52 protein-coding genes and 2 pseudogenes (1 of these 54 running past the window's edge) are annotated in these 56,240 nt (G+C 73.7%); 29 read left to right on the top strand and 25 right to left on the bottom strand.

Going from position 1 to position 56,240, the window contains the following annotated elements:
* Positions 1-1,365: the 5' portion of an ABC transporter gene (locus ACF1A5_RS25970; protein ID WP_392195279.1), read on the bottom strand. It extends 966 nt beyond the left edge of the window; the window shows 1,365 of its 2,331 coding nt (coding positions 1-1,365); it begins with the start codon at positions 1,363-1,365; the stop codon falls past the left edge of the window.
* Between the two features lie 137 nt (positions 1,366-1,502).
* On the opposite strand from ACF1A5_RS25970, the gene ACF1A5_RS25965 reads away from it, so the two are divergent.
* Positions 1,503-1,835: a deoxyxylulose-5-phosphate synthase gene (locus ACF1A5_RS25965; protein WP_392195278.1), complete on the top strand. Its 333-nt coding sequence runs from the start codon at positions 1,503-1,505 to the stop codon at positions 1,833-1,835.
* A 67-nt stretch (positions 1,836-1,902) separates the two neighbouring features.
* On the opposite strand, the pseudogene ACF1A5_RS25960 reads toward ACF1A5_RS25965, so the two are convergent.
* The 3 genes and pseudogenes from ACF1A5_RS25960 to ACF1A5_RS25950 form a co-directional block, all read right to left on the bottom strand.
* Positions 1,903-2,276: pseudogene (locus ACF1A5_RS25960) on the bottom strand (DNA polymerase III subunit beta); the annotation flags it as partial.
* A 137-nt stretch (positions 2,277-2,413) separates the two neighbouring features.
* Positions 2,414-4,342 carry a serine/threonine-protein kinase gene (locus ACF1A5_RS25955; RefSeq protein WP_392195277.1) on the bottom strand — a complete coding sequence of 643 codons (1,929 nt, stop codon included), beginning with the start codon at positions 4,340-4,342 and terminating at the stop codon, positions 2,414-2,416.
* Between the two features lie 262 nt (positions 4,343-4,604).
* On the bottom strand, positions 4,605-5,618 hold the full coding sequence (locus ACF1A5_RS25950; RefSeq protein WP_392195276.1) for an LLM class flavin-dependent oxidoreductase: 1,014 nt from the start codon (positions 5,616-5,618) through the stop codon (positions 4,605-4,607).
* Positions 5,619-5,968: 350 nt separating this feature from the next.
* Between ACF1A5_RS25950 and ACF1A5_RS25945 the strand changes: the two genes are divergently transcribed.
* Complete coding sequence (locus tag ACF1A5_RS25945; protein WP_392195275.1) at positions 5,969-7,372, top strand: FAD-binding oxidoreductase; 1,404 nt, start codon at positions 5,969-5,971, stop codon at positions 7,370-7,372.
* A 27-nt stretch (positions 7,373-7,399) separates the two neighbouring features.
* On the opposite strand, the gene ACF1A5_RS25940 is transcribed toward ACF1A5_RS25945, so the two are convergent.
* From ACF1A5_RS25940 to egtA, 6 genes are all read right to left on the bottom strand, one after another.
* Entirely contained in the window at positions 7,400-7,639 is a 240-nt protein-coding gene (locus tag ACF1A5_RS25940; protein ID WP_392195274.1) for a hypothetical protein, read from the bottom strand.
* Between the two features lie 128 nt (positions 7,640-7,767).
* Complete coding sequence (locus tag ACF1A5_RS25935) at positions 7,768-7,983, bottom strand: dodecin (RefSeq protein ID WP_392195273.1); 216 nt, start codon at positions 7,981-7,983, stop codon at positions 7,768-7,770.
* 260 nt (positions 7,984-8,243) lie between these two features.
* A complete protein-coding gene (gene egtD / locus ACF1A5_RS25930; protein ID WP_392195272.1) occupies positions 8,244-9,206 on the bottom strand; it encodes an L-histidine N(alpha)-methyltransferase in 963 nt (320 codons plus the stop codon).
* The gene (egtC, locus tag ACF1A5_RS25925) at positions 9,203-10,030 is read right to left on the bottom strand and encodes an ergothioneine biosynthesis protein EgtC (RefSeq protein ID WP_392195271.1); all 828 of its coding nucleotides are present in this window, start codon (positions 10,028-10,030) and stop codon (positions 9,203-9,205) included. The genes egtD and egtC overlap by 4 nt, the downstream gene beginning before the upstream one ends.
* The gene (gene egtB / locus ACF1A5_RS25920; RefSeq protein WP_392195270.1) at positions 10,030-11,370 is read right to left on the bottom strand and encodes an ergothioneine biosynthesis protein EgtB; all 1,341 of its coding nucleotides are present in this window, start codon (positions 11,368-11,370) and stop codon (positions 10,030-10,032) included. Before egtB ends, egtC begins: the two co-directional genes overlap by 1 nt.
* Positions 11,367-12,713: an ergothioneine biosynthesis glutamate--cysteine ligase EgtA gene (egtA, locus tag ACF1A5_RS25915; RefSeq protein WP_392195269.1), complete on the bottom strand. Its 1,347-nt coding sequence runs from the start codon at positions 12,711-12,713 to the stop codon at positions 11,367-11,369. Before egtA ends, egtB begins: the two co-directional genes overlap by 4 nt.
* Positions 12,714-12,990: 277 nt before the next feature.
* On the opposite strand from egtA, the gene ACF1A5_RS25910 reads away from it, so the two are divergent.
* Positions 12,991-13,815 (top strand): TIGR02452 family protein, encoded by an 825-nt coding sequence (locus ACF1A5_RS25910; RefSeq protein WP_392195268.1) that lies wholly within the window; start codon positions 12,991-12,993, stop codon positions 13,813-13,815.
* A gap of 46 nt (positions 13,816-13,861) precedes the next feature.
* Here the strand turns inward: ACF1A5_RS25910 and ACF1A5_RS25905 are convergent, their stop codons facing one another.
* On the bottom strand, positions 13,862-14,308 hold the full coding sequence (locus ACF1A5_RS25905) for a type II toxin-antitoxin system PemK/MazF family toxin (protein WP_392195267.1): 447 nt from the start codon (positions 14,306-14,308) through the stop codon (positions 13,862-13,864).
* Between the two features lie 82 nt (positions 14,309-14,390).
* Positions 14,391-14,837 (bottom strand): cupin domain-containing protein, encoded by a 447-nt coding sequence (locus ACF1A5_RS25900; protein WP_392195266.1) that lies wholly within the window; start codon positions 14,835-14,837, stop codon positions 14,391-14,393.
* A gap of 133 nt (positions 14,838-14,970) precedes the next feature.
* Between ACF1A5_RS25900 and ACF1A5_RS25895 the strand changes: the two genes are divergently transcribed.
* Positions 14,971-15,639, top strand: coding sequence for a helix-turn-helix transcriptional regulator (locus ACF1A5_RS25895; RefSeq protein WP_392195265.1), 669 nt, complete (start codon positions 14,971-14,973; stop codon positions 15,637-15,639).
* A 46-nt stretch (positions 15,640-15,685) separates the two neighbouring features.
* Positions 15,686-16,114, top strand: a complete 429-nt coding sequence (locus tag ACF1A5_RS25890) for a hypothetical protein (protein ID WP_392195264.1) — start codon at positions 15,686-15,688, stop codon at positions 16,112-16,114.
* Positions 16,115-16,168: 54 nt separating this feature from the next.
* Here ACF1A5_RS25890 and ACF1A5_RS25885 read toward each other — a convergent pair whose 3' ends face one another.
* From ACF1A5_RS25885 to ACF1A5_RS25865, 5 genes are all read right to left on the bottom strand, one after another.
* Positions 16,169-17,656: an SPFH domain-containing protein gene (locus ACF1A5_RS25885; protein ID WP_392195263.1), complete on the bottom strand. Its 1,488-nt coding sequence runs from the start codon at positions 17,654-17,656 to the stop codon at positions 16,169-16,171.
* Positions 17,657-17,790: 134 nt separating this feature from the next.
* Complete coding sequence (locus ACF1A5_RS25880) at positions 17,791-18,006, bottom strand: hypothetical protein (RefSeq protein WP_392195262.1); 216 nt, start codon at positions 18,004-18,006, stop codon at positions 17,791-17,793.
* Positions 18,007-18,034: 28 nt separating this feature from the next.
* Positions 18,035-19,459, bottom strand: a complete 1,425-nt coding sequence (locus ACF1A5_RS25875; protein WP_392195261.1) for an amidase — start codon at positions 19,457-19,459, stop codon at positions 18,035-18,037.
* Between the two features lie 172 nt (positions 19,460-19,631).
* The gene (locus tag ACF1A5_RS25870; RefSeq protein WP_392195260.1) at positions 19,632-20,606 is read right to left on the bottom strand and encodes an alpha/beta hydrolase; all 975 of its coding nucleotides are present in this window, start codon (positions 20,604-20,606) and stop codon (positions 19,632-19,634) included.
* 336 nt (positions 20,607-20,942) lie between these two features.
* The gene (locus ACF1A5_RS25865; protein ID WP_392195259.1) at positions 20,943-21,500 is read right to left on the bottom strand and encodes an NAD(P)H-dependent oxidoreductase; all 558 of its coding nucleotides are present in this window, start codon (positions 21,498-21,500) and stop codon (positions 20,943-20,945) included.
* 118 nt (positions 21,501-21,618) lie between these two features.
* Between ACF1A5_RS25865 and ACF1A5_RS25860 the strand changes: the two genes are divergently transcribed.
* Together ACF1A5_RS25860 and ACF1A5_RS25855 are read left to right on the top strand one after the other, a co-directional pair.
* The gene (locus ACF1A5_RS25860; protein ID WP_392195258.1) at positions 21,619-22,290 is read left to right on the top strand and encodes a TetR/AcrR family transcriptional regulator; all 672 of its coding nucleotides are present in this window, start codon (positions 21,619-21,621) and stop codon (positions 22,288-22,290) included.
* A gap of 85 nt (positions 22,291-22,375) precedes the next feature.
* Complete coding sequence (locus tag ACF1A5_RS25855) at positions 22,376-23,404, top strand: LacI family DNA-binding transcriptional regulator (protein ID WP_392195257.1); 1,029 nt, start codon at positions 22,376-22,378, stop codon at positions 23,402-23,404.
* A gap of 13 nt (positions 23,405-23,417) precedes the next feature.
* Here the strand turns inward: ACF1A5_RS25855 and trxA are convergent, their stop codons facing one another.
* On the bottom strand, positions 23,418-23,804 hold the full coding sequence (gene trxA / locus ACF1A5_RS25850) for a thioredoxin (protein WP_392195256.1): 387 nt from the start codon (positions 23,802-23,804) through the stop codon (positions 23,418-23,420).
* Positions 23,805-23,922: 118 nt separating this feature from the next.
* Between trxA and ACF1A5_RS25845 the strand changes: the two genes are divergently transcribed.
* On the top strand, positions 23,923-25,353 hold the full coding sequence (locus ACF1A5_RS25845; protein WP_392195255.1) for a dihydrolipoyl dehydrogenase family protein: 1,431 nt from the start codon (positions 23,923-23,925) through the stop codon (positions 25,351-25,353).
* 60 nt (positions 25,354-25,413) lie between these two features.
* Here ACF1A5_RS25845 and ACF1A5_RS25840 read toward each other — a convergent pair whose 3' ends face one another.
* Both ACF1A5_RS25840 and ACF1A5_RS25835 read right to left on the bottom strand, forming a co-directional pair.
* Complete coding sequence (locus ACF1A5_RS25840) at positions 25,414-26,067, bottom strand: peptide deformylase (RefSeq protein ID WP_392195254.1); 654 nt, start codon at positions 26,065-26,067, stop codon at positions 25,414-25,416.
* Between the two features lie 99 nt (positions 26,068-26,166).
* Positions 26,167-26,514 (bottom strand): tetratricopeptide repeat protein, encoded by a 348-nt coding sequence (locus tag ACF1A5_RS25835; RefSeq protein WP_392195253.1) that lies wholly within the window; start codon positions 26,512-26,514, stop codon positions 26,167-26,169.
* Positions 26,515-26,637: 123 nt separating this feature from the next.
* Here ACF1A5_RS25835 and ACF1A5_RS25830 point away from each other — a divergent pair, with 123 nt between their 5' ends.
* Positions 26,638-27,603 carry a pirin family protein gene (locus ACF1A5_RS25830; RefSeq protein WP_392195252.1) on the top strand — a complete coding sequence of 322 codons (966 nt, stop codon included), beginning with the start codon at positions 26,638-26,640 and terminating at the stop codon, positions 27,601-27,603.
* A 130-nt stretch (positions 27,604-27,733) separates the two neighbouring features.
* On the opposite strand, the gene ACF1A5_RS25825 is transcribed toward ACF1A5_RS25830, so the two are convergent.
* Positions 27,734-28,075: an STAS domain-containing protein gene (locus tag ACF1A5_RS25825; RefSeq protein WP_392195251.1), complete on the bottom strand. Its 342-nt coding sequence runs from the start codon at positions 28,073-28,075 to the stop codon at positions 27,734-27,736.
* A gap of 209 nt (positions 28,076-28,284) precedes the next feature.
* On the opposite strand from ACF1A5_RS25825, the gene ACF1A5_RS25820 reads away from it, so the two are divergent.
* The 3 genes from ACF1A5_RS25820 (at position 28,285) to ACF1A5_RS25810 (ending at position 31,540) form a co-directional block, all read left to right on the top strand.
* Entirely contained in the window at positions 28,285-29,232 is a 948-nt protein-coding gene (locus tag ACF1A5_RS25820; protein ID WP_392195250.1) for an MIP/aquaporin family protein, read from the top strand.
* Positions 29,233-29,707: 475 nt separating this feature from the next.
* Entirely contained in the window at positions 29,708-30,469 is a 762-nt protein-coding gene (locus ACF1A5_RS25815) for a hypothetical protein (RefSeq protein ID WP_392195249.1), read from the top strand.
* Positions 30,470-30,631: 162 nt separating this feature from the next.
* Positions 30,632-31,540, top strand: a complete 909-nt coding sequence (locus ACF1A5_RS25810; RefSeq protein ID WP_392195248.1) for a M56 family metallopeptidase — start codon at positions 30,632-30,634, stop codon at positions 31,538-31,540.
* Between the two features lie 227 nt (positions 31,541-31,767).
* On the opposite strand, the gene ACF1A5_RS25805 is transcribed toward ACF1A5_RS25810, so the two are convergent.
* Positions 31,768-34,050 carry a heavy metal translocating P-type ATPase gene (locus ACF1A5_RS25805; RefSeq protein ID WP_392195247.1) on the bottom strand — a complete coding sequence of 761 codons (2,283 nt, stop codon included), beginning with the start codon at positions 34,048-34,050 and terminating at the stop codon, positions 31,768-31,770.
* A gap of 108 nt (positions 34,051-34,158) precedes the next feature.
* Positions 34,159-34,461, bottom strand: a complete 303-nt coding sequence (locus ACF1A5_RS25800) for a heavy-metal-associated domain-containing protein (protein ID WP_392195246.1) — start codon at positions 34,459-34,461, stop codon at positions 34,159-34,161.
* 248 nt (positions 34,462-34,709) lie between these two features.
* Here ACF1A5_RS25800 and ACF1A5_RS25795 point away from each other — a divergent pair, with 248 nt between their 5' ends.
* From ACF1A5_RS25795 to ACF1A5_RS25780, 4 genes and pseudogenes are all read left to right on the top strand, one after another.
* A complete protein-coding gene (locus ACF1A5_RS25795) occupies positions 34,710-35,495 on the top strand; it encodes a glycosyltransferase (RefSeq protein WP_392195245.1) in 786 nt (261 codons plus the stop codon).
* Between the two features lie 16 nt (positions 35,496-35,511).
* Positions 35,512-36,549 carry a galactose-1-phosphate uridylyltransferase gene (galT, locus tag ACF1A5_RS25790; RefSeq protein WP_392195244.1) on the top strand — a complete coding sequence of 346 codons (1,038 nt, stop codon included), beginning with the start codon at positions 35,512-35,514 and terminating at the stop codon, positions 36,547-36,549.
* A gap of 179 nt (positions 36,550-36,728) precedes the next feature.
* A complete protein-coding gene (locus ACF1A5_RS25785) occupies positions 36,729-37,244 on the top strand; it encodes a hypothetical protein (RefSeq protein ID WP_392195243.1) in 516 nt (171 codons plus the stop codon).
* A gap of 96 nt (positions 37,245-37,340) precedes the next feature.
* Positions 37,341-39,010 (top strand): annotated as a pseudogene (locus ACF1A5_RS25780) (multicopper oxidase family protein).
* A gap of 81 nt (positions 39,011-39,091) precedes the next feature.
* On the opposite strand, the gene ACF1A5_RS25775 reads toward ACF1A5_RS25780, so the two are convergent.
* Complete coding sequence (locus tag ACF1A5_RS25775) at positions 39,092-39,541, bottom strand: BlaI/MecI/CopY family transcriptional regulator (protein ID WP_392195242.1); 450 nt, start codon at positions 39,539-39,541, stop codon at positions 39,092-39,094.
* Positions 39,542-39,774: 233 nt separating this feature from the next.
* Between ACF1A5_RS25775 and ACF1A5_RS25770 the strand changes: the two genes are divergently transcribed.
* The 11 genes from ACF1A5_RS25770 (at position 39,775) to ACF1A5_RS25720 (ending at position 54,303) form a co-directional block, all read left to right on the top strand.
* Positions 39,775-40,374 carry a molybdopterin-dependent oxidoreductase gene (locus tag ACF1A5_RS25770; protein ID WP_392195241.1) on the top strand — a complete coding sequence of 200 codons (600 nt, stop codon included), beginning with the start codon at positions 39,775-39,777 and terminating at the stop codon, positions 40,372-40,374.
* Positions 40,344-41,087, top strand: a complete 744-nt coding sequence (locus tag ACF1A5_RS25765; protein WP_392195240.1) for an FAD-binding oxidoreductase — start codon at positions 40,344-40,346, stop codon at positions 41,085-41,087. Before ACF1A5_RS25770 ends, ACF1A5_RS25765 begins: the two co-directional genes overlap by 31 nt.
* 28 nt (positions 41,088-41,115) lie before the next feature.
* The gene (locus tag ACF1A5_RS25760) at positions 41,116-41,406 is read left to right on the top strand and encodes a DUF6510 family protein (RefSeq protein ID WP_392195239.1); all 291 of its coding nucleotides are present in this window, start codon (positions 41,116-41,118) and stop codon (positions 41,404-41,406) included.
* Between the two features lie 198 nt (positions 41,407-41,604).
* Positions 41,605-44,691 carry an FAD-binding and (Fe-S)-binding domain-containing protein gene (locus ACF1A5_RS25755; protein ID WP_392195238.1) on the top strand — a complete coding sequence of 1,029 codons (3,087 nt, stop codon included), beginning with the start codon at positions 41,605-41,607 and terminating at the stop codon, positions 44,689-44,691.
* 70 nt (positions 44,692-44,761) lie between these two features.
* Entirely contained in the window at positions 44,762-46,585 is a 1,824-nt protein-coding gene (locus ACF1A5_RS25750; RefSeq protein ID WP_392195237.1) for a thiamine pyrophosphate-requiring protein, read from the top strand.
* Positions 46,582-47,691: an enolase C-terminal domain-like protein gene (locus tag ACF1A5_RS25745; RefSeq protein ID WP_392195236.1), complete on the top strand. Its 1,110-nt coding sequence runs from the start codon at positions 46,582-46,584 to the stop codon at positions 47,689-47,691. The genes ACF1A5_RS25750 and ACF1A5_RS25745 overlap by 4 nt, the downstream gene beginning before the upstream one ends.
* A gap of 18 nt (positions 47,692-47,709) precedes the next feature.
* Positions 47,710-49,542, top strand: coding sequence for a glycoside hydrolase family 15 protein (locus ACF1A5_RS25740; RefSeq protein ID WP_392195235.1), 1,833 nt, complete (start codon positions 47,710-47,712; stop codon positions 49,540-49,542).
* 1 nt (position 49,543) lies between these two features.
* A complete protein-coding gene (locus ACF1A5_RS25735; protein ID WP_392195234.1) occupies positions 49,544-50,602 on the top strand; it encodes an SDR family oxidoreductase in 1,059 nt (352 codons plus the stop codon).
* A 101-nt stretch (positions 50,603-50,703) separates the two neighbouring features.
* Entirely contained in the window at positions 50,704-51,339 is a 636-nt protein-coding gene (locus ACF1A5_RS25730) for a MarR family winged helix-turn-helix transcriptional regulator (protein ID WP_392195233.1), read from the top strand.
* Positions 51,340-51,409: 70 nt separating this feature from the next.
* Positions 51,410-53,815, top strand: a complete 2,406-nt coding sequence (locus ACF1A5_RS25725; RefSeq protein ID WP_392195367.1) for a molybdopterin oxidoreductase family protein — start codon at positions 51,410-51,412, stop codon at positions 53,813-53,815.
* Positions 53,812-54,303, top strand: coding sequence for a hypothetical protein (locus tag ACF1A5_RS25720; protein ID WP_392195232.1), 492 nt, complete (start codon positions 53,812-53,814; stop codon positions 54,301-54,303). The genes ACF1A5_RS25725 and ACF1A5_RS25720 overlap by 4 nt, the downstream gene beginning before the upstream one ends.
* Here ACF1A5_RS25720 and ACF1A5_RS25715 read toward each other — a convergent pair.
* Positions 54,300-55,289, bottom strand: coding sequence for an aminoglycoside phosphotransferase family protein (locus ACF1A5_RS25715; RefSeq protein WP_392195231.1), 990 nt, complete (start codon positions 55,287-55,289; stop codon positions 54,300-54,302). The two genes, ACF1A5_RS25720 and ACF1A5_RS25715, sit on opposite strands and share 4 nt — an antisense overlap.
* Before the next feature lie 219 nt (positions 55,290-55,508).
* Between ACF1A5_RS25715 and ACF1A5_RS25710 the strand changes: the two genes are divergently transcribed.
* Positions 55,509-55,877, top strand: coding sequence for a cupin domain-containing protein (locus ACF1A5_RS25710; RefSeq protein ID WP_392195230.1), 369 nt, complete (start codon positions 55,509-55,511; stop codon positions 55,875-55,877).
* 22 nt (positions 55,878-55,899) lie between these two features.
* Positions 55,900-56,240 (top strand): IS5 family transposase (locus ACF1A5_RS25705; RefSeq protein ID WP_392195229.1); only part of this gene is annotated, 341 nt, incomplete at its 3' end.

The following is a 56,240-nucleotide window of genomic DNA, read 5'->3' as shown; positions in this document are numbered from 1 at the left end:
GTGGTCGAACAGGAAGCGGGCCGTGGCCGACTCCGCCACCCCGGCCAGCTCCGCCACCGGCCCGCTGTGCAGCACCCGCCCACCGTGCTCTCCGGCCCGCGGACCCACGTCCACCACCCAGTCCGCGCCCCGCACCACATCGAGGTGGTGCTCCACGACGAACACCGAGTTGCCCGCCGCCTTCAGCCGCCGCAGCACCCTCGACAGTGCCTCGGTGTCCGCCGGATGCAGCCCGGCGGACGGCTCGTCGAGGACGTACACCACCCCGAACAGCCCGGACCGCAGCTGTGTGGCGAGCCGCAGCCGCTGCAACTCGCCCGCGGAGAGCGTGGGCGTGGCCCGGTCGAGACCGAGGTAGCCGAGGCCGAGCTCCACCACGGGAGCGATGCGGACCTTCAGATCGTCGGTGAGGACGCGCGCGACCTCGGAGGTCCCGTGGAGCAGGCCGGCGAGCTCGGTGAGCGGCAGCGCGGCCAGCTCGGCGATCGTCCGGCCCGCGAAGGTCACCGCCAGCGCATCCGGACGCAGCCGGCTGCCACCGCAGGCCGGGCAGGGCACGCTGGTGAGGAAGCCCTCCGCCTTCGCCCGCAGGGCCGGGCTCTTCGAATCGGCGAACGTCTTCATCACATACCGCCGGGCACTCATGTACGTCCCCTGGTACGGCCGTTGGATGCGGTCGGCGTCCCGCACCGGGTGCACGGTCACCACCGGCTGCTCGTCCGTGAACAGGATCCACTCCCGCTGCCCGGCGGGCAGTTCGCGCCAGGGCCGGTCCACGTCGTACCCGAGCGCGTCGAGGATGTCCCGCAGGTTCTTGCCCTGCCAGGCACCCGGCCACGCGGCGATCGCGCCCTCCCGCACGGACAGCGAGGGATCGGGAACGAGCAGTTCCTCGCTCGTCCGGTGCACCCGCCCGAGCCCGTGGCACTCCGGGCACGCCCCGGCGGCCGTGTTGGGCGAGAACGCGTCCGAGTCGAGCGGCTCGGCGCCCGGCGGGTAGTCACCGGCCCGGGAGAAGAGCATCCGCAGGGAGTTGGACAGGTTCGTCACCGTCCCCACGGAGGAGCGCGACGTGGGCGCCGCCCTCCGCTGCTGCAGGGACACGGCGGGCGGCAGGCCGGTGATCTCCCCGACCTTCGGCGCCCCGACCTGGTGGATCAGCCGGCGGGCATACGGCGCCACCGACTCGAAGTACCGCCGCTGCGCCTCCGCGTAGACCGTCCCGAACGCCAGCGACGACTTCCCCGACCCCGACACCCCCGTGAACGCGACCAGCACGTCCCGCGGAATGTCGACATCGACACCCCGGAGATTGTGTTCCCGGGCACCGCGGACACGGACGTACGGGTCGTGGGGGGTGTGCATGGTGGGGACTCCGGGCGGGACTGCGGGAAGGCGGGGCCACGAGGGGCAAACCACGCAATAGTATGCGAGGCCGTCCCCCGCGCCCCGAGGCCGAAAACGTGTCGCTTCCTCGCTCGCGCCGCGTCTAACGTGGGGCCGTGTCCGCAGCAAAGACCTCCTTCCTCTGCCTGCCCTGCCGGGCCTCCTTCAAGCAGCCCTACGACCGGGACAGGCCCGACCGGATCTGCCCGAGCTGCGCGGGCCCGCTGATCCATGTGGGCTCGGCCTTCGCCGCGCCTCCGCGCCGGGACCGGGCGGCCTGGCGGGTCCTCTCCGTCCTGCTCCACGCGGGCGTCGGCTTCCACAAGAGCTGCTGCGGGGGGCCGGGTTACCGCCCGCGCAACCTGCGCGAGATCCGTGAGCGGATGACCCACGCCCGTCGCAGCGGCGAGTCCCTCAACAAGGCCCTCGTCCGCTACGACGTGCCGTGACCGGGAGCGCCCCGGTGCGGGGCCGGTCGGCGGAACGGCCCCGGCACGATCCGTAGGAGAGACCCTGGTCCTCCAGGCGCACCGGCATCAGGATCGGGAAGGTCTCCTCGTCGTCGGGCCGGCGGATCGCGAGGGGAGCCACGGGGGCGCCGACTTCCACGATCAGTTCGTCCCGCGCGCCCGCGGCGAGCGCCTCCAGCGGAAGTCGCGGTTGACGGCGACGCGGTTCTCGTCGTCGTCACCGGCGTCGCGGACGGTGACCGTGCCGCCGTCCGCGACGCCGAGCACGCTCAGGTCGCAGGGCAGGCCGTCCTGCTCGCGCACGTCGCCCGCCCGCCCCGTCTCCGGCGCCTTCCGGAAGACCGCCACATCGACGAAAGCCCGGCGTCCGGCAGGGAGGCTGACGAGGCGGCGGTAGTCGGGGAAGCCGTGGGACCAGCACCCCGGCACGGTCGTAGAACCGCAGCGCGCTCACGCCCAGTCCGCTGCCGCGGGCCATCTCCCCAATACTGCGCAACTCGCTCTCCACACCCGGGACTCTGGGCCCTCGACCGGGTCGAGGGCCAAGCCGCCGTCCGTCAGGCAGGGCAGTCGGCCAGTGTGGTGGCCTTGCCCCAGCGGATCATCAGGTAGTGGTTGCCGCCGATCACGGCCACGGCGTAGCGGGTGTACGGCCAGGCATCGCCCGCGAGGTCCCTCTGGTTCACGAGGGCCCGGCACGCCTCGCCCGCGGTCATGGCGGCCCAGGTCCCGACCTGCTTCTGGTTCCACGTCCCGTAGTCCGACCACACGTACATCGCCGAGTTGCCGGGGTCGAAGCCCACCTTGAGCTCCGCGTTGCCGAGCACGCGATCGGTGCCGAGCGTCGGGCGCATCCCGTTGGTCCGCTGGATGATCGTCCGGGCGGCGTGGTCCGCGACCCGGATCTCGTCGCGGTCGGTGCTGGGGATCATCGCCTGCCCGAGCCCCTGCTCGTCCGGCGTCCAGCCCTGCACCGCACCGGAGTCCTGGTCGGTGCCGGAGCTGGGGGAGGTGTCATTGTCGGCGGCCGACCTGCACTGCGTGTTGGTGACGAAGTCGTCCTGCCAGGTCACCTGCGGGTCCTGGTCCGTCCCCTCCCGCACCATGACGTAGGTGCGGTACGGCAGGTTCGGGTGCACGCGGAGCACGACGTCCCTCAGCGTCTCGCACATCGACCTGGCGATCTCCGTCTCCGCGTACATCGTGCCCTGCTCGTCGGAGGTCAGCCGGTACGAGAGGTAGACCTCCCGGCGCGGCTGATGGAATCGCACGGTCCCCGGAGTGAAGTCGACGCCCTCGCTCAACTCCTGTGCGAGGACACCTTGGTCGTGCAGCACCCCGCGGGCCACGTCGTGCTCGCCCTCGCCCTGTGCCGTACGCGCTTCCGCCCAGCTCTGCGCACTCGCCGAGTCGGCGTTCGCCGCCTGCCGCTGCTTGGCCTTGCCGTCCGTTCCGGCGGAGGAGGAAGGGGTGGCCGAGGCGGGCTGCCCGCCGTCCCCGGCGTCGCCGGGCATCAGGGCCACCACGCCACCGGCCAGGGCGCCGACGACGGCGGCAGCGACAACCAGCATGCCCAGCCGGCGCTTTCGGGAACTGCTCCTGGGCACGTGCCAGGTCGGATCGTCGCCGGGCGGAATGTCCCAGAGGGCCTCGACCATGTTCCCCGCCTGGGTGGGCAGCGCGTCGGCACTCACCACCTGGGTGGCCTGGGAGGCGAGCAGTTCCCAGCACTCCTGGGCGGCCTCGGCGGCCGACGGACGGTCCCCGGGTTCCTTGGCCAGGGCCCGCTCCACGACCCCGCGCAGGGGGCCGGGGACGCCCTCCAGGTCCGGCTCACCCGACATCACACGGAACGCGACCACGTCGGGCGCACCCGTCCCGAACGGCATTCTCCCGGTGGCCGCGTAGGCCACCAGCGCACCCCAGGCGAACATGTCGCCCTCCGGCCCGGTGGCCCCCGTCCGGTACTGCTCGGGGCTGATCCAGCCGGGGGTCCCGGTCATCACTCCGGTGCGGGTGACGCTGGTGCTGTCGGCGGCGTGCGCGATGCCGAAGTCCAGCACGCGGGGGCCGGAGGGCGTGAGGATGACGTTCTGCGGTTTCACGTCGCGGTGCACCACGCCGACGGCGTGGACGGTGGCCAGCGCCTGCGCGGTGGCGGCCGCGAGCGTGTAGAGCGTCCCCGCCGTGGCGAGCGCTCCCCGCGCGGCCACGTGCTCGTTCAGGGTCGGGCCGGGGACGTAGGGGGTGGCCAGCCACGGGGTCTCCGCGTCCGTGTCGGCGGCGAGCAGCGGCACCAGGTAGGGGCCGGTGACGCGGGAGGAGAGTTCCACCTCGCGCCTGAAACGCGCCCTGAACTCCGGCTCCTGGGCCTGCTGCGGATGAATCACCTTCACGGCCACGCGTGTTCCGTCGGCGGCCACTCCCGCGTGGACGGTCCCCATGCCCCCGGCGCCGAGACGGCCGATGATCCGGTACGGGCCCATGCGAGAGGGGTCGCCGGGACGAGCCGGCTGCACTCTGGCACCGGAGCCGATTTCACTCACTGATTCTTCCTTCTCCGGTTCCCCGCAGGCCGGTTCCCGGCGACCCCCGACCGGGTGACGGCAACGGCAGCGCCCTCCCGCCTGCGCGGTCCCCTCCCCGGCCGTCTGCTTGCGAACCGCGAGTCTATGCCCGGTACCAGTTGAAAGTCAGTCAGGTGCGGTATGCCCGCCAAAAGTTGCGGAGACCCCGGTCCATGGACGGTCAGGACCGGCGAGTCCCGGCCGTGAAGATCCGGGCCAGGCGGCGGTAGGAGTCCAGCAGGGCCGTGCGGTCGTACGTGCTCGTCGTGACGAGGAGTTCCTGGGCGCCCGTCTCCTTCAGGACCGTCTCCAGTTCGTGCGCGACCTGCTCCTCGGTGCCGGCGAGCTGTCCGGCGAGGCCGGACTCGTAGCGGCCGCGCTCCTTGGCGGTCATCGGCAGGGACTCGACGCGGTCGGCCGGTGGCAGGGGAGGGAAGGTGCCGTGGGTGCGGGCGTGCGCCATGGACCAGGCCTCCGGGATCAGGATGCGGCGCGCCTTCTCGGGCGTGGCGGCCACGGCGACCGTGCCGGAGATCACGACGTACGGCTCCCCGGCCCACGGGGAGGGACGGAAGGCGGCGCGGTACCGGTCGATGCCGCGCAGCATCCTCTCGCGGTCGCGCAGGTCGCCGATGACCATGGGCAGGCCGGCGCGGGCGGCGATCGCGGCCCCTTCGCCCATCGCCAGGACGAACGGCGGCACGCTCAGGCCCTCCGCCGGACGCGCGTGCACGCCCGTCGGCGATGTGCCCCGGAACCAGCCGAGCAGTTCGTCGAGCTGCGCCGCGAAGTCGTCGGCGTCGTCCTTGCCGCGGCCCAGCGCCCTGCGTACACCGTCGGTGAAGCCGACCGAGCGCCCCAGCCCCATGTCGACGCGGCCCGGAAACAGCGCCTCCAGCACGCCGAACTGCTCGGCCACCACCAGGGGCCGGTGGTTGGGCAGCATCACCCCGCCCGTGCCCACCCGGATGCGGCTGGTCGCGGCGGCGACGGCGGCCGCCAGCACGGTCGGCGCGGAGCCGGCCACGCCGGGCACGCCGTGGTGCTCGGACACCCAGAGGCGGTGGTAGCCGAGGGTCTCCACCTCCCGCGCCAGCCGTACGGTGTCCCGCAGCGCCTCGGCGCCGGGGCGGCCCTCGCGGGTGCGGGAGCGGTCGAGCACGGAGAAGCGGACGGAAGCGATCGCGGAACTCACACGGGGTTCAACGCCCGCCGGCGCCGGGGATTCCCGCGCCCGCCGTCACTCCCACGACGACCGTGGTGCTCCGACTGCGGCGGGCGCCAGGACCGCGGCCGGTACGACAGCTCCACGCCGAGCCTCCGACCGGTTGCGAGGGGCCCGGGAGCGCACCAGACTCGAAGCGGTGAGACAGGCCCGCCTCACAGGCCGGCCTGCCACGTGCGGTGCCGCTGCCCGCGGACAGCGGGTCGAGCGCGCACCGTATCGACAGCGCGAACGGATCCCTGTGCACGCCCCCGATCCGCCCGGACGTCGCACGCCGCGCGTCCGTCCGCGGATCATCCTCTCCCAGCGGGGTGCCGGCCATGGGCGACATGAACGCAACTGCTCTGGAAAGCCTGCGCGAGGCGCTGCGGGGACCCGTCGTCACCCCCCAGGACGCGGGGTACGACGAGGCCCGCAGCATCTACAACGCCATGATCGACCGGCGTCCCGCCGCCATCGCGGGCTGCACCGACGTCGCGGACGTGCGGGCCACGCTCGCCTTCGCCCGGGACGCCGGGCTGGACCTCGCGGTGCGCGGCGGCGGGCACAGTGGGCCGGGACTGTGCGTGGTGGACGGCGGGCTCACGCTGGACCTGTCGCCCATGCGCTGGGTACGGGTGGACCCGGTCGCGCGCACGGCCCAGGTCGGCGGCGGCAGCCTGCTGGGCGACCTCGACCACGCGACGCACACCTTCGGCCTCGCCGTGCCCGCCGGGATCCAGTCCACCACCGGGGTCGGCGGCCTCACGCTGGGCGGCGGCCACGGCCACCTCACCCGCAGGTTCGGGCTCACCGTCGACAGCCTGGCCGCCGCCGACGTGGTCCTCGCCGACGGCTCCTTCGTCACCGCGTCCGAGGAGGAGCACCCCGACCTGTTCTGGGCGCTGCGGGGCGGCGGCGGGAACTTCGGCGTGGTCACGTCGTTCACGTTCCGGCTGCACCCGGTCAGCACGGTCGGTGTCGGTGTGACGCTCTGGCCGGTCGACCGCACCCCCGAGGTGCTCCGCTGGTACCGGGAGTTCCTGCCCGCCGCGCCGGAGGACCTCTCCGGCTTCTTCGCGCTGCTGGCCGTACCGCCGGCACCGCCCTTCCCCGAGCCGCTCCACGGGCGGAAGGCGTGCGGGGTGGTGTGGTGCCACACCGGCGAACCGGACGCGGAGCGGCTGGAGGAGGCGCTGGCCGTGGTGAACGAACCCGCGCCGCCCGCCTTCCACTTCGCCACGCCGCTGCCGTATCCCGTCCTGCAGACCATGTTCGACGACCTGCTGCCGAGGGGCCTGCAGTGGTACTGGCGCGGCGACTTCTTCGACACGATCCCCGACGCCGCGATCGAGGTGCACCACAAGTACGGGGAGAACCTGCCCACCGACCGGTCGACGATGCATCTGTACGCGGTGGACGGGGCGGCACGCCGTCCGGGCGCCGACGACACCGCCTGGGCGTACCGGGACGCCGTATGGTCCGGCGTGATCGCCGGAATCGATCCCGACCCCGCCAACGCCGGTCTGGTCCGGCAGTGGTGCGTCGACTACTGGAGCGACCTGCACCCGCACTCCATGGGCGGCTCCTACGTCAACTTCCTGGGCGCGCAGGAGAGCGCGGACCGCGTCCGCGCGACCTACCGGGGCCACTACGACCGGCTGGCCACCGTCAAGCGCGTCTACGACCCGGAGAACTTCTTCCGGGCCAACCAGAACGTCGCGCCGGTGCCGTCGCACGGGTGACGCGTCGTCGGGGACGCCGCGGGCGCCTCACGGGCCGGACGTGTGGCCCTCCGGCTCCGGTCCCCAGTACTCCGGCCCGCCGCCGCGCCAGTCGATCAGTGGGGAGACGGTGACCTCCGCGGGGTCGACCTCCAGGCCGGCGCGCCGCAGGAACTCGGCGACGTCCCCGACGTTGTACGCCAGCCCGAGGATCTCGCCGTTCACACGGACGCGTCGGCCGCCGGTCGGGGAGGGCGGGTGCACGATCACGGGCAGTGCTCCGGACATGTCTCCATGATCGGGGGTACGGCCCGGGCCCGCATCCGGGCGGCGGCCGGAACCCGCCGGCTCGGCTCGTCCCGGCTCTTGCTCCGGCTCGTGCGGCCGGGGGAGCCGGCTCGCGGGGCCGGGGACGGTCAGTCCGCGTCCTCGATGCGGAAGCCGAGCTTCAGGCAGACCTGGTAGTGCTCGATCTCGCCGTTCTCGATCTGCCCCCTGACCTGGGTCACCTCGAACCAGTCCAGGTTGCGCAGGGTCTGCGAGGCCCGGCTGATGCCGTTGCGGATGGCCTGGTCGAGACCCTCGGTCGAGGTGCCGACGATCTCGGTGAGCCGGTAGGTGTGGTCGGTCATGCGGGTGCTCCTCTACGCCGCTGAGGGTGGCGCGCGTCGGGCCGTGTGCGGCCGGGCGCGCGTGCGTCACGCGTCACTCCACCGTGCCGTATGCGGAGGCGCCGCGCGAGGTGGGCGGGCGGTGGCCCGTGCGCCCGGTCGCGCCCGCGCGCGGTGGGCGCCGGACCTCGGGGAAACGATTCCCCGAGGTCCGGCGCCCGCTCAGCAGCCGACCCGGGAGCGGGGCCTGAGGTATCGAACCCCCTCGGGCCCAGGACACCTCACCCCGCCACACTCAGCGACAGCGCGAAGCGGCCCTCCTCGTCCGTCCACCAGTGCGCCAGTTCCAGCCCGGCCGCCGCGAGTTCCGTACGCACGCCCTCCCGGCGGAACTTCGCCGACACCTCGGTGCGCATCTCCTCGCCCGCCGCGAAGTCGACGGCGAGCCCCAGTGCGGGCACCTTCACGGTCTGGGCGGTACGGCTGCGCAGCCGCATCTCGATCCACTCCCGCTCGGAGTTCCAACGGGCGACGTGGTCGAAGGTGTCCGGTTCGAAGTCGGCGCCGAGTTCGCGGTTGACGACGGACAGGACGTTCTTGTTGAACGCGGCGGTCACCCCGGCCGCGTCGTCGTACGCCTGGACCAGGACCTGCTCGTCCTTGACCAGGTCGGTGCCGAGCAGCAGGGCGTCCCCGGGGGAGAGCAGGGCGCGCACCCCGGTGAGGAACCCGGCCCGCTCGGCGGGCAGCAGATTGCCGATCGTGCCGCCGAGGAACGCCAGCAGCCGCGGGCCCGGTGTGTCCGGCAGGGTCAGCCCGGCGGTGAAGTCGGCGATCAGCGCGTGCACGTTGAGCTCCGGGCGCTCGGCGACCAGTGCCTGCCCGGCCTGGGTGAGCGCGCTGTCGCTGACGTCCACGGGAACGTAGGTGCGCAGGCCGGTGAGCGCGTCGATCAGGTACCGGGTCTTCTCCGACGAGCCGGATCCCAGTTCGATCAGGGTGCGGGCGGGCAGCGCGGTGGCGATCTCGCCCGCGCGGGCGACGAGGATCTCGCGCTCGGCGCGGGTCGGGTAGTACTCGGGCAGTTCCGTGATCTGCTCGAACAGGTCGCTGCCGCGCGCGTCGTAGAACCACTTGGGCGGCAGCCACTTGGGGTCGGAGGTCAGGCCGTGCTGGACGTCGGCGCGCAGGGCGGCCGCCATGGCGTCCTCGGGCAGGGTGCGGGTGACATGGAACGGACTCACGTACGGGGCTCCTCTGGTGGTGCGGATGCCGGGTCCTCGGTGGGGTCCTTGAGCGGGGTGAGCAGGATGTCCGTGCGGCTCGCGGCGAGCAGCGTCCGGTCGGGGGCCTCCCGCCAGTGCGGGTCGTCGTCGTAGGGCTCGGAGGCCACGACGGTGCGTCGGCCGGGCTCGGCCAGGTACCACAGGGCGTCGCCCCAGGCGGTGGCGACGATCGTCTCGCCGTCGGTGAGCAGCAGGTTGAGCCGGGACCTGGGGGCCGCGGCGGCGACCTCCAGGACGGTGTCGGCGAGTGCCTGGCCCGCCTCGGTCCGGCGTCCGTCACGTCCCTGCGGCTCGCCCGGGTCGCCGCCGCGCAGCCGGGCCAGTACCAGCGCCCACACCAGGGCGGAGTCGGTACGGGCCTCGAGCGCCAGCATGTTCAGCGGCGGCAGGGTCCGGGACACCGCGGCGAGCGAGCCCGGCCAGCCGGTCACCGCGCCGTTGTGGCTGAACAGCCAGCGGTCCGCGGCGAACGGCGCCGCCGCGGCCTCCCCGTCCGCGCCCGGCAGGGTCGCGTCGCGCACCGCCGCGAGCAGCGCGGTGGTGCGTACGACCCTGGCCAGGTCGGTGAAGGACTGGTCCGCCCAGATGGGTCCGGCCCGGCGGTAGCGGGCCGGCACCGGGTCCCCCTCGGCGTACCAGCCGATGCCGAAGCCGTCGGCGTTGACGGTTCCGTACCGCTGGCCCCGCGGCGCCCACGACTGGCGGTACAGGCCGTGCGGGGGTTCCACGAGGAGTCGGCCGAGCGGCTCCTCGGGCCCCAGATAGGCGATGTGACGGCACATCAGGCGGCTCCGGAGCGGGCGGTGCGGAATCCGGAGAAGATCTGCCGCCGGATCGGATAGTCCCAGTTGCGGAACGTGCCCCGGCAGGCCACCGGGTCCACGGCGAACGAACCCCCGCGCAGCACCTTGTGCTCGGACCCGAAGAAGACCTCCGAGTACTCCTTGTACGGGAACGCGGCGAAGCCCGGGTACGGCAGGAAGTCGCTCGCCGTCCACTCCCATACGTCGCCGATCAACTGGCGTATGCCCAGGGGGGATTCACCGGCGGGGTAGCTGCCGGCCGGAGCCGGGCGCAGGTGGCGCTGGCCGAGGTTGGCGTGCTCCGGGGCGGGGTCGGCGTCGCCCCACGGGTAGCGCGTCGAGCGGCCGGTCGCCGGGTCGTACCGGGCCGCCTTCTCCCACTCGGCCTCGGTGGGCAGCCGGCGTCCGGCCCAGCGGGCGTAGGCGTCGGCCTCGTACCAGCACACGTGCAGGACCGGCTCGTCGGGCGGCACCACCTCGGTGACGCCGAAGCGGCGGCGCAGCCACTGCCCGCCGTCGCGGCGCCAGAAGAGGGGGGCGTGGATCCCGTGCCGCCGGATGTGGTCCCAGCCCTCGGACGCCCACCAGCGGGGGTCGTCGTAGCCGCCGTCCTCGACGAACGCCAGGTAGGCGGCGTTGGTCACCGGGGTGGTGTCGATCCAGAACGCCGGCACGTCCCGCGCATGCGCGGGACGTTCGTTGTCCAGCGCCCAGGGCTCGGTCGAGGTGCCCATGGTGAACGGTCCGCCGGGGACGAGGACTTCGGCCGGTCCGGTGAACAGGGGCGCGGGGTCCGGGTCCGGGGCGGTCAGGGCCTGCGGGCCCTTACGCAGCTGATGGGTGATCAGCATCGTCTCGTCGTGCTGCTGTTCGTGCTGCGCGATCATCCCGAAGGCGAAGCCCGCCTCGGTCAGCCGGGTCCCGTGGAAGGCGGTGCTCTCCAGCAGGTCCAGCACCCGGCCGCGCACCTCGGCCGCGTAGGCCCGTGCCTCGTCGGGCGGCAGCAGCGGCAGCGAGGGCCGTTCGGCGCGCGGATGCTCGAAGGCGTCGTACAGGCCGTCTATCTCGGGGCGTATCGCCTCCCGCCCGGCGACGGTGCGCAGCAGCCACAGCTCCTCCTGGTTGCCGATGTGCGCGAGGTCCCACACCAGCGGGGACATCAGCGGGGAGTGCTGGGCGGTGAGGTCGGGGTCCTCGACGCAGCCGGTCAGGAGCGTGGTGCGGTCGCGGGCCGTGACGAGCGAGGACAGCGCCCGCTCGCGCAGAAGACCGGCGTCGGCCTCGGTGCCGGTCCCGGTGTCGGGTACGGGGGCGGTCATGTGCGGATGTCCTTCCCGTGGGCGGTGGGGTTCTTCCCGGTCGGACCGGCCGGGCGGAGCCGGGACGGGGAGGGCTCCGGTCCGCGCAGCCGTTCGAGCAGATCGTCGGCCGGGCAGCGGCCCTTGCGGACATAGCGGTCGTGGTAAGCGGCGACGGCGTCCGTCACCTCGGAGGTCGCGCCGAGCCTCGGCAGGGCCTCGATCGCCGCGGCGAAGCAGATCACGGCCGCCTCGTACAGGTCCGGGTCGGCGAGCCCCGAGCGGGCCGCCTCGATCCACAGCGGATTGTGCGGCGCGGGCAGCGACAGGGCGCGCTCGGCGAGCGGCTTCACCGCCCGGTACGCGGTCTCCGCCGCCTGCGGGTCGTCGAAGAGCGCCGCCGTGACCGCCAGCGGCACGATCCACCCGTCGTCGCCGGGCTGCGCGTCGATCATGCGGAACTCGAGATGACCGCGCGGTCTGACCGGCGGGAACAGGGTGGTCAGGTGGTAGTCGAGATCGTCCCGGGTCGGTGGCCGCGAGGCCCCTCCCCGGGTCCACTCCCGGAAGGTCAGGCCGTCGGGCACGTCCCAGGGCCCGTCCTCGCGCCGTACGCACATCACCGGCGCGTCCAGCACGTGCCGGGCCCACGCGGCGCGCGGGTCGCCGTCCAGCGGTGGGGCGCCCGCACGGCCGGCGCCTATCTCCAGCCACAGCAGCTGCCGGGTGGACAGCCAGCCCGTGGGCTCCCGCCCGACGAGCGGGGAGTTGGCGAACGCGGCGACCAGGATCGCGCCGAGCTGGTGCGCCAGCCACCAGCGCCGCCCGTGGCCGAGCGGCCCGGGCTCCTCGTGCCCGGCGTCCAGGCACACCTGGACGGAGGCCGAGGCGCACATCATGTGCCGGCCGGCCGGGCCGGTCCGGTCCAGCACGGTCTCCATGGCGTCGTAGCGCTTCTCGCGCAGGAACCGCCGGGGCGGGTGCCAGGGGTCGTGGCCGATGCCGACGAGGCGGAGTCCGTCGGCGTCGAGCACGGCGCGCACGGCGTCGAGGTCGGTGGAGACGGTGCCTATGCACTCCATCAGCGAGGCGGCGGGCGGCGAGCTCAGCTCCAGCTGGCCGCCGGGCTCGACGGTGAGCGCCGACCGCAGGGGCAGGGTTCGCAGTGCGGTGTAGACGGCTGCGAGTCGTTCGGGTGCGAGGGGGAGCTGCGGCGTCCGCAGCTCGTGAATGAACCATTCCACTTCGACCCCGAGGGTGCGGGGCGGTCCGGTCTTGAAGCAGATGCCGTGGACCAGCGCCTCGACCTCGGCCTCGGTGACGGCGGTACGGGGCTCCGTACAGCCGCTTTCCGCATCGGACATGTCGGGATCCTCCTGAGATTCCACGACGTCGCCGGCCTTGATCCCGTGGTCCCGACCGGCATGCTCCGTCTACCCAAGACGCTCGCGTCGATCCGCACAAGGGGGCAGATCATGACGAACCTCTGACGACCCCTTCCTCTCCGTCGTGCGCTCCGGACGCACCCTGCACCGGAAAAACTTGGTTGCACCGCATGTCCAGGATCGCTCACGATGCGTTCATGAGCACGACGGGGGAGACCGCGCAGGCCGCGGGCATGGCGCCCACGGGGGTGGCGCCATGAGCGCGCGCCTGCGCGGCGTCGCGCGGCAGACGGAGAGCATCGTGGAGGCGGGCGCCTACCGCACCGCCGACGGACGAGAAGTCTCCCTCGCGGCGGCGATCGAGGCCGCCCGGGACGGCACCCGAATGTTCGGCCCGGAGCCGGTCGCGGTGCCGTCCGCCCCGGCCGGTGAGACGTTCGTCGAGGTCACGGGGGAGAGCAGCCTGGAGGCCGCGCGCCGGCTCACCGGACCGGTGGCCGTGCTCAACTTCGCCTCGGCCCGCAACCCCGGCGGCGGCTACCTCAACGGCGCCCAGGCCCAGGAGGAGGCCCTGTGCCGCGCCTCCGCGCTGTACACCTGCCTGCTGCGGGCCCCCGAGTTCTACGACCACCACCGCGCCCACCGCGACCCGTTCTACTCGGACCGGGTCATCCACTCGCCCGGCGTCCCCGTCTTCCGTGACGACGCCGGACGCCTGCTCGACGAGCCCCGCGTCGCCGGTTTCCTGACCGCCGCGGCGCCCAACGCCGGGGTCGTGCTGCGGACGGCGCCCGAGCGGGCCGCCGAGTTGCCGCGCGCGCTCGCCGTCCGCGCCGAGCGGGTGCTGGAGACGGCGGCCGCGCAGGGCTATCGGCGACTGGTCCTCGGGGCCTGGGGCTGCGGAGTGTTCCGGAACGACCCGGCGCGGGTGGCGGGTGCCTTCCGCGGGCTGCTCGGGCCCGGCGGGCGGTTCGCGGGCACCTTCGAGCACGTGGTGTTCGGGGTGCTGGACCGCACGCCGGGGAGCGTGGTGCGCGCCGCGTTCGCGCGGACGTTCCCCGAGCCGCGGCTCGGGGGCTGAACCTGCCGGAAGGGCCGGCTCGGCGGCGTGCGGCGGGACGGGCGCGTCAGTTCCAGCCGTACCGCTCCCGCAGGCGGTGCACGACGGAGTTGAACCGCATCCGGTCCAGCGCGCACGCCTCGCGGCGCATGCCCTGCTCGTGCAGGCGCAGTACGCGGTCGACGTCCACCCAGGAGTCACGTCCGGTCCGGTCCCACGGGCCGCTGCCCATGGGGACCCACTCCCGGTCGCCGTCGTGCCGCTTGCTGGACAGCTGGACGGCGAGAAACGTTCCGGCAGGTTCGCGGGCCACGACCAGCACCGGCCGGTCCTTGCCCCGCCCGTCGTTCTCCTCGAAGGGCACCCAGGTCCACACGATCTCCCCGGGGTCCGGGTCGCCGTCGTGGTCGGGCGAGTACTCGGTCCGCACCCGGCCGACATCCCGGGGGTCGGCCTCGGTGGTGGCGTAGGGGCCGTGGCGGCCGGGGGCGCTCTCATCGGTAAACGCAGTCACGGGGGCACCCTAGAGCGTGCGCCCGCGAGCGCCGCGGGCGGGCCGTGACGTCAACTGCCGTACGTACGGGGGCGTCGGCTGCTCAGCGTGCGGAGCCCCCGCTGTACGGGCGGATCCGCATTCCCGGTCGGCGCCTGTGCACCGTCAGATAGGCCAGTCCCTCCGCGCCCGCGGTGAGGGCGCGGGTGGAGCCGTGCGGCAGCCACACCACGGCGCCCTCGGTCAGGGGGCGCGGCTCCTCGGTGGCGCCCGCGCCGAGCACGCCGTCACCGGAGACGACGAGGAGCAGCACGTCCAGATCCGGCTCGGCGTGCGGGGCGATACGGGAGCCCGGGCTCAACCGGACCAGATTGGCGTCGAGTTGGCGTCCGGCCTCCGTGAGCTTCCACAGCACCCCCGAGGGGTCCGGTCCGGCGTCGGCCGGCACCCGGGCGTCGCACAGGACGCGCGGGTCCGTCACGGCAGGGGCCACCGGTACGGCAGGTCCGACCGGGACGGCCGGGACGGTCGACTCGGTGGGCGGCGTCATGGCGTTCCCCGTGATCCCTGTGTGCCCTGCATTCCCGTCGTCCCCTCTGCTTGTGATCCGGCGCCTCATTATTACATGTAGTATTCGTAAAAAATCGCCGCGGGCGCGGCGAAGGCAGGAAGGGTGAGCGCGCGTGGCCACCACGCAGGAGAGTCCCCGTCGGCGCGAGGTGCTGGACGTGCTGCGGGCCGCCCCGGCGCCGCTCGGGGTCGCCGAGACGGCCGAGCGGATCGGCGTCCATCCCAACACCGTGCGCTTCCACCTCGACGCCCTGGTGGCCGACGGCCTGGTCCAGCGGCGGGTGGAGGAGCCCTCGGGGCGCGGTCGCCCTCGTACCGTGTACGCCCCGCGGCCCGGCATGGACCGCGGCGGGACGCGCGGCTACCGTCTGCTGGCGCAGATGCTGCTCAGCCGGCTGGCCGCCGAGGGCCCCGGGGCGCGGGAGAGCGCGACGGAGGCGGGCCGGGCCTGGGGCCGCTTCCTCGTCGATCCGCTGCCGCCCTTCGAGCAACCGACGCCCGAGGGATCGGCCGCGCGGCTGGTCGCCCTGCTGGACGACCTGGGCTTCGCGCCCGTCGCGGAGCAGGACGACGACGGCGGGCCGCCGCGCCGGATCCGGCTGCGCCACTGCCCCTTCCTCGAACTGGCCGAGGAATACGGTCAGTTGGTGTGCCCCCTGCATCTGGGGCTGATGCAGGGCGCCCTGACCGGGCTGCGGGCCCCGCTGACCGCGAGCGGCCTCGAACCGTTCGCCGCCCCCGACTCCTGCCTGGCCCACCTGGCCGAGGCCACCGCCGCATGACGCACACCGGCCGCGGGCCGCGCCCCGGCAGAAAGGCAGCACCCCGATGAACACCACCCCGGCCGCCGTGGCGAGCGCGGTCACCTTCGTCTGGCTCGGCATGGTGCTGGCGATCTCCTTCCTGGAGGCGCCGCTGAAGTTCCGCGCCCCGGGCGTGACGATCCCCATCGGGCTGGGCATCGGCCGGCTGGTCTTCCGGGCGCTGAACCTCGTGGAGGCCGCCCTCGCCGTCGCCGTGATCGCCGCGGTCGCCGCGGGCGGCGCACCGGCCGGGATCACCGGACTGACCGGCGCGGTGGCCCTGGTGCTGCTCGGCCAGCTGGCCGTGGTCCGCCCGCGCCTGAACCGCCGGTCCGACCGGGTCCTCGCGGGCGAGGACCTGCCCCGCTCGCGCGGCCACCTCGCCTATGTGGCCCTGGAGACGGCCAAGGTGGTGGTCCTGGTCGTCCTGGGCGTGAGCCTGCTCGCGACGTGACGACGGCCGGGAGCCCGCGCCGAGGCGGGGGCTCCCGACCGTTCCGGACGAGCCTCAGTTCCCGTCGTGCTCCACCGGCACTCTCTGGGCCGGCGGCACCGCTCCGTTCAGCGACGTCGAAGTGCCGTTCGCACCCTGTCCGTTCTGGTTCATCGACGACAGCAGCTGCCGGGCCAGGCCCAGCCCGGTGCCGCCCATGGTGAGCGCCTTGGCGAACAACTCGGCCATGCCGTCGGCGCCGTTGAGCAGCACCATGTTGTCGACATTGCCGAAGGCCGACGCGCCGGCCTGCACGATCTCCGGCCAGTTCTCGGCGAGTTGCTGGGCGACGACGGCCTCCTGGTTCTCGGCCAGGGCGGCCGCCCGCGCCTTGATGGCCTCCGCCTCCGCCAGACCCTTGGCCTTGGTCGCCTCGGCCTCCGCCAGGCCCTTCGCCTGCGCCGACGCCGCCTCGGCCTCACCGGTGGCCCGGGTCGCCGCCGCGGTGGCCGCGCCCCGGGTCTTGGTGGCCTCGGCCTCGGCGCCCGCGGCCGTCTTCACCCGGGTCGCCTCGGCCGCCGCCGCGAGCTCCGTCTCCTTGGCCTTGGCCTGTGCCGCCGAGATCCGCGCGTCGCGCTCGGCCTCGGCCAGCGTGCGCTTCTCGTAGGCCTTGGCGTCCGCCGGCTTGCGCACGTCCGCCTGGAGTTGCTGCTCGCGCCGGTGCGCCTCCAGCTCGGCGACCCGCGTCTCCTGGACGACGACCTCCTGCCGGGCCGCGGCGTCGGCGAGCGGACCCGCCTGCCGGGCCTTCGCCCCCGCCTTGTCCCGCTCGGCCTGGTAACCGGCCTGCAGGATCTCGCTGTCCCGGGTGGCCTCGGCCATCCGCGCGAACGACTGCTGCTCCGCCTCCGTGGCGAGACGATTCGCCTCCGCCTGCGCGATGCGCGCGTCCCGCTGGACGGCCGCCGCGTGCGGCATCGCCAGGTTCTGGATGTAGCCGGTCGGGTCCTCGATCTCGTGGATCTGCAGCGAGTCGACGATCAGGCCGAGCTTCTCCATCTCCGTGCCGCAGGCCGCCCGGGTCTGCCCGGTGAGCTTCTCCCGGTCGCGGATCATGTCCTCGACCGTCAACCCGCCCACTATGGAGCGCAGATGACCGGCGAAGACGTTGTGCACCCGCTCCGACATCAGCCTCTGCTGGTCCAGGAAACGCCGGGCCGCGTTGGCGATCGACACGAAGTCGTCGCCCACCTTGAAGATGACCACGCCCCGCACCTTGAGCGGGATGCCCTGGTGGGTCACGCAGTCCACCTGCAGTTCGGTCTCGTTCAGATCCAGCGAGAGCTTGCGCACCGCCTGCACGCCGGGCAGCACCAGCGTGCCGCGCCCGGTGACGATGCGGAAGCCCATGCCCTCCTCGAGACCCTCGGTCCGGTGATTCGAACCGGAGATGATGAGCGCCTCGTTCGGCTCGGCCACCCGCCACATCATCTTGAACAGACCGATCAGCACGAGAACGGCAACGACGACCGCCCCCGCAACGACGCCGACAACCATCGGCATACGCCCCCTTTGCATGGTGCCCTTTCGGCACCGAACGAAGGGGAGTGTGCTCCTGCGCGAGGCCGGGGTGAAGACGCCGGCGGATCCTTGTTGCAATCTTGACGCGAACGGTCCTCACCTGCGAAGGACCGGGCTCAACTGTCGTATGCCGCCGTGACGTAGACGGTTCGCGGGGGCAGGTACTCCACCACCATCACAACCGTCCCCCGCTCGAGGCGGTCCGTCCCCGCCGGGTAGGCGAGGAAGTGCTCGGCCCCGCCGCGCACGCGGACGATCACCTCACCGACCAGCCCGGGCCCGACCGTTCCGGTGACCCGCCCCATCAGCCCCACCATCGACGCATCGCGCATGGTCACAGCGTACGGGCTGACAACCCGCTCACGGGGTGGCGGAGTCCGTGACGGTCCGCTCGGCCGGCCACCGCTCGTGCCAGCGCAGCTCCGCCTCCAACTGCGCGGCCAGCGACACCAGCAGCGGTTCGCTGTTCGCCGGGCCGAGGAGCTGGGCGCCGACCGGGAGCCCGCCGGCGACGAAGCCCGCGGGCACGTTCACGCCGGGCCAGCCCAGGACGTTCCACGGCCAGGCGTAGGGGCAGACGGCGATCATCGCGCGGTCGGTGGCCAGCCCCCCGAGGTCCCGCATCGCGCCGATCCGGGGCGGGGGACCGGCCGTCGTCGGCGCGAGCACCACGTCGTACGCCTCGAAGAACGCCCCGATACGGCGGTGCATGACGGCCTCGGCGCGCCGGGCCGCCCGTAGCGGGACCCCACCCAGCAGCCGGCCCAGCCGGGCGGCGCCGTGGGTGCGGCGGTCCAGCAGCCGGGGGTCCGGTGCCTCCCGCACCCGTTCGGCGATCCCGGCGGTGGCGCGCGGCACGAAGGTCAGCCCGATCTGCCCGTACGGCGGGTCGGCCTCCTCCACCAGATGCCCCGAGGCCGCCAGCCGGTCCGCGAGGGCCACGACCCGGGCACGCACCTCCGCGTCGAGCCGTGCCGAGACGGCGGTGAACGGCGGCTTGAGGGAGAGCGCGATGCGCAGCCGGCCGGGGTCACGGCCCAGCGCCGCCGAGACCTCCAGAGGCAGGGGGCGGTGCGGGTCCCGCGGGTGGTTGCCGCTCGCCGCGTCCAGCAGCAGCGCGGCGTCGGCCACGGTGCGCGCCAGCGTGCCGTTGACCGTGATGCCGTGGAAGGACTCGCCGCGCGGCCAGGTCGAGACGCGGCCGCGCTGCGGCTTGATGCCGACCAGGTGCGTCCAGGCGGCCGGGATCCGCACCGAGCCGGCGCCGTCCGAGCCGAGGGCGGCCGGCACCAGCCCGGCGGCGACCGCGGCCGCCGAACCGCCGGACGAGCCGCCCGGGGTGCGGTCTGTGGCCCACGGGTTGCGGGTGTCGCCGAAGGCGGGCCCCTCGGTGAAGGGCCACTGCCCGAACTCGCAGGTGTTGGTCTTGCCGACGATCACGGCACCGGCCGCGCGCAGCCGCCGTACCGCCTCGCCGTCCTCCGGAACCGGTGGGAACTCACCCTGGCAGCCGAACGCGGTGGGCTCGCCCGCCACGTCCATGTCGTCCTTCACGGCCACCGGGACGCCGAGCAGCGGCCGCCGCACCCCGGCGGACAGCTCCCGGTCCGCCGCCTCCGCCTCGGCGAGCGCGGCCTCGGCCCGCACGATGCGGAAGGCGTTCAGGGAACCCTGCGCCGCCTCGATCCGGGACAGCGTCTCGGCGACGAGCGCGCGGGACGACACCTCCCCGGCGGCGAGGGCATGGGCGGTCGCGGCCAGGCCGGGCGCACGGTCGAGCGTCATGCGGGACACCTCCGGGAACGTCGGTCTACTGAACGGTAACGTCCGGGAGGGCGCAGCGGAACGGCTCCTGCGGGCGCTTCGCCGGCCCACCTTGCCGGGGGAGGCCGGAGAAACGCCTCGCCCGGCGCCGGACCGGCTCGGCTCCGGTGACGGCGGTCCGGGCGGCGGCCGGTCACCGCGCGAGCAGTCTGCGCAGCCAGTCCAGGTGCGCGGCCTGCGCGGACCGGGACACGGCCGCCTGGGGGGCGAAACCGTCGAAGCCGTGGAAGCCGCCGGGCCAGACGTGGAGTTCGGCCACACCGCCGGCCTGCCAGATGCGGGAGGCGTAGGCGACGACCTCGTCGCGGAAGGTCTCGGCGGATCCGACGTCGAGGAAGGCGGGGGGAAGGCCCGACAGGTCCTCGGCGCGGGCGGGCGCGGCGTAGGGGGACACGTCCGGCCCACCGCGCCGCTCGCCGAGCAGTGCCGTCCAGCCGGTCTCGTTGGCCGCGCGGTCCCAGGGGGAGACGCCCTCCATCTGATGGGCGGAGGGGCTGTCGTTGCGGTCGTCGAGCATCGGGTACAGCAGCATCTGCCCGGCCGGGCGCGGGCCCCCGCGGTCCCTGAGCAGCAGCGCCAGCGCGGCGGCCAGGCCACCGCCCGCGCTGGCTCCGACGAGGACGATCCGCTCGGGGTCGCCGCCCAGTTCCTCGGAGTGCTCCGCCGTCCACAGCAGCCCGGCGTGGACGTCCTCGACGGGCGCGGGATGCGGGTGCTCCGGCGCGAGCCGGTACTCCACCGACACCACCACCGCGCCGAGTTCCCGGGCCCAGTCCAGGGCCGTGTTCACCCCGAGTCGGTTGGTGCCGAGGACCATGCCGCCGCCGTGGATGTGGTAGATCACCGGCCGCGGGGTGTCGTCCGCCGGTCCGGTCGGGCGGCAGACCAGCAGGGAGACGTCGGGCGCGTCCCGGGGGCCGGGCACCGTCCGGTCCTCCACCTCGAAGGCGCCGTCCATGGTCAGGTCCAGCGCGTCCGCCAACTCGACGGCCGGGCCCCTGCGGGCGTCCGCGATGTCGTCCGGGGTGAAGTCCGAGCGCAGCAGGTCCTCGCACGGCTCCAGGGCGGCGGCGAGCTCGGGGTCGAACGGGGGCGGGACCTGGGTCATGGGTGCTCCTGCTCCGGGTGCGGGACACGGTGTCCCGTACGGCGATGGACGCGATCCGTGTACCCCGCCCTCGTGCCGCCGAGCCCTCGTGCCGCCGGGCCCTCGTGCCGCCGGGCCCTCGCGCTGCCGGGCCCGAGCGCTGCCGGGGCCCCGGCCCCGGCGAGCCCCGGCGCAGGAGCGCCCCGGGATGGGAAGAGCCCCGGCACGGCAGGGCGCCCGCACGGCGGAGCCCCAGCACGGCGGGGCCCCAGCACTGAGGGGCCGGAGCGGTGAATGCTCCGGCCCCTTCGGGGTGTGTCGCCTCAGGCCCAGCCGAGGCTCAGGCCCGGCCCAGGCTCAGGCTGCCGCGCCGACCGTGCCGTGCAGGCGGGCGACGACCTCGGTCAGCTGCGCGGCGACCTCGGCGTCGTCGACCGGGTGGGTCTCGGCGAAGCGGGTCAGGGAACCGGGGATGGACAGCTTCAGGTCCTCGATCACCTTGCCGCCGGCGATGCCCACGGCCTTGCGGGTGTCGTCCTGGGCCCAGACACCGCCGTACTGGCCGAAGGCGGTGCCGACCACGGCGACGGGCTTGCCGCCGAAGGCGCCGGCGCCGTACGGGCGGGACAGCCAGTCGATGGCGTTCTTCAGCACGGCCGGGATGGTGCCGTTGTACTCGGGCGAGAAGAAGAGGAAGGCGTCGGCGGACCGGGCGGCCGCGCGCAGCCGGGCGGCCGCGGCGGGCACGCCGCCCTCGACGTCGACGTCCTCGTTGTAGAACGGAACGTCGGCCAGGCCCTCGAACAGCTCGACCTCGGCACCCGCGGGTGCGAGCTTGACGGCGGCCTCGGCGAGCTGACGGTTGTGCGAACCGGCGCGAAGGCTGCCGACGAGCGCGAGGATACGAACAGACATGGGGGACTCCAAGGGAGGGTTCAACACTGCGGTAACGATCCGGACCGAGGTCCGTTTAATGTCTACCAGGCCAACCGGACCGGGGTCCAGTTTCATTCCCGTGCTTTACGCTGTCTTCATGTCCAGCGCTCTGCCGCCCTTCCCCAGACCACAGGAGCCTCTAGACAACCCGGTCCTGCTCCAGCTCGGCACCGGTGTGGACGAGCCGTGCCTGCGTGCCGACGCCGCGCGCAACCGCGCCCGGCTGCTGGACGCCGCCGCCCGCCTGGTGGCGGAGCACGGCGCGGCCGGCGTCACGATGGAGGCGGTCGCCGCGGCCGCCCAGGTGGGCAAGGGGACGGTCTTCCGCCGCTTCGGCGACCGTACGGGTCTGCTGCGGGCGCTGCTGGACCACTCCGAGAAGAAGTTCCAGGCCGCCCTCCTCGGTGGGCCGCCCCCGCTCGGCCCCGGCGCCCCGCCTGTAGAGCGGCTGCGCGCGTTCGGCTGCGCCGCCCTGCGCCGAACCGCCGGCGAACTGGAGCTGCAACTGGCGGCGGAACCCGTTCCCGACCGCCGTTACCTGGTGCCGGCCCGCCGGGTCCAGTACGCCCACGTGGCCATGCTGCTGCGGCAGGCGGTGCCGGACGGGGACAGCGAACTGCTCGCGCACTCCCTGATGGGGTACCTCGACCCGGTCCTCGTCCACCACCTGACCCGGCAGTGCCAGGTCCCCATGGAGCGGCTGCAGGCCGGCTGGCGGGACCTGGTCGCGCGCGTGACCTGCACGGAGACGCCCCGGCAGGACACCTGAGGACCCGCGGGTGTGGGCGGGGCGGCAGGCCCCGCGGCGTCTCCCGCTCGCCCCGCCCCGAGCGCTCCTGACGGCTTCTGCCAGGATGCGGTACGTCATGGTGCAGATACCGGAACCGCCCGTGCCCTCGCCGCCCACGAGCGCCGACGTGGCGCGCCTGGCCGGAGTCTCCCGCGCGACCGTCTCCTACGTCCTGAACAACAGCAGCGCCGTAAGGATCAGCGAACCGACGCGCCGCCGGGTCCACGAGGCCGCCAGGGAACTCGGGTACGTGCCCCACGCCGCCGCCCGCAGCCTGCGCGCCGGACACAGCCGCATGGTGCTGATGCCCGCGCCGACCACTCCGGCCGGACCCCTCTACAGCAGGTTCATCGACGAGCTCCAGTGGGCGCTCGGCCGCCTCGACTACACCGTCGTGCAGCACGGCACCCTCGGCCCGCACGGCGACGAGGCCGCCCGGGCCTGGGCCGAGCTGAGACCGGCCGCCGTGCTGGTGCCCGGCTCCGGCCTCGGCCCTGAGGGCGTCGCGGTGCTCAGACGTGCCGGCGCCCGCGCCGTGGTCACGCTCGGCACCGAGTCCGTCGAGGGCGCCCACGCCCTGCTCATGGACCACGAGGCCGTCGGCCACTGCGCGGGCGTCCACCTGCACGCCCGCGGCCGGCGCCGGATCGGTGTGGTCGTGCCCGAGGAACGTGGGCTGGAGGTATTCTCCCGGCCCCGCCTGGCCGGCGTGCGGCGCGCCCTCGACGGCACCGACGGCACCGTGACCGAGCTGCCGCTGGCCTACCAGGAGCAGTCCGCCGCCCGGCTGGCCGCCCGCTGGCGGGGGCTCGGCCTCGACGCGGTCTTCGCCTTCAACGACGAGTACGCCATGCTCCTGATGCGCGCCCTGCAGGACGAGGGCGTCCGCATCCCCGAGGACGCGGCCGTCGTCGGCGCCGACGACCTGTTGCTCGGCCGCCTGCTGCGGCCGCGGCTGAGCACCGTCCACATCGAGCTGCCCTCCGGCCGAGACCTCGCCGAACTGGTCGACCGCGCCGTACGCGACCCGGCCACCCCGCCCCAGAGACGCAGGGTGCTGGGCGCGACGGTCGTGGCGCGCGAGTCCAGCTGACGCCGTACGGCCGCTACTCGCCGTCCTGCTCCGTCTGCGCCTGCTGCGCGGCGACCGCCTTGCGGACCTCGTCCATGTCCAGATTCCGGGCCTGGCCGATCACGTCCGTCAGGGCGGCCTCCGGCAGCGCGCCGGGCTGTGCGAACACGGCCACCTGGTCGCGGACGATCATCAGTGTGGGAATGGACTGGATCCCGAAGGCCGCCGCCAGCTCCGGCTGCGCCTCGGTGTCGACCTTGCCGAACACCAGGTCCGGGTTCTCCTCGGCCGCCTTCTCGTAGACGGGGGCGAACTGACGGCACGGCCCGCACCACGACGCCCAGAAGTCGATGAGAACGAACTCGTTCTCCGTGACCGTCTGGTCGAAGTTCTCCTTGGTGAGCTCCACGGTGCTGCTCATGACCTGTTCTCTCTTCCTGGTGTGGGGTGAAGCCGTCGGCACAACACGGCCGACCCTACGGGTATTCCGCGCCCCTACCCGTGTGGCCCGCACGCACACCACCCACCAGACTGACCCCATGACGGAAACGGAATCCATCGCGTACGACGTCGTGGTGCTCGGTGCCGGGCCCGTGGGGGAGAACGTGGCCGACCGCACCCGCGCGGCCGGTCTGTCCACCGCGGTCGTGGAGAGCGAGCTGGTCGGCGGCGAGTGCTCGTACTGGGCCTGCATGCCCAGCAAGGCCCTGCTGCGCCCGGTCATCGCGCGGGCCGACGCCCGCCGCCTGCCGGGCCTGAGCCAGGCGGTGCGGGGTCCCCTCGACACGGCCGCGGTCCTCGCCCGCCGGGACGAGTACGCCTCCCACTGGCACGACGACGGCCAGGTCGCTTGGCTGGACGGCATCGGCGCCGACCTCCACCGGGGGCACGGACGCCTCGACGGCCCCCGCACGGTCACGGTCACCGGCCCCGACGGCGCGCGCACGGTGCTGACCGCCCGGCACGCCGTCGCCGTGTGCACCGGCAGCCGCGCCCGGCTGCCCGGGCTTGCGGGCCTCGAGGGCGTCGAGCCGTGGACGAGCCGCGAGGCCACCAGCGCCAAGGCGGCACCGGGCCGGCTGATCGTCGTGGGCGGCGGCGTGGTCGCCACCGAGATGGCCACCGTCTGGCAGGCCCTCGGCTCGCGGGTCACCCTCCTGGTGCGGGGCAAGGGGCTGCTGTCCCGCATGGAGCCCTTCGCCGGCGAACTGGTGGCCGAGGCGCTCACCGCGGCCGGCGCCGAGGTGCGCACCGGCACGTCGGTGGAGTCGGTGAGCCGGGAGAACGGCACCGTGGTGGCCGTCACCGGCGCCGGAGACCGCATCGAGGCCGACGAGATCCTCTTCGCCACCGGGCGCGCCCCGCGCACCGACGACATCGGCCTGGACACCGTCGGCCTCGAACCGGGCTCCTGGCTGTCCGTCGACGACACCCTCCGGGTCCCCGGCAGCGACTGGCTGTACGCCGTCGGAGACGTCAACCACCGCGCCCTTCTCACCCACCAGGGCAAGTACCAGGCCCGGATCGCGGGCGCCGCCATCGCCGCCCGCGCCGCGGGCGTGCCCGTCCTGGAGACGGACCCGTGGGGCGCCCACGCCGCCACCGCCGACCACCGGGCCGTCCCGCAGGTCGTCTTCACCGATCCGGAGGCGGCGGCCGTGGGCCTTTCGCTGGCCGAGGCGGAACGGGCCGGGCACCGCGTCCGCGCCGTCGACGTGGACCTCTCGTCGGTCGCCGGAGCGAGCCTGTACGGCGAGGGCTACCGCGGCCGGGCCCGCATGGTCGTCGACCTCGACACGGAGATCCTGCGCGGCCTCACCCTCGTCGGCCCCGGCGTCGGCGAACTGATCCACTCGGCGTCCGTCGCCGTCGCCGGGGAGGTCCCCGTCGACCGCCTGTGGCACGCGGTTCCGTCGTACCCGACCATCAGCGAGGTGTGGCTGCGGCTGCTGGAGGCGTATCGGGGCTGAGGCGTACGGAGGTCGAGCTGTACCGGGCTGCGGCGTACGGGAGTTGAGCCGTACCGGGGCCTACGGGTGCTGCGGCAGCTCGAAGCCGAGGGCCCGCGCGGCCTCCTCGGGGGTCGGCTGGGCCCAGTGCCGCGCCATCGCCTCGTTCGAGGAGAGCGAGCGCGGTTCGGCCCGGTCGAGATAGAGGACGCCGTCGAGATGGTCCGTCTCGTGCTGCACGATGCGCGCGGGCCATCCGGCGAACACCTCGTCCACCGCCTGCCCGTGCTCGTCCCGGGCCCGCAGCCGCACCTCCGCGTGCCGGGCCACCACCGCCTGCCAGCCCGGCACGCTCAGACACCCCTCGAAGAACGCGGCCCGGGCCGCGCCGACCGGCTCGTACGACGGATTGACCAGCACCCGGAACGGCTGCGGCACCCGCCCCCGCGCCCGCCGCACCTCCTCCGGCACCGGTGCGGGGTCCTCCACGACCGCGATCCGCAGCGGCACACCGACCTGCGGAGCGGCCAGGCCCACCCCCGGCGCCGCGCGCATGGTGACGCGCAGCGCCTCCACGAACCGGGCCAGCAACGCGGGATCCAACTGGCCGTCGAACGGCACGGTGCCGCGCCGCAGCACCGGATCACCGGCCGCGACGACTGGCAACGGGCCGCCGACGGCGAGGAGTTCCTCGACCCGCTCGGCAAGGGGCGTACGCCCATGGGGAGATGCCATCGGGCCAGCATGACACGGGGGCCCGCCCGGGGCGTGCGAACGGGCCACCGCGGTGAAGCGGCGCGGTCCGGCACGCCCACGCCGGAGGAGGACGCGGACTCACCCGTCGCCGAAGTCGCCCGCGAGCGCCGCGGCGACGCGCAGGTGCGTCCGGGCCTCGTCGTGACGTCCCTGGCGCTGGAGGGTGCGGCCCAGCATCAGGCGGGCGTAGTGCTCCACGGGGTCATGCTCGACGATGAGACGCAACTCGTTCTCGGCGCGGCGCAGTTGGGCCGAGTGGTAGTAGGCCCGGGCCAGCAGCAGCCGGGGCCCGGTCTGCTCCGGTACCTCCTCGACCAGCCCGCCCAGCACACGCGCCGCCGCCGCGTAGTCCCGTGCCGCGTAGAAGAACTGCGCGCGCTCCCAGCGCTCCGCGGGCGTTCCGTGGCCGAAGTACGTCGTGTCCACTCGTGACCTCCTTCGGACGCGGCAACGGAAGCAGGTGATTGAATATTCCACGATTAGGGCGGCCCGCGCGCGGGCGGGGCGGCACGCTGACGGAACGGCTCGGGCGGGGCTAGGTTGGGCGGCATGAGCAACCTTGATCGCGAGGCGGTGCCCGCCATGTGCGGCGGCCGTGGTTTCGTGGTGGCGGAGCCGGTGCGCGAGCTCCTCAGTCCACGGCGCGTCAGGCTCGGCGAGTCCACCGAGGTCCGGCGGCTGCTGCCGAACCTGGGCCGCCGGATGGTGGGCGCCTGGTGCTTCGTCGATCACTACGGCCCCGACGACATCGCCGACGAACCCGGTATGCAGGTGCCCCCGCACCCGCACATGGGCCTGCAGACGGTGAGCTGGCTGCACGAGGGCGAGGTGCTGCACCGGGACTCGACCGGCAGCAAGCAGCTGATCCGCCCCGGCGAGCTGGGCCTGATGACCTCCGGCCGGGCGATCAGCCACTCGGAGGAGAGCCCGAGGTCGCACGCGCGCTTCCTGCACGGCGCCCAGCTCTGGGTCGCCCTGCCCGACAGCCACCGCGGCACCGACCCGCGCTTCGAGCACCACGCCGACCTGCCGACCGTCACGGCGCCGGGCCTGAAGGCCACGCTGATCCTCGGCACACTCGACGGCGCGGCCTCGCCCGGCACCACGTACACGCCGATCGTCGGCGCCGACCTGGACCTCGCGCGCGGCACGGACGTACACCTGCCGCTGGAGCCCGGCTTCGAGTACGCCGTGCTGGCCATGTCGGGCGAGGCCCACGTCGACGGTGTGCCGGTCCTTCCCGGCTCCATGCTCTACCTCGGCTGCGGCCGCACGGAACTCCCCCTGCGCGCCGAGTCCGACGCCGGGCTGATGCTCCTGGGCGGTGAGCCGTTCGAGGAGGAGCTGATCATGTTCTGGAACTTCATCGGCCGCACCCAGCAGGAGATCGAGCAGGCCCGCGCGGACTGGACGACGGGCACCCGCTTCGGCGAGGTGAAGGGCTACGAGGGGGCCCCGCTGCCGGCCCCCGCGCTGCCACCCGTGCCGCTGAAGCCGCGCGGACGGGTGCGCTGACCCGGGGCGCCGACTCACGGGGGCGCCGGCTCACGGGGCGCCGACGCACGAGGACGTGCTGCATGGGCGCGCCCGCTCGCGCGGGTGCGCCGACCAGCCGGGTGCGCCGACCCGGCGCGGAGCGAGGGCGTCACTCCTCGATCAGCGCGACCGTGCCGAGTCCGGCGTGGCGCAGGGTCCGCTGGGCGGTGCGTCGCGCGCCCCGGACGGTGAGCCGCGCGATCGCGGGCCGTTGCGTGGCCGCGCGCAGCAGGGCGTAGGCGCACGCCAGATCGAGTCTGTTGACGCCGCTCAGGTCCACCACCCATTCGTCCGCCCGGCGCATCAGCGGATCGTCGAGCCGTTCCTCGAACTCGCGCACGGTTCCGAGGTCGAGGTCCCCGGCCAGGGCCAGCTCGGCCCGGCGGCCACCGGCCGTCGCGGCGGCCACGGCGGACAGGTGCGGGGCGTGAGGGTGTGATGCGGATGTCATGGCGACCTCCTCCGCCACCCGTTCGGCTGAAGCGGTACCCCCATTGTCGCTCTGTCGCCGATCCGTGGCCTGCGCCGGGCGCGGGAGTGCCGGAGAGCCCGGGGCGCGGGAGGCACATGTTGCTGCCCCGGTGCCGTCGGCGCAGGCTGGGAGGGCAGGACAGCGCTGCGTCACCGTTCCGTTACGCTTCCCTACGTCTAGGGGGCCGCATGGCCGTCGAAATCAGGCCTCTCATCAAGCCGTCCCGGCTCAAGAGCCGTGGAGGTCTCTGGGGCGAGTGTCTGGCAGAGTTCCTGGGAACCTTCGTCCTCATCGCGTTCGGCTGCGGCGTGGTCGCCATGGCGGTCGCGGCACTGCCCGGGTCGGGACGTACCGAGGGCCCCACCACCTTCTTCATCAGCGCCGGCGACTGGCTGCTGATCACCTGGGGATGGGGGATGGCCGTGGTCTTCGGCGTGTACGTGGCCGGAGGCGTCAGCGGGGCCCACATCAACCCGGCGGTGACGCTCGCGTTCGCCGTCCGGCGCCGCTTCCCCTGGATCAAGGTTGTCCCGTACTGGATCTCCCAGCTCGCCGGAGCCTTCACCGGCGCGGCCCTCGTCTACGGCGTCTACCACAACGCGATCGGCGCCTTCGACCAGGCGATGCCGGGACCGAAGACGAACGGGCACACCCTCGCGTCCTTCTCCATCTTCGGGACGTTCCCCGCGCCGTACTTCCACGGGGGCAACTGGGGTCCACTGATCGACCAGATCGTCGGTACCGCGTTGCTGGTCATGCTGGTCGTGGCGATCATCGACCTGCGCAACACCGGAGTGAAGGCCAACCTCGGGCCGCTGCTGGTCGGGTTCGCCGTCGCCGCCATCGGCATGTCCTACGGGGCGAACGCCGGGTACGCCATCAACCCGGCCCGTGACTTCGGCCCGCGGCTGTTCACCTGGGTCGCCGGATGGCAGGACCTCGCGCTCCCCGGCACCCTGTCCGGGGCGTTCAGCAACTACTTCTGGATCCCGATCGTCGGCCCGCTCGTCGGCGGCGTGATCGGCGTGCTGGTCTACGACCTGTTCATCGGCGACATCCTGCACCTCCGCGCCCAGCAGGGCGAAGGCCCCGAGGTCGGCCGGGCCCGGCCCGTGACCGAGGCGGACGAGGAGTAACCGCGGCCTCTGCCCGGCAGCGGGTGAGGGGGACACCGGACACCGGCCCCTCGACCACCGGCCACCGCGGACAACCACACAGACGTACGGTCCCAGAGCCGTCCGGCAGCGCGACACCAGGCCCGCCGGGCGGCTTTCGCATGTCCGGGGGACGTGGGGATTCCGGGACGAAGCGGGCCGCCGGGGAGCCGTGTCCGCGTCACTACTAATCTACTTAGAAAATTCTGCTCTTTGAGTACATGACAACAGCTTCGGTGAGCGCCTAACCTACCTGCAATTCGAGGCACTCGAATCGACTGGAGCCCCACCGGCATGCCTGCTCAACAGGCAGCTTTTTCATGCCGTCCAGTCCGCACGGTCCGTCACCAACGCACCATCTGCACGGTAGTTCGCGACCCTGGCTGTGGCGTCGACACGAAGGGGCTCTTCCGGGGTCGCGTGTGGCTTTCATCCCCAACCACTGAGGAGACCCCTCGTGCGTATGAAGCTGCTCGTCGCCCTCACCGCGGCGGCCGCCGCCACCATGACCTTGAGCACCTCCGCCCAGGCCAGCCACTCGTGGGGCGGCTATCACTGGGCCCGCACCGCGAACCCGTTCACGGTCAAGCTCGGCGACAACCTCACCTCCAACTGGAAGAGCTACCTGGGCACCGCGTCGTCCGACTGGTCGAAGTCGACCGTGCTGGACACCACCGTGGTCGCCGGCCAGTCCTCCGCCAAGCGCTGCGCCGCCACCAGCGGGCGGGTCGAGGTGTGCAACAGCACCTACGGCAACAACGGCTGGCTCGGCATCGCCTCGATATCCGTAACCGGCGGCACCCACATCACCTCGGCCACGGTGAAGCTGAACGATACGTACTTCAACACGGCGACGTACAACACGCCCTCGTGGAGAACGATGGTGACGTGCCAGGAGGTCGGGCACACCTTCGGCCTGGACCACCAGGACGAGGTCTTCGACAACCCCAACCTCGGTACGTGCATGGACTACACGAACACCCCCGACGGCCCGCCCAGCAACCTCCACCCCAACCAGCACGACTACGACGAACTGGCCACGATCTACAGCCACCTGGACTCGACGAGCACCGTCGACCAGACCGCGGCGGTGCCGCAGGTCACCAACGACAGGTCGAGTTGGGGCACGCGCGTGTCCCACGCCGCCCACGGTGACACCTACGTGCGCGACTTCGGCAACGGCAAGTCGGTGGTCACCTTCGTGATCTGGGCGCGCTGACGCCCCGACCGCCGCGTGACGCGGGCGGGGGTGGCCGGTGCCATCGGCCACCCCCGTCTCCGGCGCTCACGCCGGATTCGCCGGGTTCGCCGAACGGATCCCGTCCGGCGAACCGGAGGCGTTACGCTCGGCGCGTCGAACGGTCAGGAGGCGGAGCGACGCATGATCACGGCCGTGGCGCTGGCCGCGTACGCGGCTCTGGCCGGGGCCGCGGCGCCGCCTCTGCTGGCCCGGGCGCGATGGCCCCACGCCGCCCCCGTCGCCGCCGTTCTCGCCTGGCTGGCCCTGGTGACGACGTTCGTCATCGCCGCCGCGCTGTCCGTGCACCACCTCGTGGCCGTCGAGCGGCACCCGCACGACGGGCTCATGGGACTGTTCACCGTCTGCCTGCTGGAGGACCACCCGTCCGCCGTTCCGGGCCCGTCCACGCCGGGTGACGTCCTGGCGGTCGCGGCCCCGGTCGTGGTCGTCCTGCTGCCGCTGCCCTGGCTGGCCCGGGGCGTGTGGCGCGCTCGGCGGGCCCGCGCCCGGCAGTTGGACACGCTCACCCTCGTCGGCCGGACGGTGCCCGCGTACGGCGTCACCGTCGTCGATCACGTCGTCCCGGCCGTGTACTGCCTGTCGGGGCGCCGTTCCCGCGTGGTGGTGACGCGGGGCGCGCTGGACGTCCTGTCCGACGCACAGCTGCGGGCCGTGGTGGAGCACGAGCGAGCTCACCTCATGGGCCGGCACCATCTGCTCCACGTGCTCGTCGACGCGTTCTCCCGGGCCTTCCGCGGCCTGCCCCTGGCCCGGCTGGTCCGGGAGCAGACGTTCCTCCTCCTGGAGATGATCGCGGACGACCGCGCGCTGCGCTTCCACTCCCGGGACGTGCTGGCCACCGCGATGTGCGAGGTGGCGGCCGGACAGACGCCCCGGGCGGCTCTGGGGGCGGGCGGATCGGGGGTCCTCGTCCGCCTGCGCCGCGTCCTCGAGCCGCAGCCGCGCCCGCCCCGTACGGCATGGCTGTGCATCGTGGCGGCGACGCTCGCGGCGCCCTCGCTGCCGCTGCTGGCGGCGTGCGGGCCCTGACTCCCGCCCCTTGAGCCGTTGCCTCTGAACCCTGAATCTCTGAGGCCGATCGCTGCCGGCGGCCGGCCCGGTGGCTCACGCGGGCCCGGCGGCAGGCGCCCGCGGCCCCCGCGGCCCACGGCGCCCGCGGTCACGGCGTCCGCCGACGCGAGGCGCCCGGCCGGAGGACCGGGGGCCTTCTTCCGCGTGGCGGAACGCTCTGGGCCGCAGGGCAGAACCCGGCGAGGTTACTTGAAGGACCGCAGCCGCAGGCTGTTGGTGACGACGAAGACCGAGGAGAAGGCCATCGCCGCCCCCGCGATCATCGGGTTGAGCATGCCGAAGGCGGCCAGCGGCAGGGCGGCCACGTTGTAGCCGAAGGCCCAGAAGAGGTTGCCCTTGATGGTGGCCAGCGTCCTGCGGGACAGCCGGATCGCGTCCGCCGCCACCAGCAGGTCGCCCCGTACCAGCGTCAGGTCGCCGGCCTCGATCGCCGCGTCCGTGCCGGTGCCCATGGCCAGGCCCAGGTCGGCGGTGGCGAGCGCGGCCGCGTCGTTGACGCCGTCGCCGACCATCGCGACCGTACGGCCCTGAGCCTGAAGCCGCTTGACCACGTCCACCTTGTCCTGGGGCAGGACCTCGGCGATCACCTCGTCGATGCCCACCGAGCGGGCGACCGACTCGGCGACCACCTGGTTGTCCCCGGTGAGGAGCACGGGCCGCAGGCCCAGCCGCCGCAGTTCCGCCACGGCCCGCGCGCTCGTCTCCTTGACCGCGTCGGCCACCGCGAGCACACCGCGGGCCTCGCCGTCCCAGGCCACCGCGACCGCCGTCCGGCCCTCGGCCTCCGCGGCGGCCTTGGCCGCGGCGAGGTCCCGGGGCAGCCGGATGGCCCACTCCTGCAGAAGCTTCTCCCGTCCGACGAGTACGGCGTGGCCCTCGACGACGCCCTGCACGCCGAGCCCGGCGACGTTCTCGAAGCTCTCCGGGACCGGCAGGGCGCCGGCCCGCTCGCCGGCCCCCACCGCGATCGCCTGGGCGATCGGATGCTCCGAGGCGTGTTCCAGCGCCCCCGCGAGCCGCAGCAGTTCCCGCTCGTCGACGCCCTCGGCGGCGACCACGTCCTGGAGGGCCATCCGGCCGGTGGTCACGGTGCCGGTCTTGTCCAGCACCACCGTGTCGACCTTGCGGGTGGACTCCAGCACCTCCGGGCCCTTGATGAGAATGCCGAGCTGGGCCCCGCGGCCCGTGCCGACCATCAGGGCGGTCGGCGTGGCCAGTCCGAGCGCGCACGGGCAGGCGATGATGAGGACGGCCACGGCCGCGGTGAAGGCGGCGGCCGCGTCTCCGGTGACGAGCAGCCAGGTCAGCAGCGTGCCCAGGGCGATGAGGATGACCACCGGCACGAAGACCGCGGAGATCCGGTCGGCCAGGCGCTGCACCTCGGCCTTGCCGTTCTGCGCGTCCTCCACCAGCCTGGCCATCCGGGCGAGCTGGGTATCCGCGCCGACCCGCGTCGCCTCCACGACCAGGCGCCCCCCGGCGTTCACGGTCGCGCCGGTCACCGCGTCGCCCACGGTCACGTCCACCGGCACGGACTCGCCGGTCAGCATGGAGGCGTCCACCGCCGAGGAGCCCTCGACGACGGTCCCGTCCGTCGCGACCGTCTCGCCGGGCCTGACGACGAAGCGGTCGCCGACCGCCAGCTCCGCCACGGGAACGCGTACTTCCGCACCACCCCGCAGTACCGAGACGTCCTTGGCACCCAGTTCGAGCAGGGCGCGCAGGGCGGCGCCCGCCTTGCGCTTGGACCGCGCCTCCAGATAGCGCCCGGCCAGGATGAAGGCGGTCACCCCCGCGGCTGCCTCCAGATAGATGGAGGACGAGCCGTCGGTGCGGGAGACGGTGAACTCGAAGCTGTGCCGCATCCCCGGCATGCCGGCGTGCCCGAAGAACAGCGCCCACAGCGACCAGCCGAACGCGGCGAGGGTGCCGATGGAGACCAGCGTGTCCATGGTGGCGGCGCCGTGCCGGGCGTTGGTGAACGCGGCCCGGTGGAACGGCAGGGCACCCCAGACGACGACCGGCGCGGCCAGCGTCAGGGACAGCCACTGCCAGTTGTCGAACTGCAGCGCCGGCACCATCGCCAGGAGGACGACGGGGACGGAGAGCGTCAGGGACACCAGCAGCCGCTGCCGCAGGGAGAGCAGCTCGCCGTCCGCCGCCGGGGCCTCCTCGCCCGTGTCCTCGGCCCTCGGGGCCGGGGGCGGGGGCGGGGGCTCCTCGGCGGTGTATCCGGTCTTCACCACCGTGGCGACGAGGTCGGCGACCTCGACGCCCGCCGGGTACGAGACCTTCGCCTTCTCGGTGGCGAAGTTGACCGTCGCCGTGACGCCGTCCATGCGGTTGAGCTTCTTCTCGACGCGTGCCGCGCACGAGGCGCACGTCATGCCGCCGATGGAGAGCTCGACCTCGGACAAGGCCGCGGGTGTCGTGCCGGCGGACGTCTTCTCGGTTGTCGTGCTGGTCATACGTATCTCCTGAGGGAGGCCGGGACGCACAGCGTCCGTATCAGCGGAGCGATGCGTCCCGGCGCGGGGGAGCGGCTGCGCGGGCCGCCGGGGCGGGGCCCGGCGGGGTCAGGCCCGGCCGACGAGCTCGTAGCCGGCCTCGTCGACGGCGGCGCGTACGGCGGCCTCGTCGAGCGGCGCGGCCGAGGTGACCGTGACCTCGCCGGTCGCGGCGACGGCCTTGACCGCGGTGACGCCGTCCAGGGCTGATATCTCCTCGGAGACGGCGCCCTCGCAGTGGCCGCAGGTCATGCCGGAGACCTTGTAGACGGTGGTGACGCCGCTGCCCTGGACCTCGGCCGCGGCACCCGAGGCGCAGGAGCCGCCGGAGCCGCCGCAGCAGGAGCTGGAGTTCGTCTGTTCGGTCGTCATGGTTACTTCCTCGGGGTCGGACGTGCGGGGTCGATCGTAGGACGGGGGTGGTGCGAACCCGTCCCGACATCGTCGAACAGTATACCCCCCTGGGGTATTTAGTCACGCGTGCTGCGGACTGCACCCGCTGGGCCGGGTGGCCCTGCGGGCAGGACGGAGGGCCCCTACTGCCCACGGGCGGCGGCGGCGACAGTGGAGGGCACAGCGCTCGCGTTTCCGCCGACCGGTGGGAGGAGAGGTGAGCGACCGTGCTCCAGAGCGTGGACGTGGGACGACGGGGCCTGGACGCCTACCGCGCGTGCGCGGGCGAGGCGGTCGTCGACGAGTTGCGGTGCCTCGCCGCTCCCCTGGACGGCGTACGGGTGCTCCATGCGAACGCCACCGCCTACGGGGGCGGGGTGGCGGAGATCCTGCGCTCCGAGGTGCCCCTGCCGCGTGACCTCGGGGTGGTCGCCGAGTGGCGGACCATCACGGCGGAGCAGGTCAACGCCTTCCAGCGGCATGCCGACGTGGTGATCCAGAAACCGCTGCGGGAAGGCTTCGGCCTGGTCGTCTCCGAAGCCACCTGGAAGGGCATCCCCGTCGTCGCGGGGCGGGCCGGCGGCATTCCGCTGCAGCTGCCCGACGGGGTGGGCGGCCACCTGGTGGACACCACCGGCGAGTGCGCCGAGGCCGTTCCGGGACTTCTCGCCGACCCCGCGGCCGCCGTCCGGCTCGCCGCCGCCGGGCGTGGCCTCGTGCACGAGAGGTTCCTGCTGCCCCGACTGACCGGCGACGAGCTCCGCCTGATCACCAGCCTCCTCGGGCACGCCCCCGCCGCACCCACCGTGCCGGCGGCCGCGGGCACGGCGGGCGAGGACCGGGATCCGGTCCGCGGGATGCGCATCGACGGCGCCGGCGTCCGTCCCTCCCGATACCGGGGCAGGGAGTTCCGGTTGTGCTCCGCCTCCTGCGCGCGCCAGTTCGCCGCCGACCCGGAGCTGTTCCGGCGCGCGGTGGCCCGGGCCCGTCGCGTCGCCTCCCCGGGCACCTGAGCGGGGGAGGACGCCCGTGTCCGAGCTGCGGCGCGATCCGCTCACCCACGACTGGGTGGCCATCGCGCCCGCCCGCGGCGGACGCCCCCACAGGATGCCCGGACCCGGGGGCCCGTCCCCGCACCGGCCCCCGCCCGCCGACCCGGACTGCCCCTTCTGTCCGGGCCGGGAGGACGCCACTCCGCCCGAGGTCTGGCGCCTTCCCGCCCCGACGGGCGCCGCGCCCTCGAACTGGCGCCTGCGGGTCGTGCCCAACCGCTACCCCGTACTGACGCCCGCCGACCGCCCGGCCCGCCACCACAGGGCCGGCCTGTGCCTCTCGGTGGAGGGTGTCGGCAGCCACGAGGTCGTCATCGAGTCACGCGCCCACGACTGGGACCTGCCCGACGGCGACGACGCCGCCGTCGCCGACGTCCTGCGTGCCTACCGCGCCCGCTGCCGGGCGCTGCGCGACCGACGCCCCGGGATCGTGCTGCCCTTCCGGAACCACGGAGCCGGGGCCGGCACCTCGCTGCCCCACCCCCACTCGCAGATCGTCGCCACACCCATCGTCCCGACCCGCTTCCGCCGGCTGTTCGACATCGCCCGTGGCTACTACGACGATCACGGCCGGTGCCTCCACGTCGACCACACCGCAGCCGAACTCGCCGGCGGGGAGCGCGTCGTCGCGACCACCGACCACGTCGTGGCGCTCGCCCCTTACGCGGCCCGCACCCCGTACGAGACGCTGATCCTTCCCCGCCACCACGAGGCGTCCTTCGGCGACGCCTCCGACGTGTGCCTGGACCGGACCGCCTCCCTCTTGCGCCGCGTCCTCACCGCGCTGCGCGACCTGCTCGGCGACATCCCGTACAACTACGCACTGATCAACGCCCCCAACGGAGAAGAGGGCACCGGCTGCTTCGCCTGGCACCTCCGGATCGCGCCCCGCCTGGCCGAACCCGCCGGCTTCGAACTCGGCACGGACATCGCCGTCAACCCGCTGCCGCCCGAGGAGGGTGCCGCGCAACTGCGCGGCACCCTTCGTCCCGGGGCGGGCCCGGGGCGGCCGTGACCGTGGCGGGCGCGCGTGACGCGCGCCCGCAGGCGTGTGCGCGGACTCCGGGTGCGCCTGCAACTCGCCGAGCGTGCCGAGTGACGACGCTCTGTCGCAGCCGCAGATGCGAGTGGCCGCGATACCCCGTACGGGTATAGTGGCCACAGTTCTGTCCGACGAGCCGGGCGCGGGAAGAGATGGCGAGCACCACAGGTCGGTGGGGTGAGGCGTCGAACGGCGCCGTCCGCTGTGTCTGGGGTGCCGTCGTCGCGCTGCTCGCCGCCTTCGCCGTGCTCGTCCACCATGACGCCGCCGGTCCCATGGCCGTTCCGGGGGCACCGGCGGTCGTGAGCGCGATGCCGGGCACGAGTGCCGTGCGTGACATGAGCGCCGTGCACGGCATGGATGCGATGCCCGGCATGGGTCACGCGTCCCCGGCCACCGGAACGAGGACCACGACGGTCACCGGAGCGACCAAGGCCCTCGGCGCCGCCGACCTGCCGGCGGGCAGCGGCGACAACACCTGTTCGAGCGCGGCCACGGGGCACTGCTCCGCCGCGAGCCTCGGCAGCGTGCGGTTCGTGTCGCCGCCCGCCGAACCCCGCGCCGGCCCGGCGGACGCCGTCCACGGCGTCCGCGCGGCGCACTCTTCCCTCGGAGTGGCGCACTGCGCCCCGCCCGACCTCTCCCTCCTCTCCCGGCTGCTCATCTAGGCCGCGCCCCGGGCGTCACCCTCGCGCAACCGTCCGGGAGCGAGGTGTGCCCGCCCACGGCCCGACCGACGGAGCACATCGAGAAGAGGACTCATCATGAACAGCATCAACCGCCGATCCCTCCTCCTGGCAGGGCTCGGCGCCGCGGGCGCGGGCGCGCTCGCGGCGTGCAGCACCGACACCGGCGCCTCCGGCACGTCCGGCCACGCCGGCCTGGTCGGGCCCGGCAGCGAGGTGGTCGCCGCCACGGACAAGGAGCGCAGGCGCACCGGCCGGGTGCAGAAGGTCACGCTGACCGCGGCGCCCGCCACGCTCGACCTCGGGGGCGGCGTCAGGGCGAAGAGCTGGGCCTTCGGCGGCCGGACCCCGGGCCGGGAACTGCGGCTGTCCGCGGGCGACACGCTCGCCGCCGAACTCTCCAACCAGCTCCCGGGCAGGGCCACGACCTCCGTCCACTGGCACGGCATCGCCCTGCGCGCGGACATGGACGGCGTCCCCCCGGCGACGCAGGCCGCCGTCCGGGCGGGCAGCAACTTCACCTACCGCTTCATCGCGGACACGCCCGGCACCTACTTCTTCCACCCCCACGTCGGCGTCCAGCTCGACCGCGGCCTCTACGCCCCGCTGATCGTCGAGGACCCCCACGAGCCGCTCCAGTACGACGACGAGTGGGTGGTCGTCCTCGACGACTGGGTCGACGGCGTGACCGGCACCCCCGACGAGGTCTTCGCGGAACTCAGGCAGGGCATGGGCGGCATGGACGGTATGGCCGGCATGGACATGGGATCGGGCTCCGGTTCCGGCTCGGGCGGCTCCTCCTCCGGCGACGACATGGGTGGCATGGAAGACATGGGCGGGATGGACATGAGCGGCGGGCGCACGGACGGGATGAGCGCGTCCCCGTCCGCCTCCAGTGGCGGCATGTCCATGAGGTTCATGCTCATGGGCGCGCGGAGTCCGCTGCTCGGCGGCGACGCCGGTGACGTCACGTACCCGTACCACCTGGTCAACGGCCGCGTCCCGGCCGACCCCGAGGTGTACCGGGCCAAGCCCGGCTCCCGGGCAAGGATCCGGATCATCAACGCCGCGAGCGACACGGCGTACCGGGTGGCGCTCGGCGGCCACAGGATGACCGTCACCCACACGGACGGCTTCCCGGTCCGGCCCGGCGAGACCGACGCGCTGCTGATCGGTATGGGGGAGCGCTACGACGTCACGGTGACCCTCGGCGACGGCGTCTTCCCGCTGGTCGCGCTGGCCGAGGGCAAGAACGCCATTGGCATGGCCCTGGTCCGCACCGGATCCGGCGGTGCGCCCGGGCCCACCGTCGTCCGTCCCAGCTGCGCGGCATGGTCATGACCGCGGACCGGCTGAAGCCGGCGGACGACGTCCGGCTCCCGGGGAAGAGGACCGACCGGGTGCACCGCGTCGAACTGACCGGGGGGATGGCCAAGTACGACTGGGGCATCAACGGCAAGCGGTTCGACGTGAACGACCCGACCGCGCACCCGATCCTCGTCGAAAAGGGCCAGCGGGTCCGGCTGGACTTCGTCAACCGGACCACCATGTGGCACCCGATGCACCTGCACGGCCACACCTACCAGCTCGGCACCGGCGGCCCGCGCAAGGACACCACCATCGTGCTGCCGAAGCGGACGGTGTCCGTCTACTTGGACGCGGACAATCCCGGCCAGTGGATGCTGCACTGCCACAACGCGTACCACGGGGAGTCCGGGATGATGGCGCTGATGGCGTACCGGGCCTGACGGGGACGGGGACGGGGCCGGCAGAGGGGGAGCGCGGCAGACCGCCCGCTCCCCCCGAACCGTCCGTGCGGACAGGCGCGTTCACACCTCGGAGCCGGAGCCGGAGCCGGAGCCGGAGCCGGAGCCGGAGCCGGAGCCGGAGCCGGAGCCGGAGCCGGAGTCGGAGCCGGGATCCCTCCCCACGGCACGCAGGGCCTTGCGCAGCGCGCCGCGCTCGGCGGCGGTCATGTGGCCGACGAAGTGGGCGAGCGCCACGGGCCGGTCCTCGCTGGCGTCGAGGGCGTCCTCCATGAGGGCGGCGGAGTACTCCTCCCGGGTGCGGACCGGCTCGTACAGCCAGGCGCGCCCGTCCTTCTCCTCGCGCACCAGCCAGCCCTTGGAATGGAGGATGTTGGCGACGGTCATCACCGTGGTGTACGCGACGGGCCGGCTCCGGTTGATGTCGTCGACGATCTCCCGCACGGTCGCCGGGCGCTTCCACCTCCACAGGCGGTCCATGATCTCCGCCTCCAGTTCCCCCAGCCGTCGCATGGCCCCGCTGCTCTCTCTCCGCCGTGGTGGTCGACCTCATCGTAGAGCGCGGCCCCGGAGCACGACGGGGCCTTGGGACAGGCGGCCACCGTGCACCCTCGTCACCGGCCCGCGCCTTCGCCGCCTCCCGCCCCGAGGTCGCCGAGTGGTCAGGCCGCCGCGGTCCACCGAGACTGAGAGATGGGTCCGCGTACCGGCAGGGCAACCCGCACACGCGCTCAGGAGGTGGCGCCGTGACGTCCTTCTCACCCGGATTCCGCGGGCGCGCCCGTTCCCTGGTGGACCGCCTGCCGCCCGGCCAGTACCCGACCGAGTCCTTCCCCGTGCTGTCGGCCGGGCCGACACCGCGTGTGGCGACCGACGCCTGGACCTTCACGGTGACCACCGAGCGGGGCGAGACGCACGCCTGGAGCTGGGACCGGATGATGGGCCTGCCGCAGCAGGACACCGTCCAGGACATCCACTGCGTGACCCGCTGGTCGAAGTTCGACACGCGGTGGCGCGGGGTCGCGCTGGACGTCTTCCTGGAGGACGTCGAGACGGTGGCCCACCACGCCGTCGTCGACAGCCACGGCGGCTACACCACCAACCTCGCGCTGGAGGACCTCCTCGACGGCAAGGCGTGGATCGTGCACAGCTACGACGGCTACCCCCTGTCGCCCGAGCACGGCGGCCCCGCCCGGCTGCTCGTACCGCACCTGTACCTGTGGAAGTCGGCGAAGTGGGTGCGCGGCCTGCGGCTCACCACGGAGGACGAACCCGGCTTCTGGGAGTCCGTCGGCTACCACAACCACGGCGACCCGTGGCGCGAGCAGCGCACCTGGGGCGACTGACCGTGCGCATCGCCTGGCGCGCCGCGCGGCTGGCCGAGCGCCACGTCCAGTCCCGCTCCGCCCGCTCCCTGGTCTTCGCCGTGCCCGGCTGGCCCGGCCACCTGCCCGGCCAGCACGTCGACGTACGGCTCACCGCCGACGACGGCTACCAGGCCGTACGCAGTTACTCCCTGGCCGCGCCCGCCGACGGCGACCGCGTCGAGCTGGGCGTCCAGGCCGTCCCCGGCGGGGAGGTCTCGCAGTATCTGGCGCACCGGCTGCCGCTGGACGCGGACGTCGAGATGCGGGGACCCCTCGGCAACTGGTTCGTGTGGCGCGGCGAGGACAGCGAGCCGGTGCTGCTGGTGGCCGGCGGCTCCGGAGTGGTCCCGCTCGTGGCGATGGTCCGGGCCCACCGGCGGTCCGGCTCGCGCAGCCCCTTCCACCTGCTGTACTCGGTGCGCGGTCCCGAGGAGGTCTGGTACCGGGACGACCTCTTCCACGAGGATCCGCTGGTCGACGTGCGCATCGTGTACACCCGCCGGTCACCGCTGGACAGCTCCCGCGAACCGGGCCGGGTGAGCGCGGACGACCTGCACGAGCCGTCGGCCCGGCTGGAGCCGGGCAGCCCCGTCTACATCTGCGGGCCGACCGGGTTCGTCGAGTCCGTCGCCGACCTGCTCGTCGCCCTCGGCCGCGACCCCGCCGCCATCCGCACCGAACGCTTCGGCTGACCTGTCCGCCCGTCCCAGGGGAGGTTCCATGTCGGACACCACCACGCACCTCGACGGCAACTGCCTGGCCGGCCCCCTCTCGGAGATCCTCTCCGTGGAGACCACCACCGCCTGGTGGCGCTGCCCGGAGTGCGCGCGGTCGGGCCCCATGGCCCAGCTGCACGTCTACGGGCCCGAGCCGGGCCTGACCGCCCGGTGCCCGGGATGCGCGCACATCGCCCTGCGGCTGGTCCGGGAGGGCGAGCACATCTGGCTGACGCTGGGCGGCGGCACGGGCGCCTTCCGGTTCCGCACCGGGCAGGCGGCCCGCCCTCGATGACCGCTCCAGGTCGATGCGACCGCCGTCGGCGACATCCCGGGGAACTCCCGTCCCCGGGATGGTCCACCGTCCCGAGGAACACGACCGCCGGCCGGGCGAAAAAATCAACGTTGCACACTGCAAGGGTGGGTACCCGGACACCGTAAGCGGCGGCGGTGCCGTCGCGCGCTCCGCTCGTGCAGGAAGGCGGTCGACCCGATGTCCCGCAACTCCCCCCTCGAAGCACCCGACGTCTCCGCGGTGGACGTGCCACGGCTCGAGCGGGCGCTGCGAGCGGCCGTGGACGCCGAGGTCCGGTTCGACGCGGGCAGTACGGGCGCCTACTCCACGGACGGCTCCAACTACCGTCAGGTGCCCCTCGGCGTGGTGGTCCCGCGCACCGTCGAGGCCGGGGCCCACGCCGTGGAGGTGTGCGCACGCTTCGGCGCCCCGGTCCTGTCGCGCGGCGGCGGCACCAGTCTGGCGGGCCAGTCGGCCAACGCCGCCGTGGTGATCGACTGGAGCAAGTACTGCCACGGCCTGATCTCCGTCGACCCCGAGGCCCGCACCTGCGTGGTCGAGCCGGGCATCGTCCTCGACGAGCTGAACCGGCGGCTGTCCGGCCACCGTCTGCAATTCGGCCCCAAGCCGTCCACGCACAGCCACTGCGCCCTGGGCGGCATGATCGGCAACAACTCCTGCGGCGCCTCGGCCCAGGCCTATGGCAAGACCGTGGACAACGTGCGCCGGCTGGAGGTGCTCACCTACGACGGCCTGCGCATGTGGGTCGGGCCGACCTCGCGCGCGGAGCGGGCGCGCATCGCCGCGGAGGGCGGGCGCCGCGCGGAGATCTACGACGGCCTGGACCGCCTGGTCACGGAGTACCTGGGTGACATCCGGCGCGGCTACCCGAAGATCCCCCGGCGGGTCTCCGGCTACAACCTCGACTCGCTGCTGCCGGAGAACGGCTTCGACGTCGCCCGGGCCCTCGTCGGCAGCGAGGGCACCCTGGTGACCGTCCTGCGCGCCGAACTGGACCTGGTCCCCGTGCCGCCGTACCAGTCGCTGCTGGTCCTCGGCTACCCGGACATCTGCCGGGCGGCGGACGACGTGCCCCGGCTGCTCGAGCACTGCTCGCCCAGTCAACTGGAGGCGCTGGACGGGCGCATGGCGCAGCTGATGCGCGAGGAGGGCGCCCACCTGGAGTCGCTGGCCGCGCTGCCCGAGGGCGGCAGCTGGCTGCTGGTGCAGTACAGCGGTGACAGCCAGGAGGACGTCGACGAGCAGGCGCACGCGCTGCTGCGCGCGCTCGGCCGCGGTGAGAAGGACCCGGACGTGGCCTTCTCCGACGACCCCGAGCGCGAGCAGAGGATGCTCAAGGCCCGCGAAGCCGGCCTCGGGGTGACCGCGCGGCCGCCCGACGACCGGGAGACCTGGGAGGGCTGGGAGGACTCGGCCGTACCGCCGGAGCGGCTCGGCGCCTACCTGCGCGACCTGAAGGGCCTGTTCGACGAGTTCGACTACGACCATCCGTCCCTGTACGGGCACTTCGGGCAGGGCTGTGTGCACACCCGCATCCCGTTCGGGCTGAAGACCGCCGAGGGCGTCGCCGACTTCCGCCGCTTCCTGGAGCGGGCCGCCGACCTCGTGGCCTCCTACGGCGGCTCGCTGTCCGGCGAGCACGGCGACGGCCAGTCCCGGGGCGAACTGCTGACCCGGATGTTCGGCGAACGGCTGGTGACCGCCTTCGGCGACATGAAGAGGCTGTTCGACCCGGGCAACCGGATGAACCCGGGCAAGGTCGTCGACCCCAACCCGGTCGACGGGCAGCTCCGCCTCGGCCCCGCCTGGCGGCCCGCCACGCCCGCGACCCACTTCGGTTACCCGGAGGACAAGCACTCCTTCACCCGTGCGGTGATGCGCTGCGTCGGCATCGGCAACTGCCGCAGCCACTCCGGCGGCGTGATGTGCCCCTCGTACCGGGCGACCCGGGAGGAGGAGCACTCCACCCGGGGCCGGGCACGTCTGCTGTTCGAGATGCTCGACGGGCACGCCGACTCCACGATCACCGACGGCTGGCGCTCCACCGAGGTGCGCGACGCGCTCGACCTGTGCCTGGCCTGCAAGGGCTGCAAGTCGGACTGCCCGGTCGGCGTCGACATGGCCACCTACAAGGCCGAGTTCCTCTCCCACCACTACGAGGGCCGGCTGCGTCCCGCCGCCCACTACTCCATGGGCTGGCTGCCGCTGTGGGCCCGGCTTTCCCGGATCGCACCGTCCCTGGTCAACGTGGTGCTTCAGGCGCCCGGTCTGGCCCGCGCCGGCAAACGGCTGGCCGGGGTGGCCGAGGAGCGGCAGGCGCCGGTGTTCGCGCGGCAGTCCTTCGTCCGGTGGTGGCGCGAGCGGGGCACCGAGCAGCCCGACCCGGCCGACCCGCGGACCGTGCTGCTCTGGCCCGACACCTTCAGCACCTACTTCCACCCCTCCGTCGCGATCTCGGCCGTACGGGTCCTGGAGGACGCGGGCTTCAAGGTCGCCGTGCCCACCGAGCCCGTGTGCTGCGGCCTGACGTGGATCTCCACCGGACAGCTGACCGTCGCTCAGAAGGTGCTGCGGCGCACGCTGGAGGTGCTGCGGCCCTACCTGGAGGCAGGCACCGCGATCATCGGCCTCGAACCCTCCTGCACCGCGGTGTTCCGGTCCGACGCCCCCGAACTGATGCCGGACGACCAGGACGTGCGGCGACTGGCCGGGCAGCTGCGCACCTTCGCCGAGCAACTCGTGCACCACGCGCCCGACGGCTGGGAGCCGCCGCGGCTCACCCGGCAGGCGACCGTGCAGACCCACTGCCACCAGCACGCGATCATGAAGTTCGACGCCGACCGGGAACTCATGCGCCGCGCCGGCCTCGACGCCGACGTCCTGGACGAGGGCTGCTGCGGCCTGGCCGGCAACTTCGGCTTCGAACGCGGCCACCACGACGTCTCCATGGCCGTCGCGGAACAGGGCGTCCTGCCCGCCGTCCGCGCGGCGGCCCCCGGCAGCCTGGTGCTCGCCGACGGCTTCAGCTGCCGCACCCAGATCGACCAGGGCGACACCGGCCGCCGCGCCCTGCACCTGGCCGAGGTGCTCGCCCTCGGTCTCCAGGGGAACCTGCCCAGCCGGGAGCCCGAACGCCTGGCCGAGCGGCCCGCCCCGCCGGCCGGCCCGGCCCGGTGGGCGGCCACCGCGGGTGCCGCGGTCCTCGCGGCGACGGCGGCGACCGCGGCCGGCCGGACGGCGCTCAGACACCTGCGCCGCCGGTGACCACCGCCCCCCGCACGGCCCGCCCCCCCCCCGCGCCCTGCGAAACCACCTTCCGGAAAGGTCTTCGAACATGTCGATGAAGGTTTCCGACCACGTCCTCGAGCGTCTGCGCGACTGGGGTGTGGAGCACGTCTTCGCCTACCCCGGCGACGGCATCAACGGGCTGCTCGCGGCCTGGGGCAGGGCCGACGACAACCCCCGGTTCATCCAGGCGCGCCACGAGGAGATGGCCGCCTTCGAGGCCGTCGGCTACGCCAAGTTCTCCGGCCGGGTCGGCGTGTGCGCCGCCACCTCCGGCCCCGGCGCCATCCATCTGCTCAACGGCCTGTACGACGCCAAGCTCGACCACGTGCCGGTCGTCGCGATCGTCGGCCAGACCAACCGCAGCGCCATGGGCGGCTCCTACCAGCAGGAGGTCGACCTGCTGACCCTCTACAAGGACGTCGCCTCCGACTTCTGCCAGATGGTCACCGTCCCCGAGCAACTCCCCAACGTGCTCGACCGGGCGATGCGCACCGCCATGGCCCGCCGCTCGGTCACGGCCGTCATCCTCCCTGCCGACGTGCAGGAACTCGACTACTCGCCGCCCCCGCACGCCTTCAAGATGGTCCCCTCCAGCCTGGGGATGCCGCACTACGTGCCCGTGCCCACCGACGAGGACCTCGCCCGCGCCGCCGAGGTGCTCAACGCCGGCGAGAAGGTCGCCCTTCTGGTCGGCCAGGGCGCCCGCGGGGCCCGGCAGGAGGTCATGGCGGTCGCCGAACGGCTCGGCGCGGGCGTCGCCAAGGCGCTGCTCGGCAAGGACGCCCTGGACGACGACCTGCCCTACGTCACCGGCTCCATCGGCCTGCTCGGCACCAGGCCGTCGTACGAGTTGATGAGGGACTGCGACACCCTTCTCGTGGTCGGCTCCTCCTTCCCGTACACGCAGTTCCTGCCGGAGTTCGGGCAGGCGCGGGCCGTGCAGATCGACATCGACCCGCACATGGTCGGCCTGCGCTACCCCTTCGAGGTCAACCTCGTCGGCGACGCCCGCGAGGCGCTGACGCGGCTGCTGCCGCTGCTGGAGGCGCGCAAGGACACGGCCTGGCGCAAGAAGCTCGAGAAGGACACCGCCCGCTGGTGGGAGGTGATGCAGCGGCGGGCCGCGGTCGACGCCGACCCGATCAACCCCGAGTACGTCGCCCACACCCTCAACGACCTGCTGCCCGACAACGTCGTCCTGGCCTCCGACTCCGGCTCCGCGGCCAACTGGTACGCCCGCCATCTGAAGCTGCGCGGCGCCATGCGCGGCTCGCTCTCCGGCACCCTCGCCACCATGGGGCCCGGAGTGCCGTACGTCATCGGCGCCAAGTTCGCGCACGGCGACCGACCGGCGATCGCGCTGGTGGGCGACGGGGCGATGCAGATGAACGGCATGGCCGAGCTGATCACCGTCGCCAAGTACTGGCGCGAGTGGGAGGACCCGCGCCTCATCGTGGCCGTCCTGAACAACCAGGACCTCAACCAGGTCACCTGGGAGATGCGTGCCATGGAGGGCGCCCCGCAGTTCCTGCCCTCCCAGTCGATCCCCGACGTCGCCTACGCCGACTTCGCCCGGCTGATCGGCCTGGACGGGATGCGGATCGAGAAGCCCGGCGACGTGCAGGGCGCGTGGGAGGCCGCGCTGGCCGCCGACAAGCCGTGCGTGCTCGACTTCGTCACCGACCCGGCCGTGCCGCCCGTCCCGCCGCACGCCACCCTCGACCAGATCGAGGCCGCGGCCACCTCGATCCTCAAGGGCGACAGCGACCGGGCCGGGATGGTCCGCCAGGGCTTCAAGGCCAAGGTGCAGGAGTTCCTGCCCGGCGGCCGGCACCGCGAGGACCGGCCCGGCGCGAAGGAGGGGAAGTGAGCGACACCCCGGTCGTGGAGCGCGTGGACACCGCGGTGTTCACCGTTCCCACCGACGCGGCCGAGGCGGACGGCACCCTGAGCTGGGACAGCACCACGCTCGTCCTGGCCACCGTCCGCTGCGGCGACGTCACCGGCCTCGGCTGGACCTACGCGCCGGCCGCCACCGCCCGCGTGATCGACGACCTGCTCACCGGCGTCGTCACCGGATCACCTGCATGGGACGTACCGGGTACGAACGAGGCCATGCGGCGCGCGGTGCGCAACGCCGGCCTGCCCGGCGTGGCCGCCCAGGCGATCGCCGCCGTGGACATCGCCCTGTGGGACCTCAAGGCCCGGCTGCTCGGCCTGCCGCTGGTCCGGCTGCTCGGCGCCGCCCGCGAGGACGTGCCGGTCTACGGCAGCGGCGGCTTCACCACCTACGACGACGAGCGGCTGGAGCGGCAACTGCGCGGCTGGGCCGAGGAGGAGGGCATCCCCCGCGTCAAGATCAAGATCGGGGAGTCGTGGGGGCGCCGCGAGGAGCGCGACCGGCGGCGCGTGGGCAGGGCGCGCGCCGTCATCGGCGACCGGGCCGACCTGTACGTCGACGCCAACGGCGCCTACGACGCCAAGCAGGCGGTACGCGTCGGCCGGGCCCTCGCGGACCAGGGCGTGACCTGGTTCGAGGAGCCCGTCTCCTCCGACCACCTCACCACCCTCGCCCTGATCCGCGGGCAACTGGCCCTGGACGTCGCCGCCGGCGAGTACGGCTACACGCTGCCGTACTTCGAGCACATGCTGGCCGCGGGCGCCGTGGACTGCCTGCAGGCCGACGCCACCCGGTGCGGCGGCATCACCGTCTGGCTGCGTGTCGCCGCCCTCGCCGAGGCCCACGGCATCGCCGTCTCCGGGCACTGCGCCCCGCACGCCCACGCGCACGCCGCCGCCGCGGTCCCCAACCTGCGGCATCTGGAGTGGTTCCACGACCACGTGCGCATCGAGCGCCTCCTCTTCGACGGCTGCCTCGGCCCGGACGGCGGCACCGTGGCGCCGGGCGCCGACGGCGCGCCCGGGCTCGGACTGACCCTCGCCACCGGGCGCGCACGGACCTACCGCGTGGGCTGAGAGCAGGAGGCAGCACCGATGAGCAGCACATCCTTCCCGCCGCACGCGCTGCACGACTACGCGCTGCTGGCCGACGGGGAGCGCGGCGCCCTGATCGGGCCCGACGGCGCCGTCAACTGGCTGTGCGCGCCCACCTGGCACGACGACGCCGTCTTCGCCTCGCTCATCGGCGGCGCGGGCGTCTACGCCGTGCTCCCGCGCGGGCGCTGTGTCCCGGGCGGCCACTACGAGGACGGCACGTTGATCTGGCGCAGCCGCTGGGTCACCACCGACGGCGTGATCGAGTGCCGCGAGGCGCTCGCCCTCCCCGGCGAGCCGGGCCGCCTGGTCCTGCTGCGACAGGTGCGCGCCGCCGAGGGGACCGCCCACGTCAGGGTCGTACTCGACGCGCGCGCCGACTACGGTCGCGCCCCGCTGACCTCCACGCACCGCGACGACGACGGCGTCTGGCACCTGCACACCGGCCGCCACCGGCTGCGCTGGCAGGGCGCCCCGTCTGCGGCCGTCCGGGCCGAGGGGCTGACCGCCGAGCTGGTGCTCCGGCCCGGACAGAGCCATGACCTGGTCCTGGAGTGCTCCGACTCGCCGCTGCCGCACACCCCGCCCCTGGCCGACCGGGCCTGGCAGGCCACCGAACGGGCCTGGCGGCGGACCGTGCCCGCGCTGGAGCGGACCGTCGCCCCCGGTGACGCTCGCCGCGCCTACGCCCTGCTGCGCGGACTGACCGCGCACGGCGGCGGCATGGTCGCCGCGGCCACCACCAGCCTGCCCGAGCGCGCCGAGGAGGGCCGCAACTACGACTACCGGTACGTGTGGATCCGCGACCAGAGTTACGCCGGACAGGCCGCGGCGGCCGCCGGCGCGCCGGAACTCCTCGACTCCGCGGTCCGTTTCGTGGGCGAGCGGCTGCTGGCCGACGGCCCCCGCCTGGCCCCCGCCTACACCGTGTACGGCACGCCCGTCCCCGGTCAGCGGGAGCTCGACCTGCCCGGCTACCCCGGCGGCTTCAGCCGGATCGGCAACCACGTGGAGAAGCAGTTCCAGCTCGACTGCTTCGGCGAGGCGCTGCTGCTGTTCGCCGCCGCCGAACGGCACGGCCGGCTCGACGGCGACGGCTGGAAGGCCGCCGAGACCGCGGTGCGGGCCGTCGCCGAGCGGTGGCGCGAGCCCGACGCGGGCATCTGGGAGCTGGACGACCGGCCCTGGACCCACAGCCGGCTCACCTGCGTCGCCGGGCTGCGCGCCCTGGCCGACGCGGCCCCCGGCCGGCCGCTCGCGGACACCTGCGCGGACCTCGCCGCCACCGTGTTCGCCGAGACCGCGGCGACCGCCGTGCACCCCGACGGCCACTGGCAGCGCGCCCCCGGCGATCCCGCGGTCGACGCGGCCCTGCTGCTGCCCGCCCTGCGCGGCGCGCTGCCCGCCGGCGACCCGCGCACCCGCGCCACCCTCGCCGCCTGCCGCGCGCAGCTCACCCAGGACCACTTCGTCTACCGGTTCCGCCACGACGAGCGGCCGCTGGAGGAGGCCGAGGGCGCGTTCCTGCTGTGCGGCTTTTTCATGGCGCTCGCCGAGCACCAGCAGGGCGACGCGGTCGAGGCGTGCCGCTGGTTCGAACGCAATCGCGGCGCCTGCGGGGCGTCGGGACTGTACGCGGAGGAGTTCGACATCGCCCAGCGCCAACTGCGCGGCAACCTCCCGCAGGCCTTCGTCCACGCCCTGTTCCTGGAAACCGCCGCCCGCCTGGCGGAGGACCCGCCCCGGGCCCGTCCCGGGATCCCGCCGGGGACCTCGCCGTATCCCGTCCAGCACCCCGAGCCGCCCGGGGCGCGCCGTCCAGCAAGGAGCTGACATGACCCAGACCGTCGTCATCACCGGTGCCAGTGCCGGCATCGGCCGCGCCACCGCCCGCCTGTACGCCGGGCGCGGCGCCAACGTCGTCCTGATCGCCCGTGGCCGGGCCGGGCTCGACGCGGCCGCGATGGAGGTCGAGTCCCTGGGCGGCCGGCCGCTGGTCCAGGTCGCCGACGTGGCCGAACCGGACCAGGTGGAGGCCGCCGCCTCGGCCGCGGAGGAGCACTTCGGCCCGATCGACGTGTGGATCAACTGCGCGTTCAGCACCGTCTTCGCGCCGTTCGAGGAGATCACGCAGAAGGAGTACCGGCGGGCCACCGAGGTGACCTACCTCGGCTTCGTCAACGGCACCCGCACCGCCCTGAAACGGATGCTGCCCCGCGACCGCGGCACCATCGTGCAGGTCGGCTCCGCACTGGGGGAGCGGTCGGTGCCGTTGCAGTCCGTGTACTGCGGGGCCAAGCACGCCATCAACGGCTTCACCTCCTCGCTGCGCACCGAACTGCTGCACCGCGGCAGCGCCGTGCACGTCACGATCGCGCAGATGCCGGCCGTCAACACCCCGCAGTTCTCCTGGGTGACCACCCGGCTGCCCCGGCATCCACAGCCCGTCCCGCCCATCTACCAGCCGGAGGTCGCCGCGCGCGGCGTCGTGCACGCCGCCGACCACCCGCGCCGCAAGCAGTACTACGTCGGCGCCACCACGCTCGCGACGATCTGGGCCAACCGCCTCTTCCCCGCCCTGCTGGACCGCTACCTGGCCCGCACCGGGTTCGACTCCCAGCAGACCGGCCGGCGGCCGCCGACGGGCGAGAGCAATCTCTTCGCGCCCGTCGACGGCACGGAGGGCACCGACCACGAGGCGCACGGCATCTTCGACGAGGCAGCGCACCGCCGGTCCTTCCAGGCCGCCCTGGCGCGCCACCCCGCCGCCGTCGCCTCCGCGCTCGCCGTGGCCGCCGCCGCCACCGCCAGGGCCGCGCTCGGCAGGCGCGGCGGGCCGAGCGCGAGCGGGCACGCAGGAGCGCTCCGTCCCGGCCGCGTGCGGAGGGGATGACGACCGCCGGGACGGCTCCTGCCCGGCGCTGCCGCCCACTGCAATGATGCTCCGCACATGATCGTGTTCCGCCCGGCCCGGCGGAACGGCAAGGGGACACCATGCCGCAGCACCCCACCGACCCGGCCCCGGCCGACCCGGCCCCGGCCGACCCGGCCCCGAACGCCGGGCACCACGCGCTGGACCGCGAGGCCGAGGAGCTCGGCACGGCTGTGATGGCGGCCTCCCGGCTCTTCGTGGCGATCTCCGCCCGCGCGCTCGCCTCCACCGCCGAGTCGCTCACCCTGCCCCAACTGCGGGCGCTGGTCGTCCTCGACACCTGCGGCCCGGTCAAGCTCGCCGCCCTCGCCGCCACGCTCGGCGTCAACCCCTCCACCGCGCTGCGCATGGTGGAACGGCTGGAGGTGCTCGACCTGGTCGACCGCAGGACCAACCCCGCCAACCGGCGCGAAGTCGTACTGAGTCTGACGTCCGGGGGACACGACCTGGTCACCCGGGTCCTCGCGCACCGCCGCGCGGAGGTCCGCCGGCTCGTGCAGCGGCTGCCCGCCGAGGAGCGGGCCGCGCTCGTCCCCGCCCTGCGCGCGCTGACGGCCGCGGCGGGCGAGTTGGCGGTGGAGTCCGCCGACAACGCCCGCACGGGACGCGCCGTCGTCGACGACCCGCTGGCCCCCGTGCCCCAGCCCGACCCGTGGCCGCCGCCCGCCCGCAGCGCGGGACGCGGATCGGCCCCGTGACTCGCCCGGGCCCGCCGGGGTACCCGCCCCGACGATACGTACCCGTGTCTCCAGGTGAAGAGGTGTGACCGTGAAGAGCCGGCCGGAACGGATCGACAACCCCTGGGGATCGCGCACCCCGTACGAGCCCGGGACGCCCTGGCCCGAGCGCACCGACATGCAGCTGGCCGCCGGAGTCGGCGAGGGCGACGTGGAGCGCTGGGTGCGGTCCGCCTCCCTGCTGCACTCCAACGGCGACGCCATGGACATCGCGGTGCGCGGCGGGCGGATCGTCGGAGTGCGCGGCCGCGCCGCCGACCGGGTCAACCGGGGCCGGCTCGGCCCCAAGGACCTCTACGGCTGGCAGGCCAACCACTCCCCGGACCGGCTGACCCGGCCGCTGGTGCGCCAGGACGGCCGGCTGGTGGAGACCGACTGGGACACCGCGATGGACCGGATCGCGGCCCGTTCCAAGGAACTGCTGGCCGAACGGGGGCCTGCCGCGCTCGGCTTCTACACCTCCGGGCAGCTGTTCCTGGAGGACTACTACACCCTCGCCGTGATCGCCCACGCGGGCATCGGCACCAAGCACCTCGACGGCAACACCCGCCTGTGCACGGCCACCGCCGCCGAGGCGCTGAAGGAGACCTTCGGCAGCGACGGGCAGCCCGGATCGTACGAGGACCTCGACCACGCCGACGTCATCGCCCTGTTCGGGCACAACATGGCCGAGACCCAGACGGTGCTGTGGATGCGGGTCCTCGACCGGCTCGCCGGCGGGGACCCGCCCCGCCTGGTGTGCGTCGATCCCCGCACCACGCCCGTCGCCCGGCACGCCGAGGTCCACCTCGCCCCCCGGGCCGGCACGAACGTGGCACTGCTCAACGCACTGCTGCACGAGATCATCCGCACCGACCGCATCGACCACGACTACATCGAGGCGCGCACCGTCGGCTTCGAGGAACTGGCGCGGACGGTCGAACGGTGCACCCCGCGCTGGGCCGCCGGCATCTGCGACGTACCGGCCGCGGCCATCGAGCGGGCGGCGGAGCTCATCGGCGGCGCCCGCCGTCTCACCTCCACGGTCCTGCAGGGCGTCTACCAGTCCCACCAGGCCACCGCCGCCGCCGTCCAGGTCAACAACCTGCATCTGACGCGCGGGATGCTCGGCCGCCCCGGCTGCGCCGTGCTGCAGATGAACGGCCAGCCCAGCGCCGAGAACACGCGCGAGTGCGGTGCGGACGGCGACCTGCCCGGCTTCCGCAACTGGCAGAACGACCAGCACGTCGCCGAACTGGCCGAGGTGTGGAACGTGGAGCCGGAGACCATCCCGCACCACGGGCCGCCGACGCACGCCATGCAGATCTTCCGCTTCGCCGAGCAGGGCTCGGTGCGGATGCTGTGGATCACCGGCACCAACCCGGCCGTGTCCCTGCCCGAGCTGCCCCGCATCCGCTCGGTCCTCGCACAGGAGCGCCTGTTCGTGGTCGTTCAGGACCTGTTCCTGACCGAGACCGCCCAGCTGGCCGATGTGGTGCTGCCCGCGGCCACCTGGGGCGAGAAGACCGGCACGTTCACCAACAGCGACCGCACGGTCCACCTCTCCGAGAAGGCGACGGACCCGCCCGGGGAGGCCCGCCCCGACCTGGACATCCTCCTGGACTACGCCGCCCGTATGGACTTCCGCGACAAGGACGGCGACCCGCTGGTCAAGTGGCGCGATCCCGAGTCGGCGTTCGCCGCGTGGCAGCGGTGCAGCGCCGGCCGGCCCTGCGACTACACGGGTCTGAGCTACGAGCTGCTGCGTTCCTCCGGCAGCGGCATCCAGTGGCCGTGCACCGCCGAGGCCCCGAACGGCACCGCCCGCCTCCACACCGACGGGTTCGGCTTCGCCCACCCCGACGCCTGCGAGACCTACGGCAAGGACCTCGTCACCGGCGCCGTGGTCGAGCCGGTCGAGTACCGCTCCCTCAATCCCGACGGCAAGGCGGTGCTCAAGGCCGCGGAGTACCTCCCGCCGCACGAGGACACCTCCGCGGACTTCCCCCTCCAGCTGATCACCGGCCGGACCGTCTACCACTTCCACACCCGCACCAAGACCGCACGCGCCCCCGAACTGAACGCCGCCGCACCCGAGGTGTGGGCGGAGATGTCCCCCAACGAGGCCGCGGCCCAGGGGCTGAGCGACGGCGACCTGGTCTCCGTGGCTTCCCCGCGCGGCGCGCTGCGCGCCCGGTTGCGCACCACCGGGATCCGCGACGGCATGGTGTTCGTGCCCTTCCACTACGGCTACTGGGACACGCCCGCCGGGCACGGGCCGGGCGAGGGCGACGCCGGCCGGGCCGCGAACGAGGCCGTCGTGACCGACTGGGACCCGGTCTCCAAACAGCCGCTGTTCAAGACGGGCGCGGTCCGGGTGACCCTCGTCGCCCGGCGCGCCGCCCCGTCCACGCCGTCCGCGACCCGGACGGCGGCAGAGGAGGGGAGCAGGTCGTGAACGGCATCGCCCTGACCCTGCGGGCCCTGCACCAGGGCGAACGCGACCTCGAGCGCGACCTGCTCGCCGCCGCCGAACGCCACCGCACCGACCACGAGTTCCACCACGTCGCCGTCGACGTGTCCCGCTGGTCGCGCGAGCACGCGGCGCGGCTGGCGGAGGCGGGGCACCACTACGGTCTCGACCTCTCCGGTCCCCGGGAGCAATCCGCCCCCGGCGCGCTGAGCGCGCTGCGCGAGAGGGCCGCCGAGGCCCTGGGCCGCCGCCCGGAGACCGGCCTGCTGCTCCTGCACGACCTGCGCGATCTGCATCTGGCCGCGGCCGGCAACTCCCTGCACTGGGAGATGGTGGGCCAGGTCGGCCAGGCCGAGCGCGACAGCCGGCTGCTCGACCTGGCCGCCTCCTGCCATCCGCAGACGCTGCGCCAGATGCGCTGGACCAACACCATGATCAAGGAGCTGTCGCCCCAGTTGCTCGGCAGCGTCTAGCCGGCCCGGTCCGGCTCCCTCGCCCCACGGCCGGCCGGGCCTGCCGCCCGGCGGGCGTCGTCCAGTACCTCCTCGACGACGCGGCGGGCCACGGTGGCCATCCACGGGTTCTTGCCGCGGTAGTACGAGAGCTCGAGCAGCGCGATCGACAGCGCCCAGCCGCGCCCTCGCGCCCAGGCCGCCTCGCCCGTCCGGTCCGCCGAGCGCGCGGGCGGCACCGGGCCCGTCTCCAGCGCGGCGCGGAACCGCGCCCGGCCGTCGGCCGGCAGCACGTACCAGGCCACGATCAGATCGACGGCCGGGTCGCCGAGCCCCAGACACCCGAAGTCGATGACGGCGTTCAGCCGCCCGCGCGCCAGCAGCAGGTTCGCGGGTTGCAGATCGGAGTGGATCCACACCGGCGGGCCGGCCGGCGGCGGGGCGCACAGCGCCGCGTCCCAGGCGGCGGTGGCTTCCCGGGCATCGATCACCTCGCGCAGCGCGGCGATGGCCGCGCGGGTCTCGCCGTCCCGCGCCGCCAGGGACTCACTGCGGTACGCGGGCGGCCCGTCCGCCGGGTCGACGCGGTGCAGCGCGGTGACGAAATGTGCCAAGTCCCCTGCCAGCAGAGCCGGTTCGGTCAAGGCGCCGGGCTCGGCGATGTCCCCGTGGAGCCAGCGGTACACCGACCAGGGCCACGGGCAGTGCTCGTCCGGTGTGCCCAGGCCCAGCGGCTCGGGCACGGCCACCGGGAGCGCCGGGGCGAGCCGCGGCAGCCAGTGGTGCTCCTTGTGCACGTCCTCCGCCGCCCCGGGGGTGCGCGGGAGTCGGACGACCATGTCCCGGCCGAGCCGGTACATGACGTTGGAGGTGCCCGCGGAGCGGATCCGGGTGAGCGGCAGCTCCGCCCACCGCGGGAACTGAGTGGTCATCAGCCGGCGTACGAGGGACGGCGGAAACTCCGGCTCACCGGGATGCAGGGTCTCGGTCCGGGTGTCGGCACACATGGAGCGCAAGCAAACGGTGTGACCTTGTGACACGTCAACCGATTAGGGGGCCCGCGGCGGGGGCGGCCCCGCTCGGCCGGATGGCGTCGACCGGCCGGCGGGGAGACGATGAGAGCGAGGGCCGGGCCCCCGCCCTCCCGTGCGCCTTCCCCCGAACGCCGCCCGGAGACGGAGACCGGCCCCGCCGGAGAGCTCACGGCCGGAAGGGAGAACACCGTCATGCTGGAAGTGAAGACGGTCGACAAGCCGGACGAGCGACGCGACTTCCCCCGGGGTCACCTCGAGGCCGTCCACCTCACGGGGCTCGACTTCGCCGTGGCCACCTTCGAGCCGGGCTGGCGCTGGACGGAGTCGGTCGGCCCCATCGCCGGCACGAAGAGCTGCCAGATCCACCACAACGGCTTCGTCGTCCAGGGACGGATGCGCCTCGTCATGGACGACGGTGGCGAGAGCGAGGTCGGACCCGGCGACGTCTTCGTGTGCCCGCCCGGGCACGACGCCTGGGTGGTCGGCGACGAACAGGTCGTGGTGTACGACTTCGCGGGAGCCATGGCGCAGGAGTACGCCAAGAAGCCGTCCGACGGCTAGGTCCTGTCTGATAATTGATCTTGTGGTGGGTCGTGGTGAGCTGACGGATGCGGCGTGGGAGCGGATAGCGCCGCTGTTGCCGGGTGTTGACGGGCGGGGTCGTCCGTGGCGGGATCACCGGCAAGTGATCAACGGGGTGTTGTGGCGGTTGCGGACGGGTGCTCCGTGGCGTGACCTGCCAGAGCGCTTCGGGCCGTGGCAGACGGTCTATGAGCGGTTCGCTCGATGGGAGGCGGACGGGACCTGGGCCCGCCTGCTCGAAGAGGTGCAGGTCCGCGACGACTCCGTCGGGGCCGTGGAATGGACGGTCTCGGTCGACTCCACGATCAACCGGGCCCACCAGCACGCCGCCGGTGCCCGCAA

Source organism: Streptomyces sp. NPDC014864, from assembly GCF_043081525.1.
Lineage (GTDB): Bacteria > Actinomycetota > Actinomycetes > Streptomycetales > Streptomycetaceae > Streptomyces.
This window is presented reverse-complemented; position numbering and strand designations above follow the sequence as displayed.

Bases quoted from the DNA above. Each gene is read 5' to 3' on its own strand.
- ACF1A5_RS25955 (WP_392195277.1), bottom strand. From the start codon at position 4,342: ATGGGCCCGTACCGGATCATCGGCCGTCTCGGCGCCGGGGGCATGGGG.
- ACF1A5_RS25945 (WP_392195275.1), top strand. From the start codon at position 5,969: ATGGGCGACATGAACGCAACTGCTCTGGAAAGCCTGCGCGAGGCGCTG.
- ACF1A5_RS25940 (WP_392195274.1), bottom strand. From the start codon at position 7,639: ATGTCCGGAGCACTGCCCGTGATCGTGCACCCGCCCTCCCCGACCGGC.
- ACF1A5_RS25935 (WP_392195273.1), bottom strand. From the start codon at position 7,983: ATGACCGACCACACCTACCGGCTCACCGAGATCGTCGGCACCTCGACC.
- egtC (WP_392195271.1), bottom strand. From the start codon at position 10,030: ATGTGCCGTCACATCGCCTATCTGGGGCCCGAGGAGCCGCTCGGCCGA.
- egtB (WP_392195270.1), bottom strand. From the start codon at position 11,370: ATGACCGCCCCCGTACCCGACACCGGGACCGGCACCGAGGCCGACGCC.
- egtA (WP_392195269.1), bottom strand. From the start codon at position 12,713: ATGTCCGATGCGGAAAGCGGCTGTACGGAGCCCCGTACCGCCGTCACC.
- ACF1A5_RS25910 (WP_392195268.1), top strand. From the start codon at position 12,991: ATGAGCGCGCGCCTGCGCGGCGTCGCGCGGCAGACGGAGAGCATCGTG.
- ACF1A5_RS25900 (WP_392195266.1), bottom strand. From the start codon at position 14,837: ATGACGCCGCCCACCGAGTCGACCGTCCCGGCCGTCCCGGTCGGACCT.
- ACF1A5_RS25890 (WP_392195264.1), top strand. From the start codon at position 15,686: ATGAACACCACCCCGGCCGCCGTGGCGAGCGCGGTCACCTTCGTCTGG.
- ACF1A5_RS25885 (WP_392195263.1), bottom strand. From the start codon at position 17,656: ATGCCGATGGTTGTCGGCGTCGTTGCGGGGGCGGTCGTCGTTGCCGTT.
- ACF1A5_RS25880 (WP_392195262.1), bottom strand. From the start codon at position 18,006: ATGCGCGATGCGTCGATGGTGGGGCTGATGGGGCGGGTCACCGGAACG.
- ACF1A5_RS25875 (WP_392195261.1), bottom strand. From the start codon at position 19,459: ATGACGCTCGACCGTGCGCCCGGCCTGGCCGCGACCGCCCATGCCCTC.
- ACF1A5_RS25870 (WP_392195260.1), bottom strand. From the start codon at position 20,606: ATGACCCAGGTCCCGCCCCCGTTCGACCCCGAGCTCGCCGCCGCCCTG.
- ACF1A5_RS25865 (WP_392195259.1), bottom strand. From the start codon at position 21,500: ATGTCTGTTCGTATCCTCGCGCTCGTCGGCAGCCTTCGCGCCGGTTCG.
- ACF1A5_RS25860 (WP_392195258.1), top strand. From the start codon at position 21,619: ATGTCCAGCGCTCTGCCGCCCTTCCCCAGACCACAGGAGCCTCTAGAC.
- ACF1A5_RS25855 (WP_392195257.1), top strand. From the start codon at position 22,376: ATGCGGTACGTCATGGTGCAGATACCGGAACCGCCCGTGCCCTCGCCG.
- trxA (WP_392195256.1), bottom strand. From the start codon at position 23,804: ATGAGCAGCACCGTGGAGCTCACCAAGGAGAACTTCGACCAGACGGTC.
- ACF1A5_RS25845 (WP_392195255.1), top strand. From the start codon at position 23,923: ATGACGGAAACGGAATCCATCGCGTACGACGTCGTGGTGCTCGGTGCC.
- ACF1A5_RS25840 (WP_392195254.1), bottom strand. From the start codon at position 26,067: ATGGCATCTCCCCATGGGCGTACGCCCCTTGCCGAGCGGGTCGAGGAA.
- ACF1A5_RS25830 (WP_392195252.1), top strand. From the start codon at position 26,638: ATGAGCAACCTTGATCGCGAGGCGGTGCCCGCCATGTGCGGCGGCCGT.
- ACF1A5_RS25825 (WP_392195251.1), bottom strand. From the start codon at position 28,075: ATGACATCCGCATCACACCCTCACGCCCCGCACCTGTCCGCCGTGGCC.
- ACF1A5_RS25820 (WP_392195250.1), top strand. From the start codon at position 28,285: ATGGCCGTCGAAATCAGGCCTCTCATCAAGCCGTCCCGGCTCAAGAGC.
- ACF1A5_RS25810 (WP_392195248.1), top strand. From the start codon at position 30,632: ATGATCACGGCCGTGGCGCTGGCCGCGTACGCGGCTCTGGCCGGGGCC.
- ACF1A5_RS25805 (WP_392195247.1), bottom strand. From the start codon at position 34,050: ATGACCAGCACGACAACCGAGAAGACGTCCGCCGGCACGACACCCGCG.
- ACF1A5_RS25800 (WP_392195246.1), bottom strand. From the start codon at position 34,461: ATGACGACCGAACAGACGAACTCCAGCTCCTGCTGCGGCGGCTCCGGC.
- ACF1A5_RS25785 (WP_392195243.1), top strand. From the start codon at position 36,729: ATGGCGAGCACCACAGGTCGGTGGGGTGAGGCGTCGAACGGCGCCGTC.
- ACF1A5_RS25775 (WP_392195242.1), bottom strand. From the start codon at position 39,541: ATGCGACGGCTGGGGGAACTGGAGGCGGAGATCATGGACCGCCTGTGG.
- ACF1A5_RS25760 (WP_392195239.1), top strand. From the start codon at position 41,116: ATGTCGGACACCACCACGCACCTCGACGGCAACTGCCTGGCCGGCCCC.
- ACF1A5_RS25755 (WP_392195238.1), top strand. From the start codon at position 41,605: ATGTCCCGCAACTCCCCCCTCGAAGCACCCGACGTCTCCGCGGTGGAC.
- ACF1A5_RS25750 (WP_392195237.1), top strand. From the start codon at position 44,762: ATGTCGATGAAGGTTTCCGACCACGTCCTCGAGCGTCTGCGCGACTGG.
- ACF1A5_RS25740 (WP_392195235.1), top strand. From the start codon at position 47,710: ATGAGCAGCACATCCTTCCCGCCGCACGCGCTGCACGACTACGCGCTG.
- ACF1A5_RS25735 (WP_392195234.1), top strand. From the start codon at position 49,544: ATGACCCAGACCGTCGTCATCACCGGTGCCAGTGCCGGCATCGGCCGC.
- ACF1A5_RS25730 (WP_392195233.1), top strand. From the start codon at position 50,704: ATGCCGCAGCACCCCACCGACCCGGCCCCGGCCGACCCGGCCCCGGCC.
- ACF1A5_RS25715 (WP_392195231.1), bottom strand. From the start codon at position 55,289: ATGTGTGCCGACACCCGGACCGAGACCCTGCATCCCGGTGAGCCGGAG.
- ACF1A5_RS25710 (WP_392195230.1), top strand. From the start codon at position 55,509: ATGCTGGAAGTGAAGACGGTCGACAAGCCGGACGAGCGACGCGACTTC.